Consider the following 57,671-nt stretch of genomic DNA (forward strand, 5'->3'; position numbering starts at 1 on the left):
CATCCATATTAGGCATCATAATATCCATAAGTACTAGATCAATCTCATGATGAGCTTGCAAAACTTCCAAACATTCAAGTCCATCTTTAGCAACTAAAATGTTCATACCTCTTGTTTCAAGTGCCGTTTTTAAGGCATAAATATTACGGTTATCATCGTCTACGATTAAAATATTTTTCCCTTGAAAAACCTCTACTTCATGTTGTAAGACTTTCTCAATTTTCTGCGACGGCTCTTCTTTATGCGTCTCTTCCTCAGTAGTAACAGCAATCTCCTTCATAGCAAGCTTATCGCAATGATTCTCTTCGACTCCATTCGGTAAGCTTGGAATCGTTAACGTAAAGCTGCTACCTTGTCCTTCCTCACTTTGCAGTGTGATCCAACCACCAAGCAATTTCGAAAACTCCTTACAAATAGATAGTCCCAGCCCTGTTCCACCATATTTTCGAACAGTGGCCCCATCTGCTTGCTGGAATGATTCAAAGATCAACTGATGCTTGTCTTTTGGGATTCCTATACCGGTATCTGAAACAGTAATTTCTAGCCAATCAACACTAATTTCTTGCATATTGTTTGTAAGCTGCTGCTGTGCAAGCTGCTGAATCGTTAATGTTACAGAGCCATGCTCCGTAAACTTAAGGGCATTTGATAATAAGTTCTTTAATATTTGCTGGAATCTCTTTTCATCTGTATAGAATACGTCCACAACATTATCTGCCTTTGTAATACGTAAATCTATATTTTTCTTCTTCGCGACAGGGGCAAAAGTTTGCTCAATTTGAATAGGTACTTCGCTTACATTTACTTCATTAAACATGATGTCTAGCTTTCCTGCTTCCACTTTTGATAAATCTAAAATATCATTGATCAATGCAAGTAAGTCTTCACCTGATGAATGAATAACCTTAGCAAATTCGGTTTCCTCATCTGTTAAATGATTATGGCTATTTTCTGCTAACATCTCTGACAAAATTAAAATGCTATTTAAAGGCGTTCTTAATTCATGTGACATATTAGCTAAAAACTCAGATTTGTAATTAGAATTAAGTATAAGCTGTTCTGCACTTTCCTCTAATTCCTGCTTCGCCTTTTCTAGCTCTCTTGATTTAGACTCTGCCTCTTTCGTCCGCTCTTCAAGCTGCTCGTTAATCATAGTCAGCTCTTCAGTCTGCATTTGTAATTCCTCAGACTGTGTTTGAAGCTCTTCTGATTGAACTTGTAACTCCTCTGTCATTGCTCTTGACTCATTCAATAATCGGACAATTTCCATTCGCCCTAAAACACCATTAACGGTTAAGCCAAAAGTTTCAGTAACCTGCTTCAATAATTCCTGCTGTAATGCATTAAATTTAGCCATTGTAGCTAACTCAACAATTGCTATGACTTCATTTTCAAAGATAACAGGAATCAATAAAATATGTTGTGGTCTTACTTCACCTAATCCTGTTCTAATTAAACGATAATCTTGCGGAATATTATCATAAATTAATACTCTTTTTTCTAATGCACATTGGCCGATTAAACCTTGTCCTATTTTAAAGCTCTCCATACCAACACGATCATCTCCGTCAGCAAAAGCAGCCTTTTTGACAAATAGTACTTGGTCCTCAGCCTCTTCTCGAACATAGAACGCTCCAAGGGACGCTTGTGTTTTCTGTGCCATTTCTGATAGGAAAGTTTCAGCCAATTTCGTAATGGCTGAAATACCCTGATACTTTGTTACAATATCAGCAATATTGGTTTGTAACCATTCTCTCTTTTCGACTGATTCCAATAATATATTGGTCGCATCGGCAAGTTCATTAATTTCATCATTTGTGTTCACATGTATTCTTCTCTTGAAATCGCCTTTTGTAGCTGCCATTTCTTGTATCGTTTGTGTTACCTCTGTTATGGTTTTAACAATTGAACGGGAAATTCCGCTTGCAATGACAATAGCAATAACAGAAACAAAAATTAAGATCCCAAATAGACCACTAGTTAATTGACTATTTTGCTTGTCTAATTGACTAGCCTTTACTTGTGTATAAGCATTTTCAGTCGCACGGAATGAATCGAATAATTTGCGCATTTTCTCCATATCTTGGCGTCCATTATCAACTTTAAAAAATTCAGTTAACGCTTCTGTATTATTATCTTTTTTATATTGAATAGTTGGCTTTCCTGTCGTCTCAATCCAATGTTCTATCGTTTCCTCTATTTCTTTTAATTTTTCCTGCTGAGAGGTTTTATCTTTCATTTGCTGATAAAGTTCATTAAAATCTATTTTCCAATTTTCATCCGCATTTTCATAGGGCTCTAGATAACTTGGTTCACCCGTAATAATGAAAGCTCGCTGACTTGATTCCATATCCAATATATATTTTTCAATATCATTGGTTAAAGTTTTAACATTAGAGTCGTACTTAATAATAAAATTCCTTTCCTTTTGTAAAGAAGTAATTTGATTATTTAGTATGACCACTGATGCAAGTAAGCAAAGAATTATTACGATATAACCTAATGTAATCTTGGAGCGTATACCCAATTTCAATTTATTTAACATTTGGTTTTCCTACCTTTACTTTTCTTGAACTCTATTTTTGTTACAAATATACATTTAAAAATGACTAAAATATCCCCTTTAACATTCATAAAAAGAACTTTTGCCGCTTTTGCATTAATAAGTCTTTGGTTTTTACATATACATTTTATATTGAACTATTTCTAACTAAGGAGAGAATGCATGTGGACATATTCGTAAGGCCAGGGGACTCACTTTGGCATTTCAGTGAAGTGTTTAAAATACCTCTTCCACTCATTTTAGATTCCAATACAAATATAAATCCTCAATTTTTAAGAGTTGGGCAACGCATTCGAATTCCTGGTTTTGTGACCATTGACTATCAAATAAAACAAGGGGACTCCTTTTGGCAGATTGCGCAGAGTCGAAATCTCCCACTCGTTGCCATATTACTTGTTAACCCTGGTCTTAATCCAAACCGATTACAGATCGGTCAGATGATACACATACCTCAACGCATAACATGGCGTTTGGTTGATGGCAGGAATAATTATACGTACAACAGCATGATGAATGATATTCAAAAGCTAGTTAACGCCTATCCATTTCTTCACAGTTCTATCATCGGTAGTTCAGTTTTAGGTAAAGAACTACCAGAACTGTTAGTTGGTAATGGAGCAAAACGTGTTCACTATAATGGCTCCTTCCATGCAAATGAATGGATTACTACGCCTATTATTCTAACATTTTTAAATGACTATTTGCTCGCTCTCACCAATCAAAATAATATTCATGGACTTTCGTTATTCCCTCTTTATCAGCAAACGATCCTGTCTGTAGTACCAATGGTGAATCCTGATGGCGTCGATTTAGTGATACAAGGCCCACCCAATGATGAATTATTAAAAAACCAACTAATCTCATGGAATAATGATAGCTCTGATTTTTCTGGCTGGAAAGCAAACATCCGTGGTGTCGATTTAAATGATCAATTTCCTGCTAAATGGGCATTAGAAAGCGCACGTAACCCGAAAACACCTGGACCTAGAGATTTTGGCGGAGAAAGACCATTATCTGAGCCTGAAGCCATCGCTATGGCCGATTTAACCAAGCAGCGTGATTTTTCAAGAGTACTAGCCTTTCATACACAGGGCCGCGTTATATATTGGGGCTTTGAAAATCTTGAACCTCCTGAATCAGAAGTTCTGGTTAATGAGTTTAGTCGAGTGAGTGGATATGAGCCCGTTCAATCTGCCGGGAGCTATGCAGGCTATAAAGATTGGTTTATTCAGGATTGGCGTAGACCAGGCTTTACCGTTGAATTAGGAAGTGGCACAAACCCTCTACCAATAAGCCAATTTGATGATATTTATGAGGAATCCTTGGGAATATTTCTTGCAGGATTGTATATGTAGAAGAGTTTAATCACAACTCCATTCGCTATGAACTTGTCCATTACGGCATTTTCAGCGAATGGAGTTTTTTATCTCGTTCCATAAAAAAAGAAAATAAATTACTTTGACAGGCAGAGTAATATTTGCTAATATTACTCTGACAGATAGAGCAATAAAAAAAGTAGGTGACTTATGGTTCGCAGTGATATTATCCGAGGGCACTTGGATTCGATTATTTTACGGCTCATTTCAGAAAAAGACCGCTATGGCTACGAAATTTCTCAGGAAATAAGTCTCCGTACAAACAATCGATTTCAAATTAAAGAAGCAACATTGTATGCTGTTTTTCAACGTCTCGAGAAAAAAGAAATTATTGAAGCTTATTATGGGGATGTTTCACATGGTGGCAAAAGAAAGTATTACCGTATTACCTCATTAGGTAAGGCCTATTTAAATGAGTTAGTGAAAGAATGGTCGGAAGTAAAAGAAATTATCGATTTATTTATGGAGGGCTTCGAATGAAAAGAATAAAAAACCACATTGATGAGCTGTTTAAGGATATTCCACGTAACAATGAAACAGAAATGGTTAAACAAGAAATTATTGAAAACCTTGAAGAAAAAGTATTTTATTTGATGGACCAGGGAAAAGAGCAAGAGGATGCCATCAATAAAGCAATTGTAGAATTTGGAGATATTGAAGATTTAAAAAAGGAACTAGGCGTTAAGGTGCCAGCTAAGAAAAACATGGCTAAATTAAATTTAGAGTTTTCTATTTGGGGTAGTGGCTTAATTATTGCATTTTTTATCTTTATTAATCTTTATTACACACCACATACAATTTGGGCAATCTATCCAATCTTCGCTATACTTTGGTGGCCATTATCCATGTACTTTGTGTGGTCACGTAAGAGATGGGGGGAGTAAATATGAAAAACCTTATTAGCTTTTCTTTAGCTGGGAGCATTATGACTATGATTTTTTTAGGTATTGTTAATTTCACGACTTCCCCCCAAACTATGTGGTTTATATACCCTTGCTTACTGCTGCTCCTTTGGCCAATTACTATTATTTTTATGTATAAAAAAATGTATAAACAATATTCGATTGTTTGTAGTGCCATGATTATCGCGTTTCTTATTATTGAAAACTATTTATACGCGCCAGATCATCTATGGTTCATTTACGCCATTTATCCAATTCTCTGGTGGCCAATTCTAATGTACTTAGGTGACAAAGCAAAAACGTTAAAAATCGCACTGATTGGCTGTGCTTCTACCATCATTTATTATTCTTTACTTAATATCATTTTATATCCTCAATACCCTTGGGCAATTTATCCTGCGTTTTTAGTTATGTGGTGGCCTTTAGCTTTATATCATGCTCAACGAAAAACTTTTGTAGCATTCTCCGTCACGTCTACTTTACTAATTAGTATCTTTTTTATCATCGTGAACATTGTTTCTTCACCAGGTGTTATATGGGCTATATATCCCATTTTCGTTACTCTATGGTGGCCTCTAAGTATGTACTTTTATGTGTATAAAAGAAGAATATATCAAGCTACATTCGCAAAGCGCATGTAAAGAAGGAGTTCTATGAAAATTTATAAAAAAGTTATTAAATATTTTGTCATAGTCATTATGCTTTTACTTTTTTTGATGCTTCTCTTCCCAACGTGGACCTCCTCAATAAGAGGCACTAACAGCATTAGCACTTTAGAACAGGTAGAAATCAATGGTAGCAGCCATGAAATGATGATACGTGGTCAGAACAAAGATAATCCCGTTATCATTTTTGTACATGGCGGACCTGGTTGCTCTGAAATACCCTATGCCGGAAAATATCAAGATTTACTAGAATCTGAATTTACAGTAGTCAATTATGATCAACGAGCTAGCGGGAAATCCTATCATTTCTTTGAAGACTATTCTAATCTTTCGTCAGATTTGCTTGTGGAGGATTTATTAGCAATGACTGATTATATCGCTAAACGACTAGACAAAGAAAAAGTCATCTTAATTGGTCATTCCTATGGTACATATATTGCTACACAAGCTGCCGCTAAGGCCCCTGAAAAGTATGAAGCCTATATTGGTATAGGGCAGATGAGCAATACAGTTGAAAGTGAAATCGATAGTTTAAATTTCTCCATCAATCAAGCTCAACTGAAGGGAAACAAAGATGATGTTATACATTTACAACAGTTAGCTGATGACATTAACGATGGTAAAACATTTACCCCCCGAAATTACGTAAATAAATATGGTGGTGCTACAAGACTTATTGATAATCCTGATGGAAATATGTTAGGGATGTTTTTCAGTAAAGAATATAATCTATTAGATATCATCCGCTATAACTATGGCTTATCCTTGTCTCAAGAAACTTTATTACAAGAGGTAATGCAACAACCTCTATCAGCTAAAGTCCATAAACTTGATTTACCCTTCTATTTTGTAATGGGCAGTTATGATTATCAAACATCCTCAAATGCAGCAAAAACTTACTTCGACCAAATTGATGCAGCGAAAAAAGAATTTATAGCATATGAACAATCCGCACACTATCCTCAATTCGAAGAAAAGGAAAGATTTTTTGAATGGATGTGCGCAACTTTTAAACAATAAATCGTTACCTCTATAAAGATAATCTATTCTTGGAAAGATTTATTCACTTGCTATATAATTTAATTATTAAATATTTTAACGGACGTGATTAAATGGCTGAAAGTCTACATAATGTAGAAATCATTATGAAAGAAATGCTAGAAATACAGCAAAAATCAAAAATGTTTGTCGACCTATTATCTGAAGGAGAAGCGTTGTCACAAAACCAGTTAATCCTACTTCTTCAACTAAAAATAAATAGTGGTATGAAAGCGACAGAAATTGCAGATTTTTTTAGTGTGACACCTGGAGCTGTCACTTCCATGTGCGATAAACTTGAAAAACTAGCACTCATACAACGAATTAGAGAGAATAATGATCGTCGTGTGGTCAAAATGGTTTTAACAAGCACTGGCGATAAAAAGGTTCAAGAAATCTTTTTAAAGTTTTCTCAAGATAAACTCACGGATATGGCCAATATCTTAAGCGAAGTAAATCAGCTAATGAAAAAAATTTTTTAGGATTTCAATAAACTTGAAATCCTTTTTTTATTGGCTGGTTCTTGACAAAAGGGCTCAGCATATAATTTAATTAATATATATTTTAATAATTAAAATATATATTAATTAAATTATAATGAGGTGATTTTTATGTTTCAAAACCTTCGTACCCTAACATTAACAAACGGCAGTATTAAAAATCTGGATCCTGATTACGAACAATTAAATATTCGTGGAGCTGTAGCTTTACATCAAGAAGTACGTCTAAAAAAAATATCTACTCATGGCCATAGTTCCTTTTATTTTCCTGTTACTGTACAGTCATTTAATAGCACAGGCTCTTGTACTTTAAAGGATTATTGTGAAATTGATGAGCTGATAAATGCTGGCAACATAAAAATACGTCACGGCCATGTTCAAAAGATTAATAGTTCTGGAAAGTTCGTGGTTGAAGGGAAATTACAATGCGAAAGATTTAACGCTATCGGAATTGTAAAAGCTGCAGAAATAACGGCTGAGCATGTTCACTTGAAATTGTCAGGAGAAAGTGAAATTGGCCAGTTAACGGCTGAAAATATTTTGATAGAAAAGGATAGGGTAACACTGCTTTCATTTTTGAAGAAAACACTAAGTTGCCACACCATTAGGGGCAAACATTTGAAACTAGCTAATACAAAAGCACAAATTGTGGATGGTGAAGTTGTCATAGTCGGAGAAAATTGTCACATCGAAACACTCTACTACTCAGAAGAATTTACTATTGCTTCCAACGCAAAGGTGCAGCATATTATACGGAGGGAAAAAGAGTGACATTCCTAAAATTGCTACAAACCTTTTTTTGCTCTTTAGCACTAGTTGTATTATCCGTTCTGTACGCTGGATTACTGTTAAGTGGCGTTCTTTCCATATTAGCTGGCTTTTTAAGAACATTCGGATTGGATCAAATTAAGATGAGCATCTGGTACGGTGTAGAACTCCCTGTTATGTTCAGTATTCCACTAGCCGTATTAGTGGCTGTGTTGCTGTTCTTTTGTGCAAAGTATGTCAAACGTCCTATGGTATTTTGCCTATCAAAGATCCGAAATTAACAAAAAAAAGCGTTAAAGAACGAAGATCCTTTAACGCTTTATCTGCTTTACAATTTCAATAGTTTTAAATTCACAGCTATTAATAGAAGATTTGGTAAATGGAAAATTAGTACAACTTTAAGTATCAACTTAGGTGATCCAGTAACAGCAAAGACAGCACCGATTGGCATAGTCACAAATATAATTATGACGATTACAAGATGAAAATATAAAAAACCATGCATGAACAGGATTTTAGTAAAAGATCCAATTGGAAACAACACATATAAAGCTAGCCTGAAAGGGATAATCCTAAATAAACGTATCCTAGCTTATTTTGAAGAACTCAACCGTCTGTCATGAAATATTGAACAACATGGTGATACCTTTTATAAAGAGAATCATGGTTTTATCCGTTATAAGTTAGAAATCATATCAGCATTACTAAACTTCCCCTTCAAGAAAATGAATAAGATATATTTCTGGCCTAGCAAGGAACTCAGTAAAGCTGCTTAAATCTGAATATATCTCATGCTCCACATCATAACATCCCACTTTTCCCTTTGGATTCCATACTACTTGCAAATCAGAATAATTATCAATAGTAGCTGAAAGACGGAGCAGTTTTTGACGGCCGACCTTCATCTCAATTGTATCTGTTAGTCTGAAAAAATCGATAGACTGAATAGCATAATCATTTGCAGCAAGCTTAAGTTGCAATTGATCCCCTGTCAGAAAATTAAGCAGTTCATTGGGTAATTTATATTTTTTTAATTCAAATTTTTTATTCTCTATATGATGAAGCTCTGCGGGTTCTAGCACTTTCAAATAATTAGCTAACTCTATATTTTTTGTACCTACTGCGATGGTGTACGCTCTTTCTCCATCTTTCTCCGTCAATGAGATATCTGCCCCCCGTTCGATCAAATACTTTACCATAGATAAATGACCCATGCGTGTTGCAACCGTTAATGGTGTGGCCCTATAAGGATAGACCATATCTGGTTTTTGATAATTAATATCTACCCCTTGATCGAGTAAATAGGTGACCATATTTTTGTCATAATTTGATACAGCTTGACGTAATACCGCCCCACCATGCTGTTTTATATCAAGTCCGAGTTCATGAATAAGTGGGATATTTTTTTTATTACCATAATAGGCTTGTGAATAGGCACCTGATCCTATTCCATTAAGCCCATCCAATTTTGCCCCCTGTGCAACGATGTAGCGTACTATGTTCTCCTTACAATATCGAACAGCCCATAAGAAAGAAGGATTTTTATCAGCATTCAAGTTAACTTGATATTTGACTAATAGTTTTACTACATCAAACTTTTGGGAAATCAGGGCTAAATTCAAAGGACTTAACGATGTATGTTCACTTAAAATAATATCTTCTTCAATATCCCAGCCATTGACCTTTGCAGACTGTAAAGCAACGATATTACCCGTATAGATATGCATTGCAATCTCTGGTATTTCATGAAAAGTTCCAATACCTTGTAGCTTAATCATCTAACGATTGACTCCCTTCTTACGTTTATAAAAAGTATAGAAAATGACATCTTATATAACAACGGGACATAGTGCTTACAATCTAATTCAATATAATGATGCACATAACAAGATTTATACTAATTTTTAGAGGGCTTTTGTTAAAAAGAGAGCTACTCAGTTAAAAATTTCCCAGGAAAAGATGGCCACAAATCAAAAGAGCTCTCAATCCAAAATGGATTAAGAGCTCTTTAAATTCATATATTATTTATCTTTATTTCAAACGAAGTGCTTCATCTGTTGTTGCATTAATTTCTTTCAGAAGCTCTGGGTTTTCTGCTAATGATAAACCGTAAGATGGAATCATTTCTTTAATTTTTGCTTCCCACTCTTTGATATGTTGAGGGAAACATTTATTAATAACTTCTAACATAACATGTACAGCTGTAGATGCACCTGGCGAAGCTCCAAGTAAAGCTGCAATTGATCCATCAGAAGCACTTACAACTTCTGTACCAAATTGAAGTGTTCCTTTACCGCCAGCTTCTGTATCTTTAATAACTTGTACACGTTGACCAGCTACCGTAATATCCCAATCATCGCTCTTCGCATTTGGAATGAACTCACGTAACTCTTCCATACGTTGTTCTTTTGAAAGCATAAGTTGTTGGATTAAATATTTTGTTAATCCCATTTCTTTTACGCCTGCCGCTAATAATGTAGTGATATTATGTGGCTTTACTGAAGCAAACAAATCCATATTTGACCCTGTTTTTAGGAACTTCGGTGAGAAACCTGCGAATGGTCCAAATAGTAATGATTTCTTATTATCAATATAACGTGTATCAAGATGCGGAACCGACATTGGTGGAGCACCAACTTTTGCTTTTCCGTACACTTTTGCATGATGTTGTTCAGCCACTTCTGGATTATTACATTGTAAGAATAAACCACTAATTGGGAATCCACCAATATGTTTCCCTTCAGGAATTCCTGATTTTTGTAGTAATTCTAGGCTTCCTCCACCAGCTCCAAGGAAGACAAATTTTGCTGAATGATATTCCATTTTACAGCCGTCTAAATCATGCACACGTACTTCCCATGAACCATCACTAGCTTGTTTTAAACTTTCAACACTATGGTTGTAGTTAACATCTACATCTTTTGCTTTTAAGTGGTCAATTAACATACGTGTTAAAGCACCAAAGTTAACATCTGTACCAGTGTCAATTTTAGTTGCAGCAATATCTTCACCAGCTGGGCGACTATCCATAATAAGTGGAATCCATTTTTTTAGTGTTTCAGGATCATTTGAAAATTCCATTCCTTCAAATAAAGGATTTTTTATCATCGTTTCATGACGTTTTTTTAGAAACTCAACATTTTCTTTCCCTTGTACTAAACTCATATGTGGTAAAGGCATAATGAAGTCTTGTGGATTATTGATCAGCTTATTGTTTACAAGATAAGACCAAAATTGTCTTGAAACTTGGAACTGTTCATTAACATTAATCGCTTTTTTGATATCGATTGATCCATCTTTTTTCTCTGAAGTGTAGTTCAGCTCACAAAGTGCAGCATGTCCAGTTCCCGCATTGTTCAATTCGTGAGAACTTTCTTCGCCTGCTTTTTCAAGCTTTTCAAACACTGTAATTTTCCAATCTGGTGCTAATTCTTTAAGTAATGTTCCCAAAGTTGCACTCATGATTCCGGCACCAATTAAGATAACATCTGATTTTATTTGTCTGTTACTCATTTTTACCTTCCTTATATGTTAAGATTTGCAGAAAGGATGTAAGCACTCCCGCTTTAGAAGTACTGTAAGCCATGGAGCAACCTCGGAGCACACCATTTCTGTATCAATTATTACCTTATTGCAGTTTATCACAATTAGTTCAAGAATAAAATATCAACTATTTATATGAGAGTTATCAGCTTTTTTCGAGCCTTTCTATTCATAATTCAAGCAAAAAACTCAATTTTCAATACAGATAAAACTAGGATTTTTTAAGCTTTATGGAATTATCGGCCTAAAAATGGTTGACATTTTCATAAAAAATATATTCTTTTTTATTATTATATCTGTATAATAACATAAATTATTGGCACTCGTCTCATATCTGAATTAGTTAGATAAACCTTCCACCGGGCTTTTTACATGCCAACCATCTATATGAAAGCCGCCCATTTGTTTTAAGACATAACTGACTAGTTCCTCATATAACTCCATCATCTTTTGAGCATTGGACTCTTGCATCGCATGAAGGAATATGTGTTTGAAGCGTTCATCAGGAAAAGCTGGTTTCATATATTTTTGCAAGTAGATGGGATCTCCAAGATAGGCATGAATTTGATAAGATGGAATCATAGCAATAGTTAAGAACTGGCCATACTCCATAAACAAATAAGCTAGTGCATTATGATAGACAAAGGTAAAATCCCCCTCCCTTTTTCATAACAGTCTTTCACATTATCCAACGTATCCCATAATCCATATTTTTTTATTTCTAGAACAGTTTTATTTATTGTTTCATATTTTTTACCTAGCCATGCATGAGCCTGTAATTTTAAATCATTTATTATCCCAGTATAATCAAATAGTATTTTACCAGTTTGAAATTGCACCATTGACATGGTCCTTCATTTTTTAAAATCATCTTGGAAATACCTTCAAATTTGACCTGGTGGATTAGCAAAGTATTCGATTAGAAAACCATCAATTATTTGATTTCCTCTTTCTCGCCATGTTACATCATTTTCCAATACTATATGTACATCTATATCAGATCTTTTGGAAGGTTTCCCTGTAACATAACTCCCACAAACTAGTGTTCCTACAACATCATCTCTGCCTTGCCAATCTTTCAACAATGTTTCAAGTGCTATTTTCCAATTGTCCAATGATCATCCACTTCCTTTTTAATTATGTTATTTTTTGTAGAATACCATTAAAAAACAGAAAACCTATAGTGACCATAAGTTTTCCGTACTTTTCGAAGTCTTTATTTAATTTTTTTAACCGTTAATTTCTTATGACTAACTCCATAACTGACAAGCACATTTTCAATAATTGCTGTGTCATCATAGGATAGGCTAGCTTCAAATTCTATAGTATCATTATCCCACCATTTGAGCTGATCTACATAGCTATATAACTTTTAATTTCCTTATAAATAAACCACACTTCTTTTTAAGGTACGGTTCTTAACGAATATTAAAACAGATCAGTTAAAAATGTTTGCACAGATGTTGGCAATAGTTGATAGAATAATCCCTCATATTTAATATCAAGTATGCCTGCAAGGACAACAACAACAACCACTATTAACAATAGAAAGGCTTTCTTATTTTTAGAAATCCACTTCAATAAATCCCACTCCTCTAACTTTATAGTAAACATGTTAAGTATAGATGAGGTTCATACAAAATAATAATCCCTATTTATGCCTGTCACCTCAACTTACAATGCTACATAAATTAAAATGATAAACAAGAATGATGTAAGAAGGGAATGACTATGGTAAATTTCAAATCGTTTCGTGGTGTCATCACACAAATTAGTGATTTTCCAGTAGGGCAAAATGGGGACAGGGATGGTTGTTATAAAATGATGAGTGTGGAAGATGGGGTAGGCGGAGTCGTCAATTTCATCATTTCTCCTTCTACTTATTTTGTGAATCGCGAGGTTGTTACAACGGGTGAGTGGGTCACAGGATATTACGATGGAGATGCACCTGCACCAATGATCTATCCCCCACAATATCGTGCATTAATAGTAGTAAAAGAAAGTAACTTTCAAAATGTAAAGGTAGATTTTTTTAATCAGCAATTGGTGAGTAGTGATGGTCAATTACAATTAAACCTTTCTCCTTCAACTGTTATGTCACTTAAAAATGGCCAACCTTTTACCAAAAGTCCTGCTAATCGAAATCTAATTGTCATTTATGGCCCTACTACTAGAAGTATACCTGCCCAAACTACTCCATATGAGATCATTGTTTGGTGTTAACTTCTCCTTTGAAAAACGTTTTACGGCTTAAGTCCATCAACTTGAACTTAAGCCGTTTTCGTTTTTTACTGACCTGTCATATTATCTTTCATTTCATGTAGTTGCTGCTTTATTTGTTCTAGATATTCTTTATTTTGCTGCACTGTATCCAAATGTTCGCCGTATTGCTCTGCATTAAAACGTGCATTTTCTGCATGTTTGATTTGATCAAAAGCATGTTCAATAGCTATTTCCTCAGGGTATGATTTTGCATGCTTTAACATACGATCTGCCTTTTGCACTGAGTTACTAAATAATGTACTTGGATGATCCTGCTTCCAACTTGTATCTGAGTGTTTAGCCAACTTATTCTCTTCCCTTCCTAAAAAATTTTTTCATTGTTCAAGTGTAGTATTAAGAAATGCTCAGAAAATATGTATGGAAAACGCATTCAGAAATATAATATTTCCCAGGCTATAAGTGAAGAACTAAGGAAGGTACCTTAGTTCTTCCTCTCAATGTATTGAATAGTTGTCAAATATACACTAGTGCCACGCAGTACGCTCACTGACTGGTTCCTTAATACCTGATTTCCGTTTAGTTTCAGCAAAATTATTGACCTGTGCTGAAGCTGCATCAAGTTCAACTTCAGAACCAAACTCTTCCTGAAGTCTTTGTAGAGGTTGGTTTAGTGTGTTTGCACTTCTCGTTTTATTTGCATTTGCATTTTTACGATTTGCATTCATATTTGACATAACCATCCTCCACCGATTATTTGAGAAGTTTTAAGAACTCCTCACTGTAAAGTTTGTCCATGGATGAAAGAAAGAATGTGCAATAAATTTTTATTTTATTAAGTATGTTGTGGATATTCTTTCCTAGATATGTAATTGTTAATCCCTTTAAGTCGCTTGCAATCTTATTTTCTTTCTGACTATAATACTTGTATACAAGTATACTTAAAAATAAAAAAGGTGATATTATGAGCGAATCTAAGGATTATTTATATCCTCAAAAATGGCTTTCTAAGGCTTCAACTGGCGACCGTATAGCTTATGAACTTAGAATGCGTATTATTTCAGGAATAATTGAAAGCGGTACCATTCTTTCTGAAAACAAATTAGCAGCTGATTTTGAAGTAAGTCGTTCACCCATTCGTGAAGCCTTAAGAACGTTGGCATCTGAAAACATCATCAGACTAGAAAAAATGGGTGCTGTTGTTATTGGTTTGTCGGAAAAAGAAATTGAAGAAATATATGATGTTCGTCTGCTGATTGAAACATTTGTGTTTGAACGCCTCATCAAAATGGATACAACTAACTTAGCACTGGAACTAAGCAAAACATTAGAAATGATGAAGGTTGCTATTAAATATAATGATGCTGACGAATTTTCTTATCAGGATGTTATGTTCCATGAGGCTATTATTCGCTCCATTGGGCATTCCTATATCACGATGATCTGGAATAATCTAAAACCAGTAATGGAAGGGTTAATACTATTATCCATGCGTATGCGCTTTACGGAAAAATACGATGATTTCACGCGTATAGTGAAAAATCACGAGCTGTATATCGATGCTATCCAGGCTAAGGATCGAAAGCTCATGATTAAATCCTTACATGAAAATTTTGATGATGTTCAAGGGAAAGTAGAAGACCTATGGAAGTCACAGCAAATGCTATCTAAAGGGGTTGAGTCACAAGATGACTAACTATATGTTAGGTGTGGATATAGGGACTACTAGCACAAAAGCCGTATTATTCAGTGAGCAAGGTGTTGTTATTCAACAAGAAAATATCGGGTATCCACTATATACACCTGATATTTCTACAGCAGAGCAAAATCCCGAAGAGATTTTTCAAGCTGTGCTGCAAGCCATTACAAACATTATGAAAGCCCATTCGAACAAATCATTATTATTTGTTTCTTTTAGTAGTGCCATGCATAGTGTTATCGCTATAGACGAAAATGACCGACCGTTAACCCCCATCATTACTTGGGCGGATAACCGTAGTGAGGCATGGGCACACAAAATTAAGAATGAATGGAATGGGCATAATATTTATAAAAGAACGGGTACCCCCATTCATCCGATGTCCCCTCTAAGTAAAATTACATGGCTTGTAAAGGAACATCCTGAAATAGCTAGTAAAACAAAAAAATATATCGGCATAAAAGAATATATTTTTAAAAAATTCTTCGATCAATATGTCGTGGATTATTCATTAGCCTCATCTATGGGTATGATGAATCTCCACGCATTAGATTGGGACGAAGAAGCCTTAACGGTAGCAGGTATAACAAGTGCACAATTATCAACACTCGTGCCAACAACTAAATTATTTACCAACTGTAATACTATTTTAGCTGAGCAAATCGGCATTGATCCACAAACGCCTTTTGTTATCGGCGCAAGTGATGGCGTGCTTTCAAATTTAGGTGTCAACGCCATTAGAGAAGGTGAAATTGCCGTTACAATTGGGACAAGTGGTGCCATTCGTACGATTATTAATAAACCAAAAACAGATGTAAAAGGAAGAATCTTTTGTTATGCATTAACAGAAAACCATTGGGTGATTGGTGGTCCCGTAAACAATGGTGGCATGGTTCTTCGTTGGATTCGTGATGAATTTGCCTCTTCTGAAATTGAAACAGCGAAACGACTAGGCATTGATCCATACGACGTATTAACGAAAATTGCTGAGCGTGTAAGACCTGGTGCTGATGGGCTGCTCTTTCACCCATACTTATCAGGTGAACGTGCTCCTTTATGGAATCCAGATGTACGTGGTTCATTTTTTGGTTTAACCATGTCACATAAAAAGGAGCATATGATACGAGCTGCTCTTGAAGGGGTCATCTACAATTTATATACCGTGTACTTAGCATTACTTGAATGTATGGAAAGCCCTGTTACTCGTATTCAAGCAACAGGTGGTTTTTCACGATCAGAGATTTGGCGACAGATGATGGCCGATATCTTTGAATCTGAGGTAGTAGTACCGGAAAGCTATGAAAGTTCTTGCCTTGGTGCATGTATTTTAGGGTTATATGCCATTGGGCAAATTGATTCCTTTGAGATTGTTGCGGATATGATTGGTGACACTTATAAACATACGCCTTTAGAAGAGGCTGCAAAGGAATATAGACAGCTGCTTCCTATTTTCATTCGTTTATCGAGGGTATTAGCAGACGATTATGCATCTATTGCTCATTATCAAAGGAGCTTAATTAAGCCCGACTAAAAAGGAGGAGAATATATGCCTTTAGTTATTGTAGGTATTGGCATTATTGCACTGTTAATTTTAATAATGGGCTTTAAATTAAATACGTTTATCTCTTTAATCATTGTTTCGTTTGGTGTGGCTTTAGCTCTTGGAATACCTTTAGATGGCATTGTGAAAACGATTGAAGCAGGATTAGGCGGTACATTAGGCCACTTAGCTTTAATATTTGGACTTGGTGCTATGCTAGGAAAGTTAATTGCCGATTCAGGGGGTGCACAACGCATTGCTATGACCCTTGTGAACAAATTTGGCGAAAAAAATATCCAATGGGCTGTTGTTGCGGCATCGTTTATTATCGGAATTGCTCTTTTCTTTGAGGTAGGGCTAGTCCTATTAATCCCTATTGTTTTCGCTATTTCAAGACAATTAAAGGTTTCAATTTTGTATCTCGGTATTCCGATGACAGCAGCTTTATCTGTGACACATGGATTTTTACCACCGCATCCAGGTCCTACCGTGATTGCGGGTGAATATGGGGCAAACATCGGTGAAGTATTGCTTTATGGTTTTATTATCGCTATTCCAACTGTTATTTTAGCAGGACCATTATTTACAAAAGTGGCTAAAAAATTGGTGCCTGTATCATTCAATAAAACTGGGAATATTGCCTCTTTAGGAGAGCAAAAAACTTTCGAGTTGGAGGATACTCCTAGCTTTGGCATAAGTGTTTTCACTGCATTGTTACCAGTTATTTTAATGTCCATCGCTACTATAATTACACTGCTACAAAAAACAATAGGTTTCGAAGATAACAGCTTATTAGCAGGAATCCGCTTCATTGGAGAGGCTGGTACTGCCATGTTAATTTCATTATTAGTAGCCGTTTATACGATGGGTATAGCAAGAAAAATACCAATTAAGCAAGTAATGGAATCATGTACAACAGCAATCTCACATATTGGCATGATGCTGTTGATTATTGGCGGCGGTGGTGCCTTTAAACAAGTATTAATCGATGGTGGCGTTGGTGATTATGTAGCTGAGCTATTCCATGGAACTACCTTATCGCCCATTTTATTAGCATGGATTATTGCTGCTATTTTACGTATTTCATTGGGATCAGCTACAGTTGCTGCATTAACAACAGCTGGGCTAGTCATTCCTATGTTAGGTCAAAATGATGTGAACCTTGCATTGGTGGTCCTTGCGACAGGTGCTGGGAGCTTAATTGCTTCCCATGTTAACGATGCTGGGTTCTGGATGTTTAAAGAATATTTCGGGTTAAGTATGAAAGAAACTTTTGCTACATGGACTTTGCTAGAAACAATTGTATCTGTAGCTGGTTTAGGGTTTATTTTATTACTTAGTTTATTTGTTTAAGAAATGTAAAAAAGGGAGCGAGCATAAATGTTAAATACAATAGGCGTTATTGGTTTAGGTGTTATGGGCAGTAATATCGCCTTAAACATGGCTAATAAGGGCGAGCAAGTAGCGGTTTATAATTATACACGTGATCTAACTGACAAACTTCTACAAAAAGTCGAAGGACAAGCGCTTACTCCTTACTATGAAATAGAAGATTTTGTGCAATCTTTAGAAAAACCAAGAAAGATCTTTTTAATGGTGACTGCTGGTAAAGCCATTGATTCGGTGATTAATTCTGTGGTGCCTTTCCTTGAAAAAGGCGATGTGATTATGGATGGCGGTAACTCTCACTATCAAGATACAGAACGCAGAAACGATGAACTGAAGGACCGAGGTATCGGGTATTTAGGGATTGGTATTTCAGGTGGTGAGGTTGGAGCTTTGACAGGCCCTTCTATCATGCCTGGTGGTGATCAAGAGGTCTATGAAAAAGTTGCTTCTATTCTTACGAAGATTGCAGCACAATTTAAAGGTACTCCATGCTGTACGTATATTGGTCCTAAAGGTGCAGGTCATTTCGTCAAAATGGTGCACAATGGAATTGAGTACGCTGATATGCAGCTCATTGCTGAAGCCTATACATTTTTAAGAAAAAATGTTGGATTATCTGTTGAGGAAATTGCTGATATCTTTGAAACGTGGAATCAAGGAGAATTAAAAAGCTATTTAATCGAAATTACAGCTGAAATTTTAAGAAAAAAAGATGATTTAACTGGATTACCACTAATCGATATGATTCTCGATAAAGCTGGCCAAAAAGGAACTGGGAAATGGACGAGTATGCAATCCATCGATAACGGCATTCCTACTTCGATTATCACAGAGGCCTTATTTGCTCGCTATATTTCATCATTAAAAGAGGAACGAGTTCGTGCAGAAACGGTATTAACAGGACCACACATTACTCAGCCAAATCTAGATAAAGATGTGTGGGTAGAATATGTCAGACAAGCCTTATATATGGGGAAAATCTGTGCCTATGCACAAGGATTTACACAATATAAAATGACATCAGAGCTGTATGATTGGAACTTACCATTAAAGGACATTGCGCTCATTTTCCGTAGTGGCTGTATTATTCGTGCTGAGTTTCTAAATGTTATAAGTGAGGCTTATCAAAAGCAGCCTGCACTAGCTAACTTATTAATAGATCCATACTTTGCAGAAAAAACAAAGAATTATCAAAGTGGGTTGAGAAAAATTGTGTGCGAAGGTATACAGGCAGGGAATGCATTTCCGTGTTTAAGTGCTTCTCTCACATATTACGATAGTTATAGAACTGGTTCTTCAAATGCTAACCTATTACAGGCACAGCGTGATTATTTCGGCGCCCATACGTATGAGCGAACTGACTTAGCAGGCACTTTTCACACGGATTGGTAAGTAAAAAGGCTAAAATATACATCATCCCTTCGATGATTGTATATTTTAGCCTTTTATTCTCTACAAACATGTACTCGGTTACGTCCGGCATGTTTTGCTGAATATAGTTCCTTATCTGTCTTATTCAAGAGTTGATATAACGTGTCTTCTACATTTGTACCTTCAGCAACCCCACAGCTTATCGTAGCAGTAATAGGTCCCTGAGTAGTAACAAGAGGTTGTAGCTCTACACTTTGACAAAGCTGATCAGCTAACGCTTCTCCCTCTGACAGGGTGTACCCCTTTAAGGCGAGAACAAATTCTTCACCACCATATCTTGCAAAAAGTTCACCTTTTTTCAATTCACCATGACAAACCTTGACGACATGAATAAGTAATTGATCACCCACAGCATGGCCATACGTATCATTAACATTTTTGAAATAATCAATGTCTATTAACACCACAGTAAATGGGATTGAGGCTCCTTTTGCCTCAACATATGCTTGACTACATTGTTGAAAAAACGCACGTCGATTATAGACTTGTGTCAGTTCATCATAAAAAGCTTGTTTCTCTAACATTCGTTGTAATTTTTTCACCTCAGTTATATCCGTGAAAATTAGTAATAGTCCACTACCATGATTCACATGCTGAAGTGCTGAAATGCGCACTTGATAGGTACGGTTAGTAAGATCCAGCTCAAATTCTTGTGTCTTCACTATGGTCTCTAATGTAAATGGGATAGATTGTTCTGTTACCTCAATTCATATCTTAGTAAAGTTTAAGCCGAACATATATCTAGTTAATGGTGGAAACATCTTGTTACATGCTTGATTAAACTCTATTAATCGAAAGCTTTCATCCAACACGATAACGCCATCATTGATACTATGAAATATTGCATCCTTAGCGACAGGCATTACTCTAAACAGTCGAGAAGAGTGAATAGACCATAAATATAAAAGTGACGAAGCCCATAAAACCATTGGTACTGGATCAATCCCTTGTGGTGTTAAGCCCAACAAGTATATAAATGCTGTTATAATGGGAATCAACTGACCACACATTAACGTAATTAATTGCTGACGATAAGACTTAGCTGTTTCTTTCCAATGAGTCAATACTAGTAAAAATGCTACCAACATGCTGGAAAATGTGAATATGCCATGAATGATATACCATATACCAATTTCCTGATGAACATAAGGAGCCCCCAACACAGGGTCAATTTCAAATACTCGATAATGCAAATGATGGATATCATTCGTAGCAACCATCACTATACTAATAACAGGAATAACAAGAATTCCAATGAGTTTTTTCTTTGATAATTTAAAGCCCAAGTACTGCATGATAAACAATAAGCCTAAAGGTGCTGAAGTTGCCATGCCGACATATAGAATGGTTGTCCAAATCTTTATAGCCTCAAGTGATGTAGCTATTAAACAAAACGCAGATGCAAAACAGTACACCGTTATTAAAGCTGTATAACCAATAAACCGTTGAACAATTTTAGTATAATTGAAGCGTTGTAGAAATACGTATAAACATAAATACAAATTTAGTACACCCGATGTACAGCTAAGAGTAATAAAAGCGGTCAATTGCGAATTCATGTCTATGAACTTCTTTAAATTTTTATTTTTAATGTAGCATAGATGCAAAACTTTGTGGATTTATTTATGGCACAAATGGCATCAAAAATCTAAAGGGATTCAGGAGAATCAACATGACGAATAAGGACAACTTAGATATCATATTTTCAGACCAAACCGAAAGCCACTCCCATCCTTTTTACAATAAACAAATTGTTTTTACAGGCGCACTTTCCACCATGACCCGGTCAGACGCAGCCAAACAAGTAAAGGCTTATGGCGGTTTTTTGCAAGGCACCGTTACACAACAAACCGATTTTGTCATCCTTGGAGACAAACGTCGTGGCATAAGCATCAAACAACGCAAGGCCGAGCAGCTAATGAACCTTGGCCAGGACATTCAAATACTTATAGAGGATGACTTTTTATGGCTTATTTCCATGTCAAAAGAGATTGAAAGGTAAAAAGAGTATGTATGACTTCTCTACATACTCTTTAATCAATTTTTATTTTATCGGCACGACAATAGGCTTCAATGTATACGGTTCTTTTATAGGTTCCAATGCCCCTGAGCTATCCTTGATTTTGTAAACACCCACTACAGGAGTGATCATAACCGAGGTAGCTTGTTCATCAAAGTTGTTTGCAACAATGCGTGGGAAATTTCCACGCCCTTCGAAATCTGTATTATGACTAGTCCCTCTATAATGAATAACATTATAATTATTCCCTAAATTATCACTCACAATATAGTCAATAAGGACACCCCGCCATGCATCATTCTCATTTGCTATCAAGACCTCTTCTGAAAGATAAAATGCTGTAGAAATAGGTGTCTTCGTTATTTTAAAAGCTTCTATTTTTATGCCTTCACCTTCCGTTTTCATACGATCCTTTTCCACGCGCTGTGTTTCACTTTCAAGCTTCTCTAAAATAAATTCAAATGCCCAGTCTCCCGCCACTGAATTATTGCCATTATTTAAATCCACGATTTGATTCCCCTGAAAAGTAATATGAACTTCCTCCGGCTTTGAGCCTCTAATAAGTTCAAAAATGTACAATACCGCATACTCATTGTTGCTTATCTTTTGAACCAAATAATTTTTTGAGAAGCCGCCGTATTGATACCTATTGCCAAATTCCTCAGCGGATACTTCACGATTTTCACTATATAAAACAGGTCTTTCCCCTAAATCCTTTTCGCTTTTTATGGTGTAAGCAATAGTAATATTTTCGCCATCATATACAGCGTCTGTAACAGTTACTTCAACTCCGTTACTTTCTTGGCTCATTTCAACATTTGTAGAATAATGATCATAATTGTTAAATACATACCTTTCATCATCAATGAATAATTCGAATATACTTCCGATAAACGGTAAATTTGCAGCAAATGTAGGAAATGTATAGCCAAGTGTCATACTGAATGCGATAAAAAAGGTAGCCGCTACAATAAAATTCCTGATAAAATGCTTTTTCTTTTTGACCTTCATGACATTTCTTTTAATTCTCTCTTTTTCAAGTCTACTTACTTCCATTGGCTCCATATTTATATCAAGGTTTAAATCATTAAATTGTTTATATAACTTTTTCATGTCATACTTCCCCCTAAACGAATTTGCTGTAATCGTTTTTTTCCACGATATAGTCGATTATCAATAGCAGCTTTTGTTAAACCACAATGAGCAGCAATTTCTTCGTTCTTCATATTTAAAAAGTATTTCATTGTAAAAATATCACGATCTAACTGCTCTAATTGAGTCATCATCATGAGCAATTCGTCTGTAGATGTCTTGATGAAGTATTCTTCCTCGGCTGATATTGCTACCTCACCTGTTTCATTGAGCCCATAAAAATATGGTGTTTTAGACAGCCCTCTTTGTTTTGAAATTGCTTTAAACTTTGCTATCGTGCATATCCATCTTCTAAAATCTTCTTTATCTCCTTTAAATTGTTTAGCATTTTCATAAGCCCCTAAAAATGTATCACTCATACATTCCTCTATTATTTGAGGATCATTATAGGATTTTAGAGCATTGTAAATGATTGCTTTTACAATTCCCATATATTCATCAATGACGTATTGAAGTGCTTCTTCCCGCCTTTTCTTAAGATGCTTAATAAAGTTTTCATCCGTTACCCTCATGCAAACACCCCTTCTTCCACAACTTTAAAGGATCCTTCATATAAAACATCGCTCAAACTTCAAATTCTTCTCATATTACTTAAAAATATTTATTATTTCAATTTTATAACAAATATAAAAGGCTAAATCCTAATTGATTTAGCCTTTTTAACGTTTAGATTATGTTTAGATTTTTATCAAGAACTACTTATTTACCTTAGGTGCTGGATAATCAAAGCCCTTCGTATCCACTTCCACCTTTTTCATTTGCTGATCTTCTAGTGGTTTATCTGCACCATCTCGCTCAGCAGCAACAATGGCATCCACCGTTTCCATTCCTTCAATTACTTTCCCAAAAGCTGCATATTCACCATCAAGATGTGTAGCTTCTTTCACCATAATGAAAAATTGTGATCCTGCAGAGTTTGGATCTTGTGAACGAGCCATTGAAATAACCCCTCGTTCATGCTTCAGGCTATTGTCAATACCATTTGAGGAAAACTCACCATCAATTGAATAGTCAGGTCCACCTGTACCATTACCTAAAGGATCTCCACCTTGAATCATAAAATCAGGAATTACTCGATGGAATATAAGACCATCATAAAATCCCTCTTTCACTAAGGAAATAAAATTAGCTACTGTATTCGGTGCTACAGCAGGTTCCAATTCAATGACAATTTTTTCATCATTGTTCATCGTAATGGTCACAATGGGATTTTCTTTTACTTTTGATGCGTAATCCACCGTTTCTTCCGATTCATTCGTTGTAGTTCCCTCTGTTTTCTTACTGTCCTTAGTACCACAGCCCGTCAATACAAAAATGATTGCTAGCAGTGATAACACTAAATAAAAACCTTTATTACGTGTGAACATCTTTTCAACTCCTCTTATTTACCATCAATTCATTATAAAACTATCGGATGATTAACCACAAATCAATAACACATCTCTATCCAAAGGACTTTTATTATTACTGCCCCTGCCCTCAATTGTTATTTAAACTGTGCTTAAAAGTTATAACAGCCAAATTATCTGAATATTAAATAAAAAAATAAGGAAATAATTTAATAGAGGATATTTTAAGGTACTGTAGAAAAAATTTAGGAAGATCTTTTATCTTGAATGGATTTTAATGATTTTAAATTTAATTTTGATCCTTAATAGTAAAACATTAAGGAGGTTAAGAGATTGAAGTGAGCTCAATATTCATTCAATTTATTTCAAAAACATATGATGATGCAAATACGATTTTAAATAGAATTCAATTAAATAATAGAAAAATCTAGATATTCTTCAACTTAAGTAATGCCAACCCATTTTAGAATTAACACTTTATTGTCCCCTGAAAACGTCACAAAATGCACCTACGAGCTGTTTACTAAATGTACATTTACTTTTCACCCTTTGTCCCAACCTAATAGATGATTATTGCCACTGTAGAATATATTTAAATTTACTTTTTCTTAAAAAGGATTCTAGTCCTACATAAAAAGGTAATGGCTTAAACAAAAATATATCCATAAGAAATTTTTACTAATTTCCATATTTTTTTACCTACCTGTTTATTACTACTGTAAAATAAAATACTAAGACATTCGATACGAATAAAGCAAAAATTTAACAGAAATCTCTACAGGACAATGATATAAAATTGGGGGTTCATTTAAATGTCTATGGAACAAACGAGGTATTCTCGACTGGCCAATATAACAAAAATGATAAACATGAAGCTAGATTTACGTGAAGTATTGGAGCAGGTAACAATAGCAATTTCTGAAGAAATCGTTAACTGTGATTCGGTAGGAATTTATCTGCCACAAAAAGATGGAACATTCAGAGGTTATGTAGGAAAACCTGAAGTGATTAACGGCTGGACATTGAATATGCATGTCATTGACACCGAAATAGATTTACTTGCAAAAGAAGTAATTGAAACAAAGAAAACAATCTATATTCCTGATACCTCAAAGGATAATCGCCCTGACCCTAGAGCCGTTGAAGGATTTCATATTAAATCTTTATTAGTACTTCCAATTTCCTTTGAACAAGAGTTGTTTGGACTTGTTTTTTTATTTGATTATGGGATTCCAATGAACTTAGTCGAAGAAGAGATTCAAACGGTTGAAGCATATGTAAATATGGCTGCGGTTGCTATTCAAAATGCAAATAACTTAGCTTATAAGGAACACCTTATAAATGAAAAGCAGTTGTTGCTTGATGTTACACGTGATTTATCAATGTGCTCTTCACTTCAAGAGAGCCTTGATAAATGTTTTTTTTACTTAGAAAAGGTTTTAGATAATAAGAATATAGGTGTTCACCTATTAGATCCTCTTGCAGAAAAGAGAGTTAAACCGGCTAGGCTGAGTAAGGAAAGTGATTGGACAGAAGAAAATTGGCTGAAAACACATAACAAAATTAAAATTGATGAAAGCAATGATGCTGTCATGCAAGAGGTTTTTGAAACTAAAAAAGCGATTCTTATTCCAAATGTTTTTGAGGATGACAGGCCAAATCATGAAGTTTGTCGTAATTTCGGCATTGACGGTTTAGTGATGTTTCCTTTGATTTCAATGGGTGAAATTTTAGGCCAAATCTCTATTGTAAATCTTGAAAAAAAACCTTTCTTCTATACAGAAGCTGAATTACAGTTAGCCCAATCAATTGTTGATGCTACAGCATCGACACTATCAAACTTGTTATATATGGAAAAGCAAGAGATCATCATCGAGGAGAGAACCTCAGAAGTAAGAATCAAAAATAAAGAGCTTGAAAGAGTGGTCGCAGAGTTACAACAACTTAGTCGCGAAAAAGAGTTAATTCTCAATTCTGCAGGTGAAGGAATCTTTGGATTAGATCTTGATCGAAACATTACATTTTGTAATCCCGCAGGTGCACTCATGTTGGGTTATGAAACAGAGAAGGAATTGATTGGTAAATCAGTCGATATTATTAAGAGTGGTTGTGAACAAGAGGACAAAATTATTGTTTCATCCTTTTTAAATTCAAATTTCAACAGCTACGAAGTATTTTTTAGAAAAGATAGCTCTAACTTCCCAGTCGAATATGTAACTTCTTTAATAAAAGAAGGAGACAAGATTGTAGGCGAGGTTATCACATTTAAAGATATAACGCAAAGAAAACAACTAGAAGAAAAGATTAAATACCATGCTTATTTTGACAGTTTAACAGATTTACCCAATAGAGTTCTTTTAATAGACCGACTAACGCAAGGACTGAAATCTGCAAAAGTGAATGGTGAAAGATTTGCAGTTCTTTATTTGGATTTAGATCGTTTTAAGTTAGTAAATGATTCACTAGGTCATAGCTATGGTGATTTATTGCTCCAACATGTTGCCAAACGTTTAAGTGCTTGCGTTCCAGAAGACTCAACTGTATCAAGACAAGGTGGAGATGAGTTTACAATCTATTTACCAAATATTAAATGTGAAAATGACATCTTGAAGGTTATTAATTGTATAAATGCTTCCTTCGCTAAACCTTTTAATTTAGTAGACAATGAAATATATATTAAAGCTAGTATTGGTATCAGCATGTTTCCTGAAAACGGCGATACTACAGAAACATTAATCAAAAATGCAGACACAGCTATGTATAAATCGAAAGAAACACCAGGTACTAGTTACCATTTCTTTAGTGAAGGGATGGATACAAGAACTTTTGAAAGTATTAAACTTGAAAACGATTTATATAAGGCGTTAGAGCGTGATGAACTTGTTATTTTCTATCAGCCTCAAATAAACTATAAAACAAACAGAATTAAGGGTGTTGAAGCTCTCTTAAGATGGAATCACCGAGAATATGGAATGATAACACCCGATAAGTTTATTCCAATTGCTGAAGAAACGGGTTTAATCGTCCCCATAGGTGAGTGGGTTCTTAAAGAAGCCTGCAAACAATTAAAAGAATGGCATAATCAGGGATATCCTTTAATTAGTATGTCTGTGAATTTATCAGTTCATCAGTTCGAACAGAATAATTTATTCTCTATTGTAAAAAATGTCCTAAATGAAACTGATTTGTCATCTGAGTATTTACAACTGGAGCTCACAGAAAATCTAATTGTAAAAAATACAGAGGTAACATTAAAAACGATGACACAATTGAAGGGACTTGGGGTAAATTTAGCTATTGATGATTTTGGTACCGGATATTCTTCTTTAGGTTATTTAAAAAATTTGCCGATTTCCACCTTAAAAATTGATAAATCCTTTGTACAAGAAATGATGACGGATGATGCAGCAGCTATTACAAATACAATCATTACCCTTGCTCAAAATTTAAAACTTGAGGTTATTGCTGAAGGTGTTGAAACAAAAGAACAAGCTGACTATTTATTGGCACAAAATTGTCATTTAATGCAAGGATATTTTTTCAGTAAGCCTATGAAAGCTGGAGAAATTATGAAAAAATATTTCTATTAGTGTTTAAAATTTATTAAGCAAAGGAGAAATATTATGAAAGCAGCTCGTGTAGTCTTAGAATATTTAAAAAGTAGTGGAGTGCAATATATTTTTGGTATTCCAGCTGGTTCAGTAAATGCATTTTTTGATGAACTCAATGATATGAGTGACTTAACACCCATTGTCACAAAACATGAAGGAGCAGCATCATACATGGCTGCAGCTTACGCAAAATACACAGATCAGCTGAGTGTTTGTATTGGTTGTAGTGGTCCTGGTGGGACAAATCTTGTAACAGGTGCTGCAAATGCTATGCGGGAGCATTTACCAGTTTTATTTTTAACTGGTGCTGTTCCTGTCAGCACCATCGGTCTAAATGCCTCTCAAGAGCTAGATGCTGAACCGATCTTCCGACCAGTAACCAAATATAGCGTAACAATTAAAGAATCCAAGGATTTATTGAAAGAAGTAGTAAAAGCCTCCGAAATCGCTATATCTGGAGTGCCAGGTCCTGTACATATTGCTATCCCCATAGACGTTCAACACGAAATAGTTCAAAGCGTAGAAATACCAGCTCCACCAATAAGAACAGCAATAGTTCCTGAAAGAGATACTATTAAAAATGTAGCTGAAAAGCTTTTAGAAAGAGCAAGTGGTTATATTTTGGTAGGACAAGGGGTAAGAAATTCTGTAGAACAATTACTGGAGTTAGCTGAAATACTAAATTGGCCGATTATTACAACACCGCAAGCCAAAGGGTACATCCCAGAGGATCATCCTCTTCTGATTGGTGTTTTCGGTTTTGCTGGCCATGAAGCTGCCTCAGAATTGATAGCTGAAGGTAATGGACAAGTATTACTGATCGTGGGTTCAAGTTTAGGTGAAACAGCAACAAATAACTACAACTTAAACCTTACGAAAAATCGTCTATCTATTCAAATGGACTTTGATCAATCTGTGTTCAACCGAAAATATGAAATTGATATACCCGTGCTAGGTGACATCCATATTAGTTTATTATTGCTTATTGAAGAACTAAGAGCTAAAGGTCAAGCAAGAACTTCGTTTGAGGTTATAGAAACTAAAGAGATTTATGAAGCAGACACAGGGGAATATAACACGAAAAACGTATTGTTAACTATTCAAAAATATTTACCTGCCTCTACAAGATACGCTATTGATATTGGTGAATTTATGTCCTATGTCATTCATCATATGCAAGTAGTAGATTATGATACGTTTAATATAAATGTCCACTTTGGAGCAATGGGAAGTGGGATTGGATCTGCCATAGGTTCAAAGTTAGCTGAACCCGAACGTCCTGTTGTATGTATCACAGGTGATGGATGCTTTTTCATGCATGGAATGGAAATATTAACAGCAAAAGAATATAATCTGCCGATCTTATTTATTGTAATGAACAATGCCCGTTTAGGAATGGTATACCATGGACATGCTTTACAGTTTCGGCGTACTCACCCATCGTTTGAGCAACATCCAATTAATATTAGTGCTATGGCTTCCGCGATGGATATACCAAGTTTCCAAGTAACAGAACTGCAAGATATTAACCATGATATACTTCATAACTTGTTGAATTTAAATGGGCCAGCAGTTTTGGAAGTAGTTTTAACAGATCATAATACACCTCCTATGGGAGATCGAGTTAAGTTTTTATCCTCTTTTGGAAAGTAGATTTTATCACTAACGATGAAAGGTCATATAGACGGGATGAATACCCCCTCTATATGACCTTTTTAATTTATAAATGCGCAAATGATTGTTGAATGACCCCGAGTATAGCACCTATTGTTTTTCCTTTGAAAGCATCTGAAACAGCTTCACCCGTGGGATTTGAGTAATAGTAACTATCCATTGTATCATCGAAGTAATATCCGATACTTGCTAGTTCATGCTGTAAATTAGTTGGCAATTCCTTAAGCCCAGTTTGTTCTAAGAAGTAATTTGTAGAGTAGACCTTCACATCTATATCTCCTGCACCTGTATGTACGACAAACAAATCCTTTTCATGTTGAACAATCCATTGACCCTTTGAATATAAAGATAGCCTTGCTCCCTCTAGTGAGGAAATGGCATCCAAATTAACACCAAACATTTCATTTAGAATACTTCGAGCCTTTGCCCCTGTTATATTTCCCTCATATTGTTGTAGAAAGGAATCTATTGCCTCTCTCCCTGATAATGAAGAAATTCCTTCCATCTCTTTATTTACAATAGGAGCCTCATCTAAATTAATTTTATAAATGAACTCTACAACATGCCAAATCTCCGTACTACTAATCTTTTCTTCATACGTCTCTAAATGCTGATCCATCATTTCTGCCTTCTTCATCTTTCGGCCCTCCCATAAAACTATTCTATAGCCTCTCATACTGTAATAACCTAAAAATCCACACTTCTAATGTTTTAAATTGCACATGACCTTAATAAACCATAATTCCCTTGTCTAGAGCGGATTGATTTTGTACCGGATTTCCTAAAATATATAGCTTTTTCAAATTCGGTAGATTCACTAAAGGCTCTATATTTGAAATAGCGTTGTTTTCCAAATGAAGCACTTCAATTTGTTGCCAATTGTCCAAAAAACTTAACGATTGTAATGAACTATCTTGTAAAGTAAATGAACGTAGAGCTGACAAACCAGCAAAGAAAGGCATCACCTTATCAACCTCATGCACCCAATCACCATTCCCTACTCGCATCGATACATCATTTAAAGTTAAATGTAACAGCACATTGTTCGTTAAAGGATGCTCATTAGTAAATTGAAAATTACATTTAGAACATTTTAATGTTTTCACATGTTTTAGATTGAATAGCTCGCTCGTTCCCTCTTCAAAAACTGTCTCGTCAAAATGTAGTGTTTGCAAATTGGGTAGGTCATTTAAAGAACTAATCTCTGTAAAAACCCCATACTCCCTCGCTGTAAGTTGTTCTAGCTTTGGATATTTCCGTAATTGTGCACCATTTAATGTCGAATCCGATCCACTTATATCCACAGTCAAATCTTTTAAACTAGGTGCCTCTAGCTTCGGTATAAAAGATCCTGTTATTTCCGCCTTCTTCAAATGGGGCGCTACTATCGGTAAAGTGTCGCCATAGTAACCCGTTAGCGTAAACTCTGTGAGTGACGTTAGACTGTTCACAATATCAAGTAATTCCAATTGACCTGGAGAAGATAAACGTAGCTTTGTTAAAGACGACTTATTTCTCAATTTTTCTAAATTAGCGATGTTCATATATTCAAGATCAAGTGATTGTAGATTAGGCATGTTTTGTATGAAATCAAGTGTTTTTAAATTTCTTACCGATGTAAGCTTCAGTTCCTGTAATTGATTCAGTGAATAAAAAGAGCTAAAATCTGTCGCTTCACTATTATCGATCGTTAATGATTCTAAATTTGTTAAAGTAGACAGCCATTTAAAATCATTGGTAAATTTTAAAGACAGTGATTTTAGCGGCAATTTATTTAGAAGCTGGAAATCTGTGACCTCTTCCGTCAAATAAGATATTTCTAGTGATTGGAGATTGGGAAACTCTAATAATAAAGCAAGCTCATTATTGCTTCGAATTTGGATAGAGAGTTCTGAAACCGTAGATTTATCGCTAAAGTATTCCGCAATTTTACTAAAAGATTCATTAAAGCTTCCGGTATAGCTTTTTAAGTTTTTCAAATGTCGAAAGCTTACTTTTTCACTTTGCGATATTTCATAATCATTCATCAGCTTCAATACAGTCAATCCAGTAAATGCTTCGAAGTCCTTTTGTTCAATTTTTTGTGTATTTAATAACTTATCCTTCATAATATAGGTAACAATTTCTGCTTCCTTATTTGTAAACGGATCATCCAGACTGTAATCAAAATGCCATTGATCCTCAGAAAAATAGGCAGCCAAATAACGGATGCTTGCAATTTCTTCTTTACTTGGCATTACATCCCCCTTTTCAAAAACATCTTTTAAAAAGAGTAGTAAAACCTCGCTTTCTGGTATTGTTCGTACAGATGTCTCTCCATAATTTCCTTCTTCTTTTTGATTGTTGCTTAAAAGCAAATAACCAAAAAATACACATAGAAAGACTATCGGTATAAGAAGAAATACTTTTAAATTCGTTTTTGGACGTGTCGCTGTATGAGGAGCAGTTGTACCATAATAATTATTAATCGTTTGATCTACATAATAGACTTTATTTTCTTTTAACATTATTTCAGTATCACAAAATGGACATTTGAATGATTGCCCCTCTTTAAATTCAATGTTTCCATTACAATTAGGGCATTTTAATGTAACAAATTCCACTGACAATCCCCCCTCCCTGTCTATTTCCAATTAAGCTTAGTGGTCTGAAAAATAAATGTCAATATTTCTAATAAACACTAATCATATCCCTCCTTTAGATCTACAATAAAAATGCTGTGGTGGCCTATATGCAATCCCCATTAATTTAAAGAGGAACATCTTCGAATTTTCTTATTTGTGGCTAAGCTAATTAATTGTGAAGAAATAAAGGAAATATGTTATCTTTTTGCAAGGTAGTATTTTGGAAAGAGAGGATATTCATCAATGAATCAAAATAATTTCTGGCTTGATTTACCGCGGCCATTTTTCATTTTAGCACCTATGGAGGATGTGACAGATGTTGTATTTCGTCATGTCATTAGTGAGGCAGGTCATCCCGACGTATTTTTCACAGAATTCACAAATACGACAAGCTATTGCCAGCCAGACGGCATGGATAGCGTGCGTAACCGCTTAGCTTTCACAGAAGATGAGCAGCCGATTGTTGCTCATATTTGGGGAGACAACCCTGAACATTTCCGTCAAATGAGTATCGGCATGAAAGAGCTGGGCTTTAAAGGGATCGATATTAATATGGGTTGCCCAGTCGATAATGTAGCTGAGCGAGGAAAAGGGGCAGGCTTAATTCTTCATCCTGAATTAGCCTCAGAAATTGTCCAAGCTGCAAAAGCAGGTGGTTTACCTGTTAGCGTAAAAACAAGACTAGGCTTTACTGATATAGCAGAGTGGCGTGAGTGGCTCACTCATATTTTAAAACAAGACATCGCTAATCTTTCTATTCATCTACGTACACGAGAAGAAATGAGTAAGGTCCCCGCACATTGGGAATTGATTGCAGATATTAAAAAACTACGGGATGAAATAGCTCCTGGAACATTGCTAACGATCAACGGTGATATTCCTGACCGAGTAACAGGTTTAAAATTAGCTGAGCAATACGGTATCGATGGGGTAATGATTGGGAGAGGTGTGTTTTCAAACCCCTATGCCTTTGAACATGAGCCAAAGGAGCATAGTGCGGAGGAATACCTGAACTTGCTATCCCTTCACCTCAATCTCCATGATCATTATTCTAAGGAATTTGAAACTCGTTCATTTAAAGCATTACAACGTTTCTTTAAAATATATGTGCGCGGCTTCAAGGGAGCTAGTCAATTACGAATTCAATTAATAAACGCAAGTTCTACCAATGAGGTACGTGAACTACTTGCAGCGTTTACTGGAAACGAATTAATAAAATAAGCCTTCATAATAAAGGAGACTGGCTATTGCAAGCCAATCTCCTTTTTGGTTGCTTTGTCATACATTTCGATACATTTTAGAAGACTACTGCTCTTCTGAACTTTCTTTATAGATCATCTCTTTATTGTCAGTATGAATGCTTTTCATTCCCTCAAAAAATGAATACTCACTCCTTAAATAATTTTCTAACTCTCCTTTATCTTGCGGAAGCTGAGTTAAGTAATACTTTGAGCTATCGATTCTTTTTTGAATTTCTTGTTGATTTTGGGTCGTCATTCCGTGACCGGGTATATGGGTTGTGATTGCATGATTAAGTAAAATCTTTTCAGCCTTATTCATCGTATTCACATAATCCTTATAGCTGCTAAAGATGAACGGAAATTCAACATCGGACAAGTAATCGCCCGAAAGAAATAACCCGAATGGCTCTATCACTGTAAATAAGCCATCATCTGTGTGACCAGGGGCTTGATAAAAGGTCATCGTGATCGAATCTAACTCTAATGTATATCCATCCTCTGAAACGACAATATCAACTGTAGGATATACAGGGAAATAACTCCTATGTAAATAATATTTCTGATCAAATTGATGAATTTTTTGAACGCTTTCTGCTTTATTCGAATAGTCATCAAATCGTTTAGAGGCAATTACCTTGGCCTTTGGAAACGCTCCTGAACCAATAATATGGTCAAAATCACTATGCGTATAAATAATATATAGTTGTTTGTCACCTTGAATGTTGTTTATAAAATCTTGAATTTCTTGAATTTCACTAGGTAACCAATTAGGATCTGTCATAATGATTGCTTCATTCGTTTGAATGATTGCCGAGGTAGTCATATATAATGCACTTTGAAAAACTGTAATAGTATTGTTTTGGAATTGAATCATCTTGAACCTTCCTTTTCCCCTTTTAAAGGTAGCATCTTTGAGTTAGTATGGTAGATTTTGAACAAGGCTTCTTAATGTAAAAATTCGTGCAAACTTAGTAAATTCCTGCTTCAAGAAAAAGTGTAACGTAACAGGAATGATGTTTAAGCATATTTCATGTAGCTATTAAAATCAGTAACCTTATCGATAGTGGAAATCCAATAACCCCATGCAATCTAGAAAGATTTTTCTTGTAAAAATATTTTATGATATGATGTTTAGGTTGTTTATCTACTCTGTGACACATCTATATTCATCTAAGAAAGAGGTATTTATGCACCACACACAATTATCCAAGCGACATTGGTTACTTATTTTAACACTTACTTCATTAACATTTGTGCTGGGGACAAGTGAATTTGTCATAGTCGGAATCTTAACTGATATTTCTTCAAGTCTACAAATGACAAATGCAAAAGCAGGCACACTCGTTTCTGCATTTGCCCTTACATTTGCCGTTGCTACACCACTCGTGATGTCCGCAACAAGTCACTTTCCAAAGCGTAAATGGATGTTGTTTTTGATAGCATCTTTCATCGTCTTTAATGCTTTGTGTATCATTTCTACGAACTACATTATGCTGTTGCTACTTCGTATTATGACAGCGGTTGTAACAGGCGTTTTAATTTCTCTAGCCATGATTGTTGCAAGCGAAACCATGCCGAGTAACAAACGTGGACTTGCCATTTCATTCGTTTTCGGCGGTTTCACACTGGCAAATGTCGTGGGGGTACCAATTGGTATTGTAATTTCCAACTCGTATGGATGGAATGCCACTTTCATGTTAACCACTTTACTAGGAGGGGTTGCATTTTGGGCATCCTTTTTCGTCTTACCAAAAGGGCTCAGTCAAGTACGTAGCTCCATACGGGATCAGTTTTCTCTCATAATCAAGCCACGTATTTTAATGGCCTTTTTCATTCCTGCCCTAGGATTTGGTGCAACTTACGCGGTCTTTACGTACCTTGTTCCTATTTTGAAGGGAATGGGGGCTCCAAATCATTCTATTAGTTTCATCCTTTTTGGATATGGGTTTATTTCGATATTCAGCAATATTCTCGCTGGCAAAATTGCCAATCACAATCCTATCGGTCGCCTTCGGTTTGTTTTTCTCGTGCAGGCAATTGTTCTAATATGTTTATTTTGGACTACCAATCATTTTATTTTAGGACTAGTAAACATCGGATTAATGTCGTTAATGGCGATCCTGCTAACAACATCTACTCAGCTTTATTTAATTGATCTAGCTGAAATTTACCAACCAAGTGCTAAAGGATTGGCCGCTTCACTTATGCCCGTTGCGAGTAACGTAGGTATCGCTTTTGGTTCTGCATTAGGCGGAATTGTCTATCATCAAGGGAATTTAATGAATGTAACATGGGTCGGTGGGCTCGTTGCAGTCTGTGCAAGTCTACTAACATTTTTTAGTCATCACTTAGATCAAAAACAATCAACATAAAAAACGAAAGACATTTACTGTTGAGATAGTTTACAAACACTCTTAGCTGGCGATTTGTAAAAAAAATCGCCAGTTATTTTTATTTCCAAAACCACACTCTAAAAAGATTTCTCCTCCAATAATGGCCTCTCTCCTCTTCTATAAGCTACTACTCGACCGACTATACCTACATCGGCTGTTTTGATAGGATTAATTGAAAAAATTTGGATAGGCATTTCTCATTTGAAAGTTCTACTTTTTTATTCAATTTCTAGGAAGATAGATTTAATCTATACTTCTCAAAATGATACTAATTATCAATATTTCATAATATTTAAATATTCCAATACTCGAACTAATTAAATTGTGATAAATTGGAAATATCACACTAAACTGAAAAGTGTGACAATTAGAGGCGGAGGAGGAAATGAGATTTGAAAAAGTTTAAGTTTACAAAGTTCTTAAGTAGTATGCTAGCTTTCGTTATGGTGCTTTCTCTATTGGTTCCTTTGTCGAGTGCTCGTGCTGAAGAATCGAAACCATTCAAGCAGGATAGTCAAAGTGAAAGTATACTTCAACTAAAGGCGACTATCGCTGAACAGCTAAGCTTGTCTAAAGATGGTCCAACTCTCCACGAAAGCTTACAAAATGTATCAGGCAATCAAGAGGTTGCAGTCATCATTCATTTATCTGAAAAGCCTGTTGCATTAGAGCAAGGGATAAGCCAAGTCAAAGGCCAAAGATTCTCTAATGCCCAAGCAAATGAAGCTCGGTCAAATGTAAAAGTACAACAAGCACAAGTAAAAAAAGAGTTAGCTACTAAAAACGTTCAGATGACTCAAGGATACACATTTGATACTGTTTTAAACGGCTTTGCGGCAACTGTAAAAGCAAACGATCTCCCGAAACTGCTTACAATAGAAGGAATTACATTAATCGAACCTGATGTAATTGTTTACGCATCAGAAGATAATACAATGAAATCATCAGAACTTATTAAGGAAGATCCAATAGAAGCTCAAATGAATACAAGTAATTCTTTCCTGGGCATCGAAGAGCTTTGGAAGGAAGGGCTTGAAGGACAAGGAATTAAAGTTGCAGTATTAGATACTGGTATTGATACAGATCACCCTGAGTTCGCTGGAATTTACAAGGGTGGGAAAAACTTTATTCCAAATTCATCAGCTTACACGAAGCCTCGGGCAGATGACGACGCATCGGAAACATTACCTTCGGAGCGTCCTGTCGGTACACCTGAATTTAATGAAAAAGGAAGCTCGTTCTATACATCTCACGGTACACATGTTGCTGGAACAATTGCAGCAATCGGAGCTAACGAATTCGGTATAAAAGGAATTGCTCCAAAAGTAGACCTTTATGCTTACCGTGTTCTTGGTGCATATGGAAGTGGAGCTTCATCAGGTATTGTTAAAGCAATTGAAACTGCTGTAATAGAAAAAATGGACATTATCAACCTTTCACTTGGTGGGGGACCTAACTCTGAAACGGATGCTGGTTCATTTGCTATTAATAATGCAATGATTGCTGGGACAATCGGAGTAATTGCAACAGGGAACTCTGGTCCAGATCGCGGAACAATGGGCACACCTGCAACCGCTCGTTTAGGAATTGCTGTTGGTAACACTACAAATCCTGAAACAATATATAACGGGGAAGTGAATATTACAGTTGGCGACTACAACTTAACAAAACAGCTTCCATTAATGGGGACAACCTTTGGGGGAAATTTAGCAGCACAGCTTCAAGGAGAATTTGACCTAGTTGCTGTTCCTGGAAACGGGGAAGTAAATGACTTTGAAGGAATTGATGTAGCAGGTAAAGTGGCATTGATTTCTCGTGGCGGTATCGCATTCGTTGATAAAATTGCGAACGCAAAAGCAAATGGAGCGGTCGCAACAATAATTCATAACTTTGCTGGTGGAACGAATGCACCGAACATTTCAGGCACACTCCTCGGTGATTCATTTGATTTTCTGCCAACATTTGATATGTCCCAAACAGATGGCGATGCAATTCGCGCTGCATTAGCAAACGGGACCGGAAAAGTAAGCTTTAGTCAATTTGCTTCCACAAAGACACTGGGAGATGAAGTATACTCTTCAAGTTCACGTGGACCATCTACACCAAACTTTGATATTAAACCAGATGTAAGTGCGCCTGGAACAAACATTATGTCAACGATTCCAATGTACAAAAAGGATTTCCCTGATGCAGATTATGGAAAAGCATATGATCGTAAAACAGGAACTTCTATGGCAACACCACATATTACAGGCATTGTTGCATTAATTAAACAAGCAAATCCCGATTGGAACGCGTTCGACATTAAAGTGGCGCTTTCTAATACAGCAAAGGTTTTAGATAAAACAGAATACGATGTGTTTTCTCAAGGTGCAGGGCGTGTAAATGCTTATGCAGCAGCGCATCCAGAAATTCTTGCCTATGCACTTGATAGTGCAATTTTAGATGGATCTGGTGCAGTTTCAGAAAACTTGAAAGGTACAGTTACTTTTGGTCCACAATCACTTAAAGACCAGGATATTTCAGTAACGAAACAAGTTTTAGTAAAAGATATTAAAGGCAATGGCGGCAATTATAATGTTTCAATTGATGTGACAAAAACATTTGGTGATGCAACTGTTACAGTCGACCAACCGACATTTAATCTAGCTGGTGAGCAAGTTTTAAATATTACATTAACTGCTTCACAAGCTACGGCACCAAATGGCTCTGAAATGCTAGGGTATATTTACATCAGCGGTGGAGCTACAGAAATTTCATTACCATTCGCAGCTGACTTTGGCGGCGAGGCAGTAACGGAACTTAAAGATTTTAAGATTACAGAAACAGACCTATCCTTTAACGGGGATGGAGTGAAAGATTCAGCGGTACTTTCATTCACATTAACTGGAGATGTAACAACTAACTATATTGAGCTTTGGGATATTATGAATCCTGATGGTGGAGAATACGGAGACGGTTACATTGGTTATCTACATGCAGGTACTGCACTAGGAAAGGGCTCTTATACACTGAATATTGGTGGGCAGTACAAACCATGGGGAACAGAACCTGCCACAACAATTCCAGATGGTCTCTATACAATTGACTTTACTGGTCTTTCAGCATCAGGAGCAGTTTCCGATTATATTGGACCAATTATCGTGAAAACGACTAAACCAGAAATTACTGGTTCAGTAGCTGAAGGTGTCGCTACAGGACAGGTAACAGATAAGTATATCGACTACAATGAAGAGCTATATTTATACGGTTTAAATTACAATTTAAATGATAAATTAAAAGCTTCCTATATTTCGACGGTAAATGGCGAAGTACAAGCACCAGTTGCTTTTGAATTAAATCAAGACGGTAGCTTCACATTCCCAGTAACAGCAGAAACTAATGCTGTATCAGTATTAATTCATGATGCTGCCGGGAATGTTGGTGAAGCAAAAATATATGAAAAAGAAGTAGTAGAACCAGTAGTAGCGCTTTCTGTCAATCCAACTGAGCTAGACCTAACAGCTGGAGAAACTGCACAACTTACGGTAACAGAAACGTCTACACCTGCAGAAGGTGAGGCAACAGAAGAAGATGTAACTTCAAAAGCTACTTATGTTGTTGGAGATGGAAATGTTGCAACAATAGTAAATGGATTAGTAACTGCTGTAGGTGAGGGCACGACTACAATTACTATTTCATACGGTGATAATGAAGTTACTATAAATGTTACAGTTAAAGCACCTGTTGTAGAAGCACCAATAGTAACACTAGAAATTGACCAAGCTCAGGTTGAAACTAGAATAGGTAAGGAAGTTACAGTTAAGATTACTGAAGTAACTACTTTTGATGGTACAACAACAGAAAAGGATGTTACAAATCTTGCAACCTACGAAGTAGCAGATAATAAGATAGCTACTGTAAAAGCAGGGGCTGTAAAAGGAAAAGGTCAAGGTACTACGACGATTACGGTAACGTATGGTGAGCACACACTAACATTTGATGTGTTGGTTGTAAAGCCAGGGAATGACAATGGTAATGGCAACGGCAATGGCAACGGCAATGGCAACGGCAACGGCAATGGCAATGGCAACGGCAATGGCAATGGCAACGGCAACGGCAACGGCAATGGCAACGGCAATGGCAATGGCAATGGCAACGGCAATGGCAACGGCAATGGCAACGGCAATGGCAACGGCAACGGCAATGGCAATGGCAACGGCAATGGCAATGGCAACGGCAACGGCAATGGCAACGGCAATGGCAATGGCAATGGCAACGGCAATGGCAACGGCAATGGCAACGGCAATAAAAATAATAATGAAGTTACCGAAGACAAGTTATAATCAATTTCAGTTCAAGCAAAAAGAGAAATTGCATTGTGCAATTTCTCTTTTTGGTATTTTATAAAGCAATCCCTTTAAACTTTCTTGCCATATTTGTTACAAATCAGGTCCACTTTATCTCTCCTAAATTAACGACATTTGTTGTAGAAGCTCTTCCCATGTTTGCATTTTTTCTTTCGTTACTTTGACAAAGTCAAATTCTCCATAGTAGATAGCGTCCATAAGCTTCGGAAAATTTACCGTTTGCCACTCCTACTTTGGTTTTAATTTAACTAAAAATTTTTAATTATCTCCCCAACCACTTGTTAGTGGCACCACGATTTATGATAATCGCTCTAAATCCTGGTATTCTTTCATGTATGGGCCTTCCTCTGCAACATATGAATGATACAATGCCTTTACTGCAAAATTTTTCTCTAAACCCATTTCAGATTTTAGCTTTTTTAATTCATCATGCAACGTTCGATGTTCATTGATAAGCTTTAGCATAATTGATTTATTATATTTCATTACATCCGTCCTTTTTGTTTATAACTTGAATAATTACAATTTTAAAATAGTTAAATTCAGGAGAATTATATGGAACTGCAAAATCCTCGTTTCATTCGTAATCGCAAGAACACTTTAAAGATACAATAGATACTTTAGTAGAAATACAAATCAAATCGGTCACTTACTTATGATATGGTTCATCGTAATATATCTAAATGAGGTTTACATTAAATATTGCTTTAATTGTAATGCTCATTTCCACCTCTCTAATTTGTGAAAGTTTTTTACAAACATACCTGCAAAAACTTCGGAAAACCCATTTCAATGCACTTATCTTTTACAAATCGTTTCATTTCGTCTACCAATATGTCCTTTTGCGTGAATTCCCCTTCTTAATAACAATACTTACAATCATACAACTTTTATTTAAATTTTTCTCCTATACCACGATCTCCAATTTTTTTAATGGTATGGCACAGCTTCGGCATTTTTTAAATTCTTTCATACTATTACCTTGAAAATTACTTTTATTAAGCTTCTAATGTTTTATAAATCTTTTTGACTCTTTTTAATTGTGGTGCTGTTAGGTATTTTTCTCTTTTTCGTAACACATTCAATAATTCCTCTTTATTTTCATCTGTTACGGCTAAAAGTGTACTTTCCGAATGCTGTGGAATTTCCTTTGGTCTGCAATTCTCAAGGTGATGGAGTAATATTGGAAAAATCACATCATTGTTTTCCTTACTGACAGCAGCTAGCTTCGCAAGAGTTAGGACACCTTTATCAATTGTAATAACTGAACCAACTTTCATAGCACTTTTTAATATATCAAGATGAGCCATAATGGTTTCTGTTGCTTCCTCGGTAATCGTTGCTAATGCCGTCATTCCTCCCCAGACCAAACGATTATTACGGCTTTTTAGCAACTCTATAAAAGTCAGGACATACTTACTTATGAGTTCTGGTTTAACTTGCCCAATTTCGTACGCTACTTTAATACAATCGTATTGAATCTTTTTATCCTTGCAAGTTAGGTTTTTAATTATTTCTTCTATGCCCGTATAATTTTCTTCATTAGCTAAACTATGTGCCAGCTCAATATTTGGCATTTCATCATTTCGACTTAGTTGAGAAGCTAACAGATTCACAACTGACATGATTATCCCTCATTTATTAAATTTATTTAAGTATATACATTATCACATTTAGCCCTTAATGAATCAGGTATCTGCATCACGGAAATAGTATCATTTAATATTAGCAATATTATTGCAATATAAATGCCATGGACGAAATCAAATTAACATCTCCTTGTTCTTTTTCTCAGAAAAATCTATGTTACGATGATTTTACATTAACAACTAAGAACGCACATGGAGGATTAATGAATGCTTAAAAAAATAATTTCAATTGTACCAGTTGCAATACTTTCTGCAACTTTAGGTGCTAATGCTCAAGCAGCAACCATTACCGTACAAAAAGGAGATACTCTTTGGGATTTATCTCGTGCACATAATACTTCTGTAGAAAATATCAAAACATTGAATCATATTACTACTAACCTTATTCACCCTGACGATGTCCTTACCATTGCACAACAATATACCGTTAAGCAAGGTGATACACTATGGGACATAGCCCTAGATCATCAAGTCACTGTTTCGCAAATTAAAGAATGGAATCATTTACATACGGACCTTATTCATCCGGGTTTTAATCTATCCATTATTGATGGTACGAAAACGAGTACGGCTGTAACTGACAAACCAATGAAGCCTGCAGCTCATGCAGCAAAGGAAACTACAACTTCAGTAACAAATAATACAACTGCAATGGAGAGTAAACCTAAAGAAACTGTTTCATCAACAAGTAAAACAGCTTCAAAGGATAGTGCACCTGAAGCGACCGCTCCATCAACAAGTAATACTGCTTCAAAGGAAAATGCACCTGAAGCGACTGCTCCATCAACAAGTAATACTGCTTCAAAGGAGAATGCACCTGAAGCAACTGCTCCATCAACAAGTAATACTGCTTCAAAGGAGAATGCACCTGAAGCAACTGCTCCATCAACAAATAATACTGCTTCAAAGGAACTTATAGTAGAAGCTTCAGCCTATACGGCTTCATGTGAGGGATGTTCCGGTATTACCGCTACTGGAATTAACCTTAAAACAAACCCAAATGCAAAGATCATCTCCGTTGACCCAGCTGTAATTCCACTGGGTAGTAAAGTTTATGTGGAAGGCTATGGTGAGGCAATCGCAGGGGATACTGGCGGTGCCATTAAAGGAAAACGAATCGATGTCTTTTTTCCTTCTCAACAAGATGCCATTAATTTTGGAGTAAAACAATTAAAGGTCACAATATTAGACTAACATATCTATTACCAGCCGATCCTTAGGATTTCTATATATGTACAAAAAGGTGACTTAAAACCTTAATAAGCAAAAAAAGAACCAGATTTGGTTCTTTTTTGCTTATTTTTCTCAGCCTTTCCAATAGGTTCGTTATTGTCACTTGCTTCTTCTCAACGTTCCAGGTGGTTCATTTAAAAACCGCACTTACTTATGATACGGTTCACCGTAATGGATTTAAGTGCGGTTTTTTCGTCTAACCTTTATAATAAAATAAAGGACGGTGATAGCATGTTAAATCGAGAAGTTGAACAGCAGTTAATAAAAACAATTAATGAACAATTGAATCCAGCTTTCATTATTTTATTTGGCTCTTTTGCCAAAGGGACTGCTCGTCAAGATAGCGATATTGACCTTGCTTATTTTAGTGAGCAGCAGCTTTCATCCTATGAACGTTTTACGCTTGCCGGAGACTTAGCAATACTCTCTGGCCGCGAAGTAGACCTTGTCGATATTAAACAAATTGATACCGTTTTCACAATGCAAATTTTTTCTGAAGGTGTGCCGATTTATATAAAAAATGAAAACGAATTTTCGCGTCAAAAAATACGGGCATATAGTATGTATGCAACCTTGAATGAGCAACGTGCTCCAATTATAGATGCAATAAAAGAACGAGGAAGTGTATTTGGCGATGAATGATGTCATTTTAAATAAAACGACAACGATTGAACGTTGTGTGAATCGTATTCATGAGGTATATGAAGGTAATCCATACAATTTAAAGGATTTCACGAAGCAGGATAGCATCATTTTAAATATTCAACGAGCTTGCGAGGCGAGCATTGATTTAGCAATGCATATTGTCAGCGAACGTAAACTTGGCGTGCCAAAAGCTAGTCGTGAAGGGTTTAAACTATTGCAGGAAGCTGACTTGATTGATGCTCCTTTAGCAAAAACCCTGATGAATATGGTCGGTTTCCGTAACATTGCTGTACATGATTATCAGGCCCTGGAGCTCGCTATCTTAGAAGCAATTTTAGAGAAGCATATTAATGATTTTAAGGAATTTGCGAAGGTTATTTTGCAAGTAGACAATAATATATAATGGCTATCTTTCGAAGACGATATTATAGAAACTGTTCTTGTGTAATTTCTACTGCAATATTTTCATCTGACACTAGTGATCTCATATAAAAATACACATCATGGAAATATGCCTGATAGATTTCCTCAAAGTCCATGTCTCTCCCCCTTTTACCCAAACAACTAGCGAACTGTTTAAGCGTTACGAGATTTTAAAAAATAGACATATTCATTTTATCTGAATATGTCTAGCTACTGATAAAAATCATACGATAAAACCTGACTTACTATGTAACAACGCACCACGAACGATTGGGTGTAATGCTTGTACTTCCCTACCGTCCCAACTCATTAAAGCATTCATTTGCTCTTGAATTTTGAAAGGTGTGCGCATCCATTTTAACATGTCGATGAATCGTTTAAATGATTGTAGAAGTAAATCAGTGCTCTACTTCTAAAATCGTTCTATAACTCTTTTCATGAAACCTTCAGCTGCTTTACTCAAATATTTGTCGTTACGATAGAAGATATCAAGTTCCCTCGTTGGTGCATTTTCAATGGGTATTGATCGAATACCTAGCGATTGGAAGTTTTCGATAAGTTGGCTAGGTTGAATAGTAGCACCAATGTCTTTTTGAACGAGTTGAAATAATGATGTAGCCGAGCCAGTTTCCATAACACTATTAATCGTTATTCCTTGTCCATCGCACCATTTATCGATTAGGTCACGACCACATTTCCCTTGAGGATACATAACAAGTGGTATATCTACCAACTCTTCTGGTTTGACGCTCTTCCTCTGAGATAAGTCATGATTTTCATTCACAAATAGACTGTATCTCTCCGTATAGAATGGAATACGCTCTAAATAAGAATTTGCTTCTACCTTTAAACCAATGCCAATATCCACTACATTACCTAGCACTTTTGTTAAACTTTCTATTGTCGGAAATACTTGCACTTTCGTGTTGGGGAATTCCTTTCGAAAATCAATTAAAATCTCGGTTAAGCGATAATCAAGATCCGAAGGCAGTATTGCTATGCGCAAATGTCCCTTGTTTAAATCTATCAAATCAGAGATAGCTTTCTTGGCATTTTCTAAATCCTGATGAACTTTTAGAGCATAGTGCTCAAGTAACTCACCAGCTTCCGTTTTCACTGTTTTTTTGCCAATTCGATCGAATAATGGTGCCCCTATTTCCCCCTCTAGGACACGTATCTGCTGACTTAACGTCGGTTGAGAAATCCCCAATTTAAAAGCAGCTTCAGAAAAATGTAACTCCTTACACAGCATAAGGAAGTAATTTAATTGTCTAATTTCCATATCAACTTCTCCTTTTCTATAGCCAAAACCTATTGTTTGTATAGAAAAAATAGTATTGAACTATTATATTTCAAATTTTACAATGAACGTATTAAAAAGGAAAGGAACTTAGGTAGGATACTGTGGTGAAAAATTATTAGAAAAGGAGTTTACAAATATGAAGAACAGATATATTGAATTGATGGAAAAGAGGCGTTCAATTTACGCTCTAGGAAAAAATGTAGAACAGTCTGAAGGAATACTTCAAGACACTATTATGGAGGCAATAAAGCATAGTCCAACTGCTTTTAACTCACAAACTTCACGAGCAGTGATTTTATTTAACGAACATCATGATAAATTATGGGACCTAGTCGAAGAACAGTTACGCTCAATTGTTCCAGTAGAAAACTTTGCCCGAACAGAAGAAAAAATAGACTCTTTCCGTGCAGGCTTCGCTTCCATTTTATTTTTTGAAGACCAAGACGTCATTCAACAGTATCAAAATCAATTCTCTCTATACGCAGAACAGTTCCCTATCTGGTCTGAACAAGCAACCGGAATTGCGCAGCATTCTGTATGGATGGCATTAGCACAAGAAAGACTAGGTGCCTCCCTTCAACACTACAATCCACTTATCGATCAAAATGTGAAAGACGAATGGGGAATTCCTGATAATTGGAAATTAACTGCACAAATGCCATTTGGAAGTATCGAAGAAGTGCCAAGTGAAAAAGAATTTTTGGCAAATGAAGAGCGCTTTAAAGTGTTTCGCTAATATACCTACTAAAGTAAAACTTTAATCCGTGGTAGTTTTTTTATCTCCCACCTAATTTTTTTCCGACAGCTAAATTTTGAGGTGGGGGGTTATTGCCCGATAATGCAGGATAAAAGGATTGGGGTCTTTGTAAAAATGTCTAAAAAAACAAAAGCTTATTTCGCAGCAACCATGTATGCACTCATCATCGGCTTTTCATTTATGTTCGTAAAACTGAGCCTTGTTGCGTCTTCACCGCTTGATACACTGGCACACCGCTTTTCTATAGCTTTTGTTATCGCTACTGCTATTATTGTCTTGAAAAAGATTCGCTTAAATGTGACAAAGAAGGACGTATGTAAGATTCTTCCGTTAGCTTTAATTTATCCTACTTTGTTTTTCACATTTCAAACGTTCGGTCTAGTCTATGCTTCTTCTTCAGAAGCTGGTATTATTCTAGCTACTGTACCGATTTTCACACTGATTTTAGCATCAGTATATTTGAAAGAACATACAGTACCATTACAAAAGGTCTCGGTGTTATTATCGGTCTCAGGTGTCATTTTCATTTTTGTTATGAATGGAGCAGATACAGGTTCACAAAATGTAAAAGGAATTTTCCTTATGTTACTGTCAGCCCTTACTGGTGCTTACAATACCGTTTTAGCACGTAAACTTGTGCAACATTACTCATTTTTTACGATAACTTACGTTATGACGTTCTTTGGTTTTATCTTTTTTAACATTGTAGCTATTGGAAATCATATGATAACGAAAACGATGCATCAATTCATCGAACCGTTCTCAAGCGGAACGTTTATCATCGCTATTGTTTACCTTGGAGCACTTTCATCTTTAGGAACTTCCTTTTTCTCCAATTATGCACTTTCGCAAATTGAAGCGTCAAAAATGAGTGTCTTTAATAATTTAGCTACATTAATTACGATTATTGCTGGCGTCCTTTTCTTAAACGAAACGATTCAATCCTATCATATTTTCGGTACAATCATTATTCTCCTGGGTGTTTTAGGATCAAACTATAATGCTAAGCAAAAAAGTGAAAGAGCCTATGCTATTCCTCGACAAGCAAATGAGGATTAACCAGAAGTTTGAAAATAGCATACATTTATCGATGTAAGAAAAGCAAGCACCCTTAAAGTGCAAGATGATTTTTGGCAATTACAGCGTGCTTTAAACGAAACATTATATACACTAGATACAATTTGAGAAGCGTTTGCTTATAAAGATTGTTTCAAATAACGACATAAAGCGAAAACTCACGAATCGTAATTGTTGTCTAGACAAATCACCTTTGGAGTTTTCGCTTTGTGTTATCAGTCTATTAAATTTGAGCTTCCTTACACACTAGTGAACGTTGGTTTCACGTATATGCAACGGAACAACTTGTAAAAGAAAAGGCACAAGCTATTACATTAAATATGAGTCAAAAACCGCACTTACTTATGATACGGTTCACCTTTCATAATTCTAAAACTTCGATAAATCTGTTCCACTAGTACGAGCTTCATGAGCTGGTGAGGTAAGGTCATTTTTCCAAAGGATTGCTGTTCATCGGCTCGTTTTAGAACGTCCTCATGTAGGCCAAGGGAGCCGCCGATAACGAAGGCAATTTTGCTTTTGCCGTAGGTCATGAGCGATTCTAGATCAGTAGCCATTTGTTCAGAAGTTTTCATTTTGCCATTGATGGCGAGGGCAATTACATAAGTGTCTGGACTAATTTTGGCTAGTATACGTTCTCCTTCCTTTTTCTTAACGATATCCATTTCAGCGTCGCTTAGTTGTTCGGGTGCCTTTTCATCTGGTACCTCAATCAAATCCATTTTTGCATAGCCGCCAAGTCGTTTTACGTACTCTTCGATACCCATTTTTAAGTACTTTTCTTTTAGTTTGCCGACTGATACAATCGTTATATTCACACGTTATCCACCTTTACAATTCATTTACAAACAAATTATCCACAGAAGTTATCAACATATCCACATGCTATTGCTATATATTGTGTAAAGTTATTTACTTGATACAATATATTCTGCTGACTGTTCACAGTAGCTACACTTTGTGGATAACTTTTTATCCTCTTCGATTTTATCCATAATTGGGAACGCTTTTTGCTCTGCTACAAACATGTCTAAAGCGTGATCTATATGGCTTTCACAGCTGTATTTTTCCATTTTTTGATGTCTCCTTATTTTCCGAAATTTCCACAAACTTATTCACATTTCAGTCTATGTTATCCACAACCTATTGTAACAAAGGAATGCCATGTATGGAAGAAGTGCCTTTTACTCACTGTTTATTGTGTTATATCAGTATTCGCAATTTTCTAGTTATCCACAATATTTTATTAAAGATCCTCTTCATCTTCACAAAAAAGCAGTGGAGATTTTGTTTAATCCCCACCGCTTTCACCTTTTCTTTACAATGAATTACCGTTTGTTAATGTTAGTGATAGTTCTACTAATTTACCTTGGCGGTAAACTTTTAATGTTAATTTATCACCAATTTTTTTGTCATTATATAAATGTTTACGTAAATCAATGGCTGTTTCAATTTTTTGACCATCCATTTCAACAATAACGTCATACTGTTGGACACCTGCTTTTGATGCTGGTGAGTTATTCATTACATCTGTTATAACAACACCTGTTGTCACCTCTGCTGGTAATTTTAATGTTTGTTGTTGGTAGAAGGCTGGAACATCTGTTAGATCTGCTAACGAAATACCCATTGTTGGACGTTTCATCTCACCATTTTTCTCTAACTCCTCAATTATTGGAATAGCTGAATTAATTGGAATAGAGAAACCTAAACCTTCAACGGAGGATTCAGCAATTTTCATGGAATTAATACCTATTAATTCTCCTGCTAAATTGACAAGTGCTCCTCCACTATTCCCTGGGTTAATGGCTGCATCGGTTTGTAATACTTCTTGTTGCCAGTCTTCTGTGCCATCACCATTTAAGTCTACTGGAACAGAACGATCTTTACCTGAAACAACACCTGTTGTCACAGAGCCATAAAAGTCTAAGCCAAGTGGATTACCAATTGCTATAACTGTTTCACCTTGTTTTAACACATCAGAGTTACCAAATGTCGCTACTGTTTTTACATTCTTTGAGCTAATTGAAATGACTGCAAGGTCTGTCCAAACATCATGACCCACTAATTGCGCTTGCTCCTTCGATCCATCAGGCATTGTAACCTCTAACTGTTTTGCCCCTTCAATAACGTGGTTATTTGTTACGATAAAGGCTTTGTCACCTTCAATTTTATAAACAACACCTGAACCGCTTCCTGCTTCTTTTGTTGTTGTTGATTGCGGGCTCCAAAATCCTCCGCTTGTTACTTCTTGAATATTTGTAATTCCAACAACGGCTGGTGAAGCTTTATCAACTGCTTTTGTAACATCCGTCGTTACCTCAGTGGCAACTTGATTAATGGTTGTGTTATTTTTCCCTGTACTATTTGTTGTTGTACCAGGCATTTGATTGACCAGACCAGGCATCATCAACCAAACAAGTAAGGCACCTATAATGACGCCGATAAGACCACTAAAGAAATAGCCGCCTTTTCCTCCGCCACCGCCTTTCTTTTTATGACGCTTAGCCTGCATTTCTTGCTCCTCGCGCTCTAGTCTTTCTTGAAGTGGTGATTTCGGTATTTCATCATTTTTTAAGAAATCACTGTTTTTATCATCATCTTGAAAGTAACTCATGTTCTTCATCCTTTCATATACTGCTTTTGTTAGTTGTTACCCTAATCTTACGATTCAAACATTAAAATCAGATGAAAAACAAATAAAATGGACATAAAAATAGCTGCCCAACGCATTTACTGAAAATACGTTGAACAGCTATAAGTTTTACCTATATAACTAGTAGTTAAACCGTTACCAATTTTGTTGGCTCCTCTGCATCTGTATCAAAAAGATGAACATGCTCGCCTACCATGATGCCACATGACTGTAAGGTTTGTGATACGCTCATGCGTGCCAGCTCTTTCATATTATTATCCTTACTTAAATGCGAAAGATAGATATTGGTAGTCTTATCAAATACAACTTCACTCATTGCAATAGCTGCATCCTCATTGGATACATGTCCTACATCACTTAAAATACGACGTTTAATGGACCAAGGGTAGCGTCCCATTTGAAGCATATTCACGTCATGATTGCTTTCAAAAACAAATGAATCTGCACCACGTATGATACCCTTCATACGATCACTGACATACCCTGTATCTGTAATGATGACAAGCTTTCGATTATCCTCGTGGAAAGTATAGAACATTGGATCTGCTGCATCATGTGAAACAGCAAAGGATTCAACAGCTAAAGAACTAAAGTGCTTCACTGTATCCATTTCAAATTCAAAACGTTGCTCTACAGGAATATCGCCAATTAGCCCGTCCATTGCCTTCCATGTTTTGGCGTTTGCATAAATCGGTACATTATATTTTCGTGCCAGCACGCCTATCCCTTTAATATGATCACTATGCTCGTGTGTAACGAAAATACCACTAAGCTGCTTCATATTACGATCGATTTTTGTAAATAGCTGCTCCATCTTTTTTCCACTAAGGCCAGCATCAACGATAAAGGCATAATCGTCATTCTCTACATAAATCGAATTCCCTGTACTGCCACTTGCTAAAACACTAAATCGCATTATTCAACTCCCCAGTCTTCTTCTTCGCCCTCTTGCTTGTCTTCTTGGAGTTCAATGACTTTGCCCTCTACTGCATTGACAAAATACTCTTCTGTTTCTCCATCCGATAGTTTCACTCGAACTTCCCATGTTGGTACCATTACCTGTGTACGAGTTAATTTAACAAGCGTTGAGTAACCTAACTTCATTTGCGTAATCTTCGAGTCTGGCTTGAGCGGTCCTTTTGCATACAAAGTTTGGATAATTTGAAGTGGTGGAATGACTGTTTCTTGTTGTTCCATTTCCTCAATATTATCAATCATTGTTTGTTCATACATCGTTACTTCATTGTTTGCATTCCATTTAATCTTTAAGGATCCATTGTAATAGAACATCCGGTTATTAGTCTTCTGGGAAAAAATTGCGATGCGTTCTTCGCGATCTATTTTCCATAAAGCATATGATGCCCCCTCATAAATGTTCGCAAGGACAAAATCTGTAAAGCTTGAATCCTCATTCACATTACGTAATTTAATGGGCTTCATGAAAATAACACGAACCTTTGTATTATCATCCGTAGGGATAATTTGTTGATTGTTACTATTAAATTCAGCCTTCGTAAACTTATGTACTTGGGCTGAAATGTAGGAAGCAGTTTCAATATTATTAGGTAATGTTCCATACGTTATATTGTCATCTTTTAAACGAGCTTCAATTGTTTTTTCACCAGGTACCTCAATATCTTTCGCTTCATTATAGCGATTTACATAAAATGAATACAGGAAGATGTTTAAAATTAAAAAAACGAATATAAAAATAGATTTTGTTCTATTCCAATCCATTTTTAACACCTCCTAATATTTCAGGCGTTAGTTTAATCCATGAACCATTACGAATCACAAACCAACAAGGTTCAAATATAAAGATATTCTGTTCTTGATTTTGTGTTAAATAATAGCCGAGAACAATTTCATCAATATCTGATAAGGCAATGTTGTTCGTATTTTTTAATCTCTCTGCAACTTCTCCACCAGAAGGTAATTCTTTAATTTCCTTCTCTAACGAAATATCCATGTCTAATGCGAAATATGGACGCTTATAATGGAAAATTCGGCTATCTCCCCAAATCGTCGTCATTTTTGTAAGGACATGATTACTATAAACAGGGAAACCTTGCAAATACATTTGATAGTCCATTTGGTTTTTATTAGTGCTTGTTGAAGCATAGCGGAAATCTGCGGTAAACCCACCGTGCTCATTGATAAATTCAAAGCTATCCTTTAACAGCTTTGATGGCTCAATTTTTATACTGCTTTCTGCAGCTGGATAAACATAGTTTAATGATTTGAGATTTGTATCTAATGTCATCAACGACATACCATCTGTATATTTTTCAGAGGATGCACTTTCAACATTGCGCTGCACAATATTTGGATCTTGGAATAACACATTTTTAAATAGTTCTGGTGTAATATCTTCAATAAAATACGTATATTTTATTGATTCAATTTTATCGTTAACCACATATAGTGATGTGTAACCATCTCGCTCTACTTCTTTATACGCTTCATACTTTTTGGCAGGCTCTATGACTTCTTGTAAAAATTGAGTCATGTTTGGAACACTCACACGTGAGCGGAATAATGATTGGTTATTACTACTAATGTAATAAATCATTAATTCCTTTGAATTAGAATTACTCCAATCAATAATCATACGATTAAAGGTTGTTTCTGGTAACTCTTTTTCAGCAAACTGAAAAATCGTGTTAAAGGCTAAAAATGGAACTTCACCAGTAAAAAAGATTGTCATTCGATGGTCAGCGCCAACGATCTGATTCACATAGTTTGCCGAAAGATTGTTGTTTACAGGCACTAAATCTAGAACATTCCAGCCTTTAAATGTTTTCATCATATTTTTCATAGCATTGTTAGAGACTGTGCCTGTAAATTCTTCATCAAAACGGAAAATAGCCTTGTATGGACGAATAATATCCTCCATTTCCTTTTGCGGCTTTATTAAAATTTCCTTCCGCTCGGTATTTTCAATATATTTATAATCAGGTGTGTATGTCCAAATCAAAAAGGTTAGGACCACGCTTAGCATGACAAGTAGAAATAATACAACAGATTTAACTGGCTCTATATATTTCATTCCCATTCACCTGCCTCACCAAATTCATCTGCATCATATGGTAATGTGAAGAAAATTGTTGTGCCTTGTCCTTCGTCACTCTCGGCCCAAATTTTACCTCCATGCGCTTCAATCATTTCCCGCGCAATAGCTAGCCCTAAACCTGTTCCTCCCATGGAACGAGCGCGTGCACGGTCAACACGATAGAAGCGATCAAAAATACGTCCTACATTTTCTTTAGGGATCCCCATACCATCATCTGAAATCATGACCTTCAGCATGTCTCCTTGTCCAGTAAAGCCAAAGCGAATATTACCACCGTCTGGCGAATATTTGATGGCATTTGAAATGATATTATCAATGACCTGTGTCACCTTATCCGTATCTAATTCTACATAAAAGGAGGTTTCAGGGAATAATCGTGCAAACTGTACTTTATCAGACTTAGCCATTTCAAAACGGTCTATAATTCGGTTAAAGAATGAATTGAATAAGACAATATCTTTATTCAACTCATAATCTGAACTATCCATTCGTGATAATTGCAATAAATCATTTACTAGACGAATCATACGCTCTGTTTCTGTTTGCGTTACATTTAAAAATGTAGGGGCAATATTTTCATCTTTCCATGCACCATCTGCCAGCGCCTCTAAATAGCTTCGCATTGTTGTTAAAGGTGTTCTTAACTCATGCGACACATTCGATACAAACTCTCGACGATCCATTTCTATCTTTTCCTGCTCCGTTATATCGTGCAGTACAGTAATGAGACCGTTTATAAAGCCTGTCTCTTTTTGGATAACAGAGAAATTCGCACGTAATATATAAGGTGCATCTGACGTACTGAAATTTAAATTAACTGCATCATTCATATGAATTAAATCTTCAAAGCTATATTCCTGATCAATCCCCAACACAGAGGCAATGGGACGTCCTAATGTAATATCTCTTGAAATATGCAGCAATTCCAGCGCTGGGTCATTGATTAAAATAATACGTCCCTTACGATCTGTAGCAATAACGCCATCTGTCATATTACTAAGAACTGAATCTAACTTTCGCCGCTCTGCTTCAGTAGTGGATTGAGCCTCTTGCAAACGATTCGTTAAATGATTAAAGGTTATGGCAAGCTGGCCTATTTCATCTGTACCATATACTCTTACTTTGCGAGAATAGTTGCCCTTTGCCATCGCTTGAGCTTGCTTCCGCATATCAGCAATTGGCTGTGTAATTGTTCGTGCCACAAGAATACCTAAGAAGATGGTAATGACCAAGGACATTGCCGTACCACCAAGGAAAATCTGATTAATATCATTCAATTGTTCAAAAACGGATTCAATATTGGCTTCAATATAGAGTACACCAATAATTTCATCATCTGGTCCTGCACCAGCTCGAATAGGGTTCGCTAATACCCACACTCGATTTCTCGTTTTATTGTCCAGTTTAATAATATCGAAGAGTGTTTCAGCCGATATAGCTCGGCGCACTAGATCTGTATTGGAGCGTTGCCCAATTAAATTTTGATTTTCTAGCTCGGATGTTGCAAGGATTCGCTGTCTATTATCAATAACACGAATCTCTAAAATATCTCCATTCGAAACATCCCTTAAACCAGTAGAAAACTCTGTCACAATAGACTTTAAGCTTTCCTCTAGTTTAGGCATACTTTCATCGCGTTCCTTTAAAATTTCCTCACGAAGACTATATTGCATCAGGTCAACTCGCTGAAAAATAGAATCTTGGAAGTTGCTCTTCAAATTTTGTTCTAACTGACGAGCGAAATAAATACCGATAATTTGTAAAGCAAGCAATATTAATAAAATATAAATCAGCACTAGTTTGACATGAATGGATTTAAAGAAGCTCACTTTCTGCATTCCTATTACTCCTGTTCAGGATTTCGTAAATAATAACCTACACCACGTCTTGTGACAATCCAAGCAGGGTGACTCGGATTATCTTCAATTTTCTCACGTAAACGACGAATTGTTACATCAACAGTACGGACATCACCAAAATAGTCATAACCCCATACAGTTTGTAGTAGATGTTCACGTGTCATTACTTGCCCAATATGTTTCCCTAAATAATGTAGCAGCTCAAACTCTCGATGCGTAAGCTCAATTGCCTCATCACGCTTCATTACTAAATAGGCATCTGGTTGAATAACAAGAGATCCTACAACAATCTCGTTAGATTCCTCTTCAGCCTCTTCTGCAGGAGCAACTACTTGTAAGCGTCGCATATTTGCCTTTACACGAGCAATAAGCTCTCGTGTACTAAATGGCTTAGTGACATAGTCATCTGCACCCATTTCTAAGCCTAATACTTTATCAATCTCAGAGCCTTTAGCTGTCAGCATAATAATAGGGAAGTCATATTTTTTTCGTATCTCTCTACAAACTTCCATTCCATCACGCTTTGGAAGCATAATATCTAAAAGCATTAAATCTGGTTGCTCCTCCTCAACCTTCTTTAGTGCCTCATCACCATCATAAGCACAAATAACTTTATAGCCTTCTTTTATTAAATTAAATTGCAAAATATCTGCGATTGGTTTCTCATCGTCAACAACTAGGATTGTTTTGTTCATACATTCTCTCCCTTTCGCTTTTTATCTATTCTTAAACAATGTTTATTTGTAAATTCACTACTCTTAACTCTATCATGCTTTCAGGTTCTATGCATTAATCGATCATCAATCACTTAAAATACTGTGACATAATAGGCTATAATTCACCAAATATTTCTCGGGAAATAATAGAAAAGACAGCCCACTATTTGGACTGTCTACTATTCAAAATGTTTATCGACCTACATAGGATAGCGGATTAACTAAGGAACCGTTCTTTTCAACTTCAAAGTGTAAATGTGTGCCTGTCGAATTTCCAGTAGAACCCATAATACCGATAACAGAGCCTTTTTCCACTACTTGTCCTACTTCAACATTAATAGAGGATAGATGTCCATAAAGCGTTGTATAGCCATTATTGTGATTAATAACAATGCGATTTCCATAGGTACCTGAAGTACCAGCTGCACTAACTACACCATTATCAGCAGCCAAGATATTATAGTTACTTGGACGAGCAATATCGATACCACGGTGGAAGGTGCCCCAACGTTCACCCATGCCACTTGATATATAGCCCCCTACTGCTGGCCATGAAAATTCACCCGTTCCACGGGAAGAAATCACCTTCGTCCCAACTACTTCAATTTGATCCACTGGCTCTTGGACAACTTTATCTTCTAATGCAACTTTAGATGTTTGTTTACCATTTTCAGACGTTAAGGCGTATGTTGTTTCTTTTTTGCCATTAGCGCCTTCTTGTTTGATTACTTTTTCACCTTTATACATTGTCGGATCTTCTTCCACTACTTTTTTGAATGGAATAACCTCTGCCACTTTCTTTTTCTTTTTTACCTCAAGATTTACAAATGGCTTCGCTACTGTTACATTTACTTCCTGTCCAATTTGTAAAACAGTGTCAACTGTTATATCTGGGTTTAAAGCTAGCAGTTCACTTGTAGTTAAATTATGTTTTTTAGCAACAGAACCTAATACATCACCTGATTGAATTTTATAGCTATCTTGTTCAAGGTAGCCTGTCATTAAATATTTTACTGCTTGCTCAGGTGTTACTATTTGAGTTGGTGTAACTTTCTGAGATAGCCCTGAAACTTCCTGTTTAAACGAAATATCTAATAGACGCGATTCTCCAGTTTGTAATGCTGGTAAATTACTTGTAGATTGCTGGTTTTTCGCCAATTTATCTAACTCTTGCTGAGAAATATATTGTAGCTTCAACAATTGAACAGTTTTTTCATAGGCCTCTGTATTTTTTAATGATACGACTGGCTTATGATTTACTAGTAATGTAAAAGCATCAGATTTGGCTACTAAAGATTGCTTTAGTTTCGATAATATTTCTGCATCTTTTGTTTCATTCGTGAAAACTTGCTCTGGGATTATTTTAACAGCAGAGCTAGCATCAATAGATAATTCTTTGAATTGCTGACTCGCTTCTTTTTCTTTCGATGCAATAATTTCTTGAATTGCCTTCTCATTAGACACTGCACCAATATAATCATTTCCCACATAGACATGGTATATTTTATTTAAACTTTCTTTCGTATGTTCTTTAGCAAAACCCATATTTATCGTTAGGCTTGTCATTAGTACTGCAATGATTGAAACCTTTTTAAAAGAAGAAAAATTGTAGGTGAATCTATTGTTTTCTTCTTTTTTATTCCAAAACGAATTCATCAATAAAGCCCCTTCCAACTTCCCCCTGTGGTAGGATGATTTACCCACAAGGATTTTTTGCACCCTTATAATGTACCATAAAGAAAATTTCGTTTGAATGATTTCACCCTTTTGTAATGTAAATGTATTATTTATCTACTAATTGTTACATAGAATATATTTTATATAGTTGAATAATAATGTATTTTTATTCATTAAATGGCTATAAATTAAATTATTCTTTGTCTGAAGCTGTAAAGGAGAAAATATACTTAGCCATTGGTAAGGTAGTCTATTATTTTTTCAAATGAATTTAGGCTTAATACTTTTTAGTTTTTTAATATTCCGATAAACTATAAAAGAAGGTACACTATTGGATTGGAGCGATTAACTTGAGTGATTCACAAACCTCTGAGATTGCAACTAAAATGTTGCGGCATCAGAAAAGTAACATGCGTAAAACGTTTCTAAGAATTATTATGGTAACGTTAGGTGCAGTCATTATGGCTTTGGGCTTGGAGTTATTTTTAGTACCCAACCACATTATGGATGGTGGCATCGTAGGTGTTTCCATTATCACATCTCATTTATTAAATTT

The 57,671-nt window shown here is 35.8% G+C and carries 55 protein-coding genes (2 of these 55 cut by a window edge); 25 read left to right on the plus strand and 30 right to left on the minus strand.

What is annotated here, in order from left to right:
• Window positions 1–2,545: the 5' portion of an ATP-binding protein gene (locus AO843_RS05850; protein WP_054610201.1), read on the minus strand. 197 nt of this gene lie to the left of the window's left edge; only the first 2,545 of its 2,742 coding nucleotides appear in the window; its start codon is at window positions 2,543–2,545; the stop codon falls past the left edge of the window.
• 182 nt (window positions 2,546–2,727) lie between these two features.
• On the opposite strand from AO843_RS05850, the gene AO843_RS05855 reads away from it, so the two are divergent.
• The 8 genes from AO843_RS05855 (at window position 2,728) to AO843_RS05890 (ending at window position 8,093) form a co-directional block, all read left to right on the plus strand.
• Window positions 2,728–3,918, plus strand: a complete 1,191-nt coding sequence (locus AO843_RS05855; RefSeq protein ID WP_054610202.1) for a M14 family metallopeptidase — start codon at window positions 2,728–2,730, stop codon at window positions 3,916–3,918.
• A 171-nt stretch (window positions 3,919–4,089) separates the two neighbouring features.
• Window positions 4,090–4,419, plus strand: a complete 330-nt coding sequence (locus tag AO843_RS05860) for a PadR family transcriptional regulator (protein WP_036119488.1) — start codon at window positions 4,090–4,092, stop codon at window positions 4,417–4,419.
• The gene (locus AO843_RS05865; RefSeq protein ID WP_054610203.1) at window positions 4,416–4,823 is read left to right on the plus strand and encodes a permease prefix domain 1-containing protein; all 408 of its coding nucleotides are present in this window, start codon (window positions 4,416–4,418) and stop codon (window positions 4,821–4,823) included. Before AO843_RS05860 ends, AO843_RS05865 begins: the two co-directional genes overlap by 4 nt.
• Before the next feature lie 2 nt (window positions 4,824–4,825).
• Complete coding sequence (locus tag AO843_RS05870) at window positions 4,826–5,482, plus strand: hypothetical protein (RefSeq protein WP_054610204.1); 657 nt, start codon at window positions 4,826–4,828, stop codon at window positions 5,480–5,482.
• Between the two features lie 12 nt (window positions 5,483–5,494).
• Window positions 5,495–6,526, plus strand: coding sequence for an alpha/beta fold hydrolase (locus AO843_RS05875; RefSeq protein WP_054610205.1), 1,032 nt, complete (start codon window positions 5,495–5,497; stop codon window positions 6,524–6,526).
• A gap of 92 nt (window positions 6,527–6,618) precedes the next feature.
• On the plus strand, window positions 6,619–7,026 hold the full coding sequence (locus AO843_RS05880) for a MarR family transcriptional regulator (protein ID WP_054610206.1): 408 nt from the start codon (window positions 6,619–6,621) through the stop codon (window positions 7,024–7,026).
• A 129-nt stretch (window positions 7,027–7,155) separates the two neighbouring features.
• Window positions 7,156–7,815 (plus strand): hypothetical protein, encoded by a 660-nt coding sequence (locus tag AO843_RS05885; protein ID WP_054610207.1) that lies wholly within the window; start codon window positions 7,156–7,158, stop codon window positions 7,813–7,815.
• A complete protein-coding gene (locus AO843_RS05890; protein ID WP_054610208.1) occupies window positions 7,812–8,093 on the plus strand; it encodes a hypothetical protein in 282 nt (93 codons plus the stop codon). Before AO843_RS05885 ends, AO843_RS05890 begins: the two co-directional genes overlap by 4 nt.
• Before the next feature lie 423 nt (window positions 8,094–8,516).
• Here AO843_RS05890 and AO843_RS05895 read toward each other — a convergent pair whose 3' ends face one another.
• From AO843_RS05895 to AO843_RS05910, 6 genes are all read right to left on the minus strand, one after another.
• Window positions 8,517–9,590, minus strand: coding sequence for an ankyrin repeat domain-containing protein (locus AO843_RS05895; protein WP_054610209.1), 1,074 nt, complete (start codon window positions 9,588–9,590; stop codon window positions 8,517–8,519).
• Window positions 9,591–9,843: 253 nt separating this feature from the next.
• Window positions 9,844–11,325 (minus strand): malate dehydrogenase (quinone), encoded by a 1,482-nt coding sequence (gene mqo, locus AO843_RS05900; RefSeq protein ID WP_054610210.1) that lies wholly within the window; start codon window positions 11,323–11,325, stop codon window positions 9,844–9,846.
• Window positions 11,326–11,694: 369 nt separating this feature from the next.
• Window positions 11,695–11,889, minus strand: coding sequence for a hypothetical protein (locus AO843_RS25065; RefSeq protein ID WP_231630081.1), 195 nt, complete (start codon window positions 11,887–11,889; stop codon window positions 11,695–11,697).
• Between the two features lie 89 nt (window positions 11,890–11,978).
• Window positions 11,979–12,197: a hypothetical protein gene (locus tag AO843_RS25070; protein ID WP_231630082.1), complete on the minus strand. Its 219-nt coding sequence runs from the start codon at window positions 12,195–12,197 to the stop codon at window positions 11,979–11,981.
• Between the two features lie 42 nt (window positions 12,198–12,239).
• On the minus strand, window positions 12,240–12,470 hold the full coding sequence (locus tag AO843_RS25075; RefSeq protein ID WP_231630083.1) for a nucleotidyltransferase domain-containing protein: 231 nt from the start codon (window positions 12,468–12,470) through the stop codon (window positions 12,240–12,242).
• Between the two features lie 313 nt (window positions 12,471–12,783).
• Window positions 12,784–12,936 (minus strand): hypothetical protein, encoded by a 153-nt coding sequence (locus AO843_RS05910; RefSeq protein WP_231630084.1) that lies wholly within the window; start codon window positions 12,934–12,936, stop codon window positions 12,784–12,786.
• A gap of 150 nt (window positions 12,937–13,086) precedes the next feature.
• Here AO843_RS05910 and AO843_RS05915 point away from each other — a divergent pair, with 150 nt between their 5' ends.
• Window positions 13,087–13,578, plus strand: a complete 492-nt coding sequence (locus AO843_RS05915) for a hypothetical protein (RefSeq protein WP_054610212.1) — start codon at window positions 13,087–13,089, stop codon at window positions 13,576–13,578.
• 65 nt (window positions 13,579–13,643) lie between these two features.
• Here the strand turns inward: AO843_RS05915 and AO843_RS05920 are convergent, their stop codons facing one another.
• The gene (locus AO843_RS05920) at window positions 13,644–13,922 is read right to left on the minus strand and encodes a hypothetical protein (protein WP_054610213.1); all 279 of its coding nucleotides are present in this window, start codon (window positions 13,920–13,922) and stop codon (window positions 13,644–13,646) included.
• 180 nt (window positions 13,923–14,102) lie between these two features.
• The gene (locus AO843_RS05925) at window positions 14,103–14,312 is read right to left on the minus strand and encodes a hypothetical protein (protein WP_054610214.1); all 210 of its coding nucleotides are present in this window, start codon (window positions 14,310–14,312) and stop codon (window positions 14,103–14,105) included.
• A gap of 227 nt (window positions 14,313–14,539) precedes the next feature.
• Between AO843_RS05925 and AO843_RS05930 the strand changes: the two genes are divergently transcribed.
• Genes AO843_RS05930 through gnd form a run of 4 tightly spaced genes read left to right on the plus strand, consistent with a single transcriptional unit; the run spans window position 14,540 to window position 19,595 of the window.
• Window positions 14,540–15,271, plus strand: a complete 732-nt coding sequence (locus tag AO843_RS05930) for a GntR family transcriptional regulator (protein WP_054610215.1) — start codon at window positions 14,540–14,542, stop codon at window positions 15,269–15,271.
• Complete coding sequence (gene gntK / locus AO843_RS05935; protein WP_054610216.1) at window positions 15,264–16,805, plus strand: gluconokinase; 1,542 nt, start codon at window positions 15,264–15,266, stop codon at window positions 16,803–16,805. The genes AO843_RS05930 and gntK overlap by 8 nt, the downstream gene beginning before the upstream one ends.
• Before the next feature lie 15 nt (window positions 16,806–16,820).
• Window positions 16,821–18,167: a GntP family permease gene (locus tag AO843_RS05940; protein WP_054610217.1), complete on the plus strand. Its 1,347-nt coding sequence runs from the start codon at window positions 16,821–16,823 to the stop codon at window positions 18,165–18,167.
• A 27-nt stretch (window positions 18,168–18,194) separates the two neighbouring features.
• Window positions 18,195–19,595 carry a decarboxylating NADP(+)-dependent phosphogluconate dehydrogenase gene (gene gnd, locus AO843_RS05945; protein ID WP_054610218.1) on the plus strand — a complete coding sequence of 467 codons (1,401 nt, stop codon included), beginning with the start codon at window positions 18,195–18,197 and terminating at the stop codon, window positions 19,593–19,595.
• Window positions 19,596–19,648: 53 nt separating this feature from the next.
• On the opposite strand, the gene AO843_RS25545 is transcribed toward gnd, so the two are convergent.
• Window positions 19,649–20,296 (minus strand): GGDEF domain-containing protein, encoded by a 648-nt coding sequence (locus AO843_RS25545; protein ID WP_369814409.1) that lies wholly within the window; start codon window positions 20,294–20,296, stop codon window positions 19,649–19,651.
• A gap of 45 nt (window positions 20,297–20,341) precedes the next feature.
• Window positions 20,342–21,193, minus strand: a complete 852-nt coding sequence (locus tag AO843_RS25550; RefSeq protein WP_369814410.1) for a histidine kinase N-terminal 7TM domain-containing protein — start codon at window positions 21,191–21,193, stop codon at window positions 20,342–20,344.
• Window positions 21,194–21,306: 113 nt separating this feature from the next.
• Between AO843_RS25550 and AO843_RS05955 the strand changes: the two genes are divergently transcribed.
• Window positions 21,307–21,636, plus strand: coding sequence for a BRCT domain-containing protein (locus AO843_RS05955; protein ID WP_054610219.1), 330 nt, complete (start codon window positions 21,307–21,309; stop codon window positions 21,634–21,636).
• 42 nt (window positions 21,637–21,678) lie between these two features.
• On the opposite strand, the gene AO843_RS05960 is transcribed toward AO843_RS05955, so the two are convergent.
• The 3 genes from AO843_RS05960 to AO843_RS05970 form a co-directional block, all read right to left on the minus strand.
• Window positions 21,679–22,767 carry a DUF4179 domain-containing protein gene (locus AO843_RS05960; RefSeq protein WP_054610220.1) on the minus strand — a complete coding sequence of 363 codons (1,089 nt, stop codon included), beginning with the start codon at window positions 22,765–22,767 and terminating at the stop codon, window positions 21,679–21,681.
• Complete coding sequence (locus tag AO843_RS05965; protein ID WP_054610221.1) at window positions 22,764–23,318, minus strand: sigma-70 family RNA polymerase sigma factor; 555 nt, start codon at window positions 23,316–23,318, stop codon at window positions 22,764–22,766. The genes AO843_RS05960 and AO843_RS05965 overlap by 4 nt, the downstream gene beginning before the upstream one ends.
• Window positions 23,319–23,501: 183 nt before the next feature.
• On the minus strand, window positions 23,502–24,173 hold the full coding sequence (locus AO843_RS05970; RefSeq protein WP_054610222.1) for a peptidylprolyl isomerase: 672 nt from the start codon (window positions 24,171–24,173) through the stop codon (window positions 23,502–23,504).
• A 794-nt stretch (window positions 24,174–24,967) separates the two neighbouring features.
• On the opposite strand from AO843_RS05970, the gene AO843_RS05975 reads away from it, so the two are divergent.
• The gene (locus AO843_RS05975; protein ID WP_054610223.1) at window positions 24,968–27,745 is read left to right on the plus strand and encodes an EAL domain-containing protein; all 2,778 of its coding nucleotides are present in this window, start codon (window positions 24,968–24,970) and stop codon (window positions 27,743–27,745) included.
• Between the two features lie 33 nt (window positions 27,746–27,778).
• Entirely contained in the window at window positions 27,779–29,419 is a 1,641-nt protein-coding gene (locus AO843_RS05980; protein ID WP_054610224.1) for a thiamine pyrophosphate-binding protein, read from the plus strand.
• Between the two features lie 67 nt (window positions 29,420–29,486).
• Here AO843_RS05980 and AO843_RS05985 read toward each other — a convergent pair whose 3' ends face one another.
• Together AO843_RS05985 and AO843_RS05990 are read right to left on the minus strand one after the other, a co-directional pair.
• Window positions 29,487–30,077: a hypothetical protein gene (locus AO843_RS05985; RefSeq protein WP_054610225.1), complete on the minus strand. Its 591-nt coding sequence runs from the start codon at window positions 30,075–30,077 to the stop codon at window positions 29,487–29,489.
• A 91-nt stretch (window positions 30,078–30,168) separates the two neighbouring features.
• Window positions 30,169–32,043, minus strand: a complete 1,875-nt coding sequence (locus AO843_RS05990) for a leucine-rich repeat domain-containing protein (RefSeq protein WP_054610226.1) — start codon at window positions 32,041–32,043, stop codon at window positions 30,169–30,171.
• Between the two features lie 264 nt (window positions 32,044–32,307).
• Between AO843_RS05990 and AO843_RS05995 the strand changes: the two genes are divergently transcribed.
• A complete protein-coding gene (locus tag AO843_RS05995; RefSeq protein ID WP_054610227.1) occupies window positions 32,308–33,285 on the plus strand; it encodes a tRNA dihydrouridine synthase in 978 nt (325 codons plus the stop codon).
• A gap of 84 nt (window positions 33,286–33,369) precedes the next feature.
• Here AO843_RS05995 and AO843_RS06000 read toward each other — a convergent pair whose 3' ends face one another.
• A complete protein-coding gene (locus tag AO843_RS06000; RefSeq protein WP_054610228.1) occupies window positions 33,370–34,179 on the minus strand; it encodes an MBL fold metallo-hydrolase in 810 nt (269 codons plus the stop codon).
• Window positions 34,180–34,492: 313 nt separating this feature from the next.
• Between AO843_RS06000 and AO843_RS06005 the strand changes: the two genes are divergently transcribed.
• Window positions 34,493–35,677, plus strand: coding sequence for an MFS transporter (locus AO843_RS06005; protein WP_054610229.1), 1,185 nt, complete (start codon window positions 34,493–34,495; stop codon window positions 35,675–35,677).
• A 413-nt stretch (window positions 35,678–36,090) separates the two neighbouring features.
• On the plus strand, window positions 36,091–40,023 hold the full coding sequence (locus tag AO843_RS06010; protein WP_231630085.1) for a S8 family serine peptidase: 3,933 nt from the start codon (window positions 36,091–36,093) through the stop codon (window positions 40,021–40,023).
• Window positions 40,024–40,344: 321 nt separating this feature from the next.
• Here AO843_RS06010 and AO843_RS06015 read toward each other — a convergent pair whose 3' ends face one another.
• Together AO843_RS06015 and AO843_RS06020 are read right to left on the minus strand one after the other, a co-directional pair.
• On the minus strand, window positions 40,345–40,533 hold the full coding sequence (locus tag AO843_RS06015) for a hypothetical protein (RefSeq protein WP_054610230.1): 189 nt from the start codon (window positions 40,531–40,533) through the stop codon (window positions 40,345–40,347).
• Window positions 40,534–41,045: 512 nt separating this feature from the next.
• Window positions 41,046–41,672 (minus strand): hypothetical protein, encoded by a 627-nt coding sequence (locus AO843_RS06020; protein ID WP_054610231.1) that lies wholly within the window; start codon window positions 41,670–41,672, stop codon window positions 41,046–41,048.
• 231 nt (window positions 41,673–41,903) lie between these two features.
• On the opposite strand from AO843_RS06020, the gene AO843_RS06025 reads away from it, so the two are divergent.
• The 3 genes from AO843_RS06025 to AO843_RS06035 all read left to right on the plus strand — a co-directional run bounded on the left by AO843_RS06025 (window position 41,904) and on the right by AO843_RS06035 (window position 43,977).
• The gene (locus AO843_RS06025; RefSeq protein WP_054610232.1) at window positions 41,904–42,890 is read left to right on the plus strand and encodes a LysM peptidoglycan-binding and 3D domain-containing protein; all 987 of its coding nucleotides are present in this window, start codon (window positions 41,904–41,906) and stop codon (window positions 42,888–42,890) included.
• A gap of 270 nt (window positions 42,891–43,160) precedes the next feature.
• Window positions 43,161–43,571 (plus strand): type VII toxin-antitoxin system MntA family adenylyltransferase antitoxin, encoded by a 411-nt coding sequence (locus AO843_RS06030; RefSeq protein WP_054610233.1) that lies wholly within the window; start codon window positions 43,161–43,163, stop codon window positions 43,569–43,571.
• Window positions 43,564–43,977 carry a type VII toxin-antitoxin system HepT family RNase toxin gene (locus AO843_RS06035; RefSeq protein ID WP_054610234.1) on the plus strand — a complete coding sequence of 138 codons (414 nt, stop codon included), beginning with the start codon at window positions 43,564–43,566 and terminating at the stop codon, window positions 43,975–43,977. Before AO843_RS06030 ends, AO843_RS06035 begins: the two co-directional genes overlap by 8 nt.
• A 243-nt stretch (window positions 43,978–44,220) precedes the next feature.
• Here AO843_RS06035 and AO843_RS24495 read toward each other — a convergent pair whose 3' ends face one another.
• Together AO843_RS24495 and AO843_RS06040 are read right to left on the minus strand one after the other, a co-directional pair.
• The gene (locus AO843_RS24495) at window positions 44,221–44,361 is read right to left on the minus strand and encodes a hypothetical protein (protein WP_156313939.1); all 141 of its coding nucleotides are present in this window, start codon (window positions 44,359–44,361) and stop codon (window positions 44,221–44,223) included.
• 48 nt (window positions 44,362–44,409) lie between these two features.
• The gene (locus AO843_RS06040) at window positions 44,410–45,279 is read right to left on the minus strand and encodes a LysR substrate-binding domain-containing protein (protein ID WP_054610235.1); all 870 of its coding nucleotides are present in this window, start codon (window positions 45,277–45,279) and stop codon (window positions 44,410–44,412) included.
• Window positions 45,280–45,436: 157 nt separating this feature from the next.
• On the opposite strand from AO843_RS06040, the gene AO843_RS06045 reads away from it, so the two are divergent.
• Together AO843_RS06045 and AO843_RS06050 are read left to right on the plus strand one after the other, a co-directional pair.
• Window positions 45,437–46,036 carry a nitroreductase family protein gene (locus AO843_RS06045; RefSeq protein WP_054610236.1) on the plus strand — a complete coding sequence of 200 codons (600 nt, stop codon included), beginning with the start codon at window positions 45,437–45,439 and terminating at the stop codon, window positions 46,034–46,036.
• Between the two features lie 135 nt (window positions 46,037–46,171).
• Window positions 46,172–47,116 carry a DMT family transporter gene (locus AO843_RS06050; protein WP_054610275.1) on the plus strand — a complete coding sequence of 315 codons (945 nt, stop codon included), beginning with the start codon at window positions 46,172–46,174 and terminating at the stop codon, window positions 47,114–47,116.
• 356 nt (window positions 47,117–47,472) lie between these two features.
• Here AO843_RS06050 and rlmH read toward each other — a convergent pair whose 3' ends face one another.
• From rlmH to AO843_RS06090, 9 genes are all read right to left on the minus strand, one after another.
• Window positions 47,473–47,952 carry a 23S rRNA (pseudouridine(1915)-N(3))-methyltransferase RlmH gene (rlmH, locus tag AO843_RS06055; protein ID WP_054610237.1) on the minus strand — a complete coding sequence of 160 codons (480 nt, stop codon included), beginning with the start codon at window positions 47,950–47,952 and terminating at the stop codon, window positions 47,473–47,475.
• Window positions 47,953–48,042: 90 nt separating this feature from the next.
• Window positions 48,043–48,207, minus strand: a complete 165-nt coding sequence (locus AO843_RS23940) for a CxxH/CxxC protein (protein WP_082389401.1) — start codon at window positions 48,205–48,207, stop codon at window positions 48,043–48,045.
• 245 nt (window positions 48,208–48,452) lie between these two features.
• Window positions 48,453–49,751, minus strand: coding sequence for a S1C family serine protease (locus tag AO843_RS06060; RefSeq protein ID WP_054610238.1), 1,299 nt, complete (start codon window positions 49,749–49,751; stop codon window positions 48,453–48,455).
• Window positions 49,752–49,917: 166 nt separating this feature from the next.
• The gene (locus AO843_RS06065; RefSeq protein ID WP_054610239.1) at window positions 49,918–50,706 is read right to left on the minus strand and encodes an MBL fold metallo-hydrolase; all 789 of its coding nucleotides are present in this window, start codon (window positions 50,704–50,706) and stop codon (window positions 49,918–49,920) included.
• Entirely contained in the window at window positions 50,706–51,527 is an 822-nt protein-coding gene (locus tag AO843_RS06070) for a two-component system regulatory protein YycI (protein WP_054610240.1), read from the minus strand. The genes AO843_RS06065 and AO843_RS06070 overlap by 1 nt, the downstream gene beginning before the upstream one ends.
• The gene (locus AO843_RS06075) at window positions 51,514–52,839 is read right to left on the minus strand and encodes a YycH family regulatory protein (protein WP_231630086.1); all 1,326 of its coding nucleotides are present in this window, start codon (window positions 52,837–52,839) and stop codon (window positions 51,514–51,516) included. Before AO843_RS06075 ends, AO843_RS06070 begins: the two co-directional genes overlap by 14 nt.
• On the minus strand, window positions 52,836–54,701 hold the full coding sequence (gene walK / locus AO843_RS06080) for a cell wall metabolism sensor histidine kinase WalK (protein WP_054610242.1): 1,866 nt from the start codon (window positions 54,699–54,701) through the stop codon (window positions 52,836–52,838). Before walK ends, AO843_RS06075 begins: the two co-directional genes overlap by 4 nt.
• Window positions 54,702–54,706: 5 nt before the next feature.
• Window positions 54,707–55,417 (minus strand): response regulator YycF, encoded by a 711-nt coding sequence (yycF, locus tag AO843_RS06085; protein WP_054610243.1) that lies wholly within the window; start codon window positions 55,415–55,417, stop codon window positions 54,707–54,709.
• 213 nt (window positions 55,418–55,630) lie between these two features.
• The gene (locus AO843_RS06090; protein ID WP_054610276.1) at window positions 55,631–57,094 is read right to left on the minus strand and encodes a M23 family metallopeptidase; all 1,464 of its coding nucleotides are present in this window, start codon (window positions 57,092–57,094) and stop codon (window positions 55,631–55,633) included.
• A gap of 407 nt (window positions 57,095–57,501) precedes the next feature.
• Here AO843_RS06090 and AO843_RS06095 point away from each other — a divergent pair, with 407 nt between their 5' ends.
• Window positions 57,502–57,671, plus strand: partial view of a YitT family protein gene (locus tag AO843_RS06095; protein ID WP_054610277.1) — the start only. Its footprint extends 694 nt past the window's final position; only the first 170 of its 864 coding nucleotides appear in the window; the start codon lies at window positions 57,502–57,504; the stop codon falls past the right edge of the window.

The organism is Lysinibacillus sp. ZYM-1 (assembly GCF_001308875.1).
Taxonomy (GTDB): Bacteria; Bacillota; Bacilli; order Bacillales_A; family Planococcaceae; genus Lysinibacillus.

Bases quoted from the DNA above. Each gene is read 5' to 3' on its own strand.
- AO843_RS05860 (WP_036119488.1), top strand. From the start codon at position 4,090: ATGGTTCGCAGTGATATTATCCGAGGGCACTTGGATTCGATTATTTTA.
- AO843_RS05865 (WP_054610203.1), top strand. From the start codon at position 4,416: ATGAAAAGAATAAAAAACCACATTGATGAGCTGTTTAAGGATATTCCA.
- AO843_RS05870 (WP_054610204.1), top strand. From the start codon at position 4,826: ATGAAAAACCTTATTAGCTTTTCTTTAGCTGGGAGCATTATGACTATG.
- AO843_RS05875 (WP_054610205.1), top strand. From the start codon at position 5,495: ATGAAAATTTATAAAAAAGTTATTAAATATTTTGTCATAGTCATTATG.
- AO843_RS05880 (WP_054610206.1), top strand. From the start codon at position 6,619: ATGGCTGAAAGTCTACATAATGTAGAAATCATTATGAAAGAAATGCTA.
- AO843_RS05885 (WP_054610207.1), top strand. From the start codon at position 7,156: ATGTTTCAAAACCTTCGTACCCTAACATTAACAAACGGCAGTATTAAA.
- AO843_RS05895 (WP_054610209.1), bottom strand. From the start codon at position 9,590: ATGATTAAGCTACAAGGTATTGGAACTTTTCATGAAATACCAGAGATT.
- mqo (WP_054610210.1), bottom strand. From the start codon at position 11,325: ATGAGTAACAGACAAATAAAATCAGATGTTATCTTAATTGGTGCCGGA.
- AO843_RS25070 (WP_231630082.1), bottom strand. From the start codon at position 12,197: ATGGTGCAATTTCAAACTGGTAAAATACTATTTGATTATACTGGGATA.
- AO843_RS05915 (WP_054610212.1), top strand. From the start codon at position 13,087: ATGGTAAATTTCAAATCGTTTCGTGGTGTCATCACACAAATTAGTGAT.
- AO843_RS05925 (WP_054610214.1), bottom strand. From the start codon at position 14,312: ATGTCAAATATGAATGCAAATCGTAAAAATGCAAATGCAAATAAAACG.
- AO843_RS05930 (WP_054610215.1), top strand. From the start codon at position 14,540: ATGAGCGAATCTAAGGATTATTTATATCCTCAAAAATGGCTTTCTAAG.
- gntK (WP_054610216.1), top strand. From the start codon at position 15,264: ATGACTAACTATATGTTAGGTGTGGATATAGGGACTACTAGCACAAAA.
- AO843_RS05940 (WP_054610217.1), top strand. From the start codon at position 16,821: ATGCCTTTAGTTATTGTAGGTATTGGCATTATTGCACTGTTAATTTTA.
- gnd (WP_054610218.1), top strand. From the start codon at position 18,195: ATGTTAAATACAATAGGCGTTATTGGTTTAGGTGTTATGGGCAGTAAT.
- AO843_RS25550 (WP_369814410.1), bottom strand. From the start codon at position 21,193: ATGAATTCGCAATTGACCGCTTTTATTACTCTTAGCTGTACATCGGGT.
- AO843_RS05955 (WP_054610219.1), top strand. From the start codon at position 21,307: ATGACGAATAAGGACAACTTAGATATCATATTTTCAGACCAAACCGAA.
- AO843_RS05960 (WP_054610220.1), bottom strand. From the start codon at position 22,767: ATGAAAAAGTTATATAAACAATTTAATGATTTAAACCTTGATATAAAT.
- AO843_RS05965 (WP_054610221.1), bottom strand. From the start codon at position 23,318: ATGAGGGTAACGGATGAAAACTTTATTAAGCATCTTAAGAAAAGGCGG.
- AO843_RS05970 (WP_054610222.1), bottom strand. From the start codon at position 24,173: ATGTTCACACGTAATAAAGGTTTTTATTTAGTGTTATCACTGCTAGCA.
- AO843_RS05975 (WP_054610223.1), top strand. From the start codon at position 24,968: ATGTCTATGGAACAAACGAGGTATTCTCGACTGGCCAATATAACAAAA.
- AO843_RS05980 (WP_054610224.1), top strand. From the start codon at position 27,779: ATGAAAGCAGCTCGTGTAGTCTTAGAATATTTAAAAAGTAGTGGAGTG.
- AO843_RS05985 (WP_054610225.1), bottom strand. From the start codon at position 30,077: ATGAAGAAGGCAGAAATGATGGATCAGCATTTAGAGACGTATGAAGAA.
- AO843_RS05995 (WP_054610227.1), top strand. From the start codon at position 32,308: ATGAATCAAAATAATTTCTGGCTTGATTTACCGCGGCCATTTTTCATT.
- AO843_RS06000 (WP_054610228.1), bottom strand. From the start codon at position 34,179: ATGATTCAATTCCAAAACAATACTATTACAGTTTTTCAAAGTGCATTA.
- AO843_RS06005 (WP_054610229.1), top strand. From the start codon at position 34,493: ATGCACCACACACAATTATCCAAGCGACATTGGTTACTTATTTTAACA.
- AO843_RS06015 (WP_054610230.1), bottom strand. From the start codon at position 40,533: ATGAAATATAATAAATCAATTATGCTAAAGCTTATCAATGAACATCGA.
- AO843_RS06020 (WP_054610231.1), bottom strand. From the start codon at position 41,672: ATGTCAGTTGTGAATCTGTTAGCTTCTCAACTAAGTCGAAATGATGAA.
- AO843_RS06025 (WP_054610232.1), top strand. From the start codon at position 41,904: ATGCTTAAAAAAATAATTTCAATTGTACCAGTTGCAATACTTTCTGCA.
- AO843_RS06030 (WP_054610233.1), top strand. From the start codon at position 43,161: ATGTTAAATCGAGAAGTTGAACAGCAGTTAATAAAAACAATTAATGAA.
- AO843_RS06035 (WP_054610234.1), top strand. From the start codon at position 43,564: ATGAATGATGTCATTTTAAATAAAACGACAACGATTGAACGTTGTGTG.
- AO843_RS24495 (WP_156313939.1), bottom strand. From the start codon at position 44,361: ATGTTAAAATGGATGCGCACACCTTTCAAAATTCAAGAGCAAATGAAT.
- AO843_RS06040 (WP_054610235.1), bottom strand. From the start codon at position 45,279: ATGGAAATTAGACAATTAAATTACTTCCTTATGCTGTGTAAGGAGTTA.
- AO843_RS06045 (WP_054610236.1), top strand. From the start codon at position 45,437: ATGAAGAACAGATATATTGAATTGATGGAAAAGAGGCGTTCAATTTAC.
- AO843_RS06050 (WP_054610275.1), top strand. From the start codon at position 46,172: ATGTCTAAAAAAACAAAAGCTTATTTCGCAGCAACCATGTATGCACTC.
- AO843_RS23940 (WP_082389401.1), bottom strand. From the start codon at position 48,207: ATGGAAAAATACAGCTGTGAAAGCCATATAGATCACGCTTTAGACATG.
- AO843_RS06060 (WP_054610238.1), bottom strand. From the start codon at position 49,751: ATGAGTTACTTTCAAGATGATGATAAAAACAGTGATTTCTTAAAAAAT.
- AO843_RS06065 (WP_054610239.1), bottom strand. From the start codon at position 50,706: ATGCGATTTAGTGTTTTAGCAAGTGGCAGTACAGGGAATTCGATTTAT.
- AO843_RS06070 (WP_054610240.1), bottom strand. From the start codon at position 51,527: ATGGATTGGAATAGAACAAAATCTATTTTTATATTCGTTTTTTTAATT.
- AO843_RS06075 (WP_231630086.1), bottom strand. From the start codon at position 52,839: ATGAAATATATAGAGCCAGTTAAATCTGTTGTATTATTTCTACTTGTC.
- walK (WP_054610242.1), bottom strand. From the start codon at position 54,701: ATGCAGAAAGTGAGCTTCTTTAAATCCATTCATGTCAAACTAGTGCTG.
- yycF (WP_054610243.1), bottom strand. From the start codon at position 55,417: ATGAACAAAACAATCCTAGTTGTTGACGATGAGAAACCAATCGCAGAT.
- AO843_RS06090 (WP_054610276.1), bottom strand. From the start codon at position 57,094: ATGAATTCGTTTTGGAATAAAAAAGAAGAAAACAATAGATTCACCTAC.